The 57,169-nt window shown below is 36.7% G+C and carries 66 protein-coding genes (1 of these 66 running past the window's edge); 56 read left to right on the forward strand and 10 right to left on the reverse strand.

The features are described from left to right. The 5 genes from F4V44_RS16935 to mntR form a co-directional block, all read left to right on the forward strand. Positions 1-495 carry the 3' portion of a hypothetical protein gene (locus F4V44_RS16935; protein ID WP_150441199.1) on the forward strand. 21 nt of this gene lie to the left of the window's left edge, so the window shows 495 of its 516 coding nt (coding positions 22-516); its start codon lies off the left edge, out of view; the stop codon is at positions 493-495. A 2-nt stretch (positions 496-497) separates the two neighbouring features. After that, the gene (locus F4V44_RS16940) at positions 498-1,172 is read left to right on the forward strand and encodes a PspA/IM30 family protein (protein ID WP_150441200.1); all 675 of its coding nucleotides are present in this window, start codon (positions 498-500) and stop codon (positions 1,170-1,172) included. 444 nt (positions 1,173-1,616) lie between these two features. Next, the gene (locus F4V44_RS16945) at positions 1,617-2,507 is read left to right on the forward strand and encodes a foldase protein PrsA (RefSeq protein ID WP_150441201.1); all 891 of its coding nucleotides are present in this window, start codon (positions 1,617-1,619) and stop codon (positions 2,505-2,507) included. Between the two features lie 121 nt (positions 2,508-2,628). Continuing rightward, a complete protein-coding gene (locus tag F4V44_RS16950; protein WP_150441202.1) occupies positions 2,629-3,351 on the forward strand; it encodes a hypothetical protein in 723 nt (240 codons plus the stop codon). 238 nt (positions 3,352-3,589) lie between these two features. Next, the gene (gene mntR / locus F4V44_RS16955; protein WP_150441203.1) at positions 3,590-4,018 is read left to right on the forward strand and encodes a transcriptional regulator MntR; all 429 of its coding nucleotides are present in this window, start codon (positions 3,590-3,592) and stop codon (positions 4,016-4,018) included. Between the two features lie 159 nt (positions 4,019-4,177). Here the strand turns inward: mntR and F4V44_RS16960 are convergent, their stop codons facing one another. Then, a complete protein-coding gene (locus F4V44_RS16960) occupies positions 4,178-4,390 on the reverse strand; it encodes a DUF3892 domain-containing protein (protein ID WP_191090733.1) in 213 nt (70 codons plus the stop codon). Positions 4,391-4,626: 236 nt separating this feature from the next. Beyond that, positions 4,627-5,958, reverse strand: a complete 1,332-nt coding sequence (locus F4V44_RS16965) for a trypsin-like peptidase domain-containing protein (RefSeq protein WP_223881937.1) — start codon at positions 5,956-5,958, stop codon at positions 4,627-4,629. A 243-nt stretch (positions 5,959-6,201) separates the two neighbouring features. Here F4V44_RS16965 and F4V44_RS16970 point away from each other — a divergent pair, with 243 nt between their 5' ends. After that, the gene (locus F4V44_RS16970) at positions 6,202-6,903 is read left to right on the forward strand and encodes an AIM24 family protein (protein WP_150441204.1); all 702 of its coding nucleotides are present in this window, start codon (positions 6,202-6,204) and stop codon (positions 6,901-6,903) included. Positions 6,904-7,001: 98 nt separating this feature from the next. On the opposite strand, the gene metA is transcribed toward F4V44_RS16970, so the two are convergent. Continuing rightward, positions 7,002-7,910, reverse strand: a complete 909-nt coding sequence (metA, locus tag F4V44_RS16975) for a homoserine O-acetyltransferase MetA (protein WP_150441205.1) — start codon at positions 7,908-7,910, stop codon at positions 7,002-7,004. Between the two features lie 125 nt (positions 7,911-8,035). Here metA and F4V44_RS16980 point away from each other — a divergent pair, with 125 nt between their 5' ends. The 7 genes from F4V44_RS16980 (at position 8,036) to F4V44_RS17010 (ending at position 15,663) form a co-directional block, all read left to right on the forward strand. Continuing rightward, complete coding sequence (locus F4V44_RS16980) at positions 8,036-8,560, forward strand: hypothetical protein (RefSeq protein WP_150441206.1); 525 nt, start codon at positions 8,036-8,038, stop codon at positions 8,558-8,560. 386 nt (positions 8,561-8,946) lie between these two features. Continuing rightward, the gene (locus F4V44_RS16985; protein WP_223881938.1) at positions 8,947-10,149 is read left to right on the forward strand and encodes a coiled-coil domain-containing protein; all 1,203 of its coding nucleotides are present in this window, start codon (positions 8,947-8,949) and stop codon (positions 10,147-10,149) included. A 101-nt stretch (positions 10,150-10,250) separates the two neighbouring features. Further along, positions 10,251-12,131 carry an ABC-F family ATP-binding cassette domain-containing protein gene (locus F4V44_RS16990; protein WP_150441207.1) on the forward strand — a complete coding sequence of 627 codons (1,881 nt, stop codon included), beginning with the start codon at positions 10,251-10,253 and terminating at the stop codon, positions 12,129-12,131. A 119-nt stretch (positions 12,132-12,250) separates the two neighbouring features. Next, a complete protein-coding gene (locus F4V44_RS16995; protein WP_150441208.1) occupies positions 12,251-13,378 on the forward strand; it encodes a conserved virulence factor C family protein in 1,128 nt (375 codons plus the stop codon). A 105-nt stretch (positions 13,379-13,483) separates the two neighbouring features. Then, entirely contained in the window at positions 13,484-13,918 is a 435-nt protein-coding gene (locus F4V44_RS17000) for a BrxA/BrxB family bacilliredoxin (protein ID WP_150441209.1), read from the forward strand. A gap of 88 nt (positions 13,919-14,006) precedes the next feature. After that, positions 14,007-14,780 carry a class I SAM-dependent methyltransferase gene (locus F4V44_RS17005; protein ID WP_150441210.1) on the forward strand — a complete coding sequence of 258 codons (774 nt, stop codon included), beginning with the start codon at positions 14,007-14,009 and terminating at the stop codon, positions 14,778-14,780. A gap of 298 nt (positions 14,781-15,078) precedes the next feature. Next, a complete protein-coding gene (locus tag F4V44_RS17010) occupies positions 15,079-15,663 on the forward strand; it encodes a YpjP family protein (protein WP_150441211.1) in 585 nt (194 codons plus the stop codon). Positions 15,664-15,787: 124 nt separating this feature from the next. On the opposite strand, the gene F4V44_RS17015 is transcribed toward F4V44_RS17010, so the two are convergent. Both F4V44_RS17015 and F4V44_RS17020 read right to left on the reverse strand, forming a co-directional pair. Continuing rightward, on the reverse strand, positions 15,788-16,036 hold the full coding sequence (locus F4V44_RS17015) for a hypothetical protein (RefSeq protein WP_150441212.1): 249 nt from the start codon (positions 16,034-16,036) through the stop codon (positions 15,788-15,790). 117 nt (positions 16,037-16,153) lie between these two features. Next, entirely contained in the window at positions 16,154-16,459 is a 306-nt protein-coding gene (locus F4V44_RS17020; protein WP_150441213.1) for a GIY-YIG nuclease family protein, read from the reverse strand. A gap of 135 nt (positions 16,460-16,594) precedes the next feature. On the opposite strand from F4V44_RS17020, the gene F4V44_RS17025 reads away from it, so the two are divergent. The 3 genes from F4V44_RS17025 (at position 16,595) to folA (ending at position 18,886) form a co-directional block, all read left to right on the forward strand. Beyond that, positions 16,595-17,296, forward strand: coding sequence for an anthrax toxin lethal factor-related metalloendopeptidase (locus tag F4V44_RS17025; protein ID WP_150441214.1), 702 nt, complete (start codon positions 16,595-16,597; stop codon positions 17,294-17,296). Positions 17,297-17,410: 114 nt separating this feature from the next. Continuing rightward, the gene (locus tag F4V44_RS17030) at positions 17,411-18,367 is read left to right on the forward strand and encodes a thymidylate synthase (protein ID WP_150441215.1); all 957 of its coding nucleotides are present in this window, start codon (positions 17,411-17,413) and stop codon (positions 18,365-18,367) included. A gap of 33 nt (positions 18,368-18,400) precedes the next feature. Next, a complete protein-coding gene (gene folA, locus F4V44_RS17035) occupies positions 18,401-18,886 on the forward strand; it encodes a type 3 dihydrofolate reductase (RefSeq protein ID WP_150441216.1) in 486 nt (161 codons plus the stop codon). A 51-nt stretch (positions 18,887-18,937) separates the two neighbouring features. On the opposite strand, the gene F4V44_RS17040 is transcribed toward folA, so the two are convergent. Next, positions 18,938-19,237 (reverse strand): hypothetical protein, encoded by a 300-nt coding sequence (locus tag F4V44_RS17040; protein ID WP_150441217.1) that lies wholly within the window; start codon positions 19,235-19,237, stop codon positions 18,938-18,940. A gap of 331 nt (positions 19,238-19,568) precedes the next feature. Here F4V44_RS17040 and ilvA point away from each other — a divergent pair, with 331 nt between their 5' ends. The 12 genes from ilvA (at position 19,569) to msrB (ending at position 29,461) form a co-directional block, all read left to right on the forward strand. Continuing rightward, the gene (ilvA, locus tag F4V44_RS17045; protein WP_150441218.1) at positions 19,569-20,837 is read left to right on the forward strand and encodes a threonine ammonia-lyase IlvA; all 1,269 of its coding nucleotides are present in this window, start codon (positions 19,569-19,571) and stop codon (positions 20,835-20,837) included. Between the two features lie 173 nt (positions 20,838-21,010). Further along, the gene (locus F4V44_RS17050) at positions 21,011-21,214 is read left to right on the forward strand and encodes a twin-arginine translocase TatA/TatE family subunit (protein WP_150441219.1); all 204 of its coding nucleotides are present in this window, start codon (positions 21,011-21,013) and stop codon (positions 21,212-21,214) included. 136 nt (positions 21,215-21,350) lie between these two features. After that, positions 21,351-22,112, forward strand: a complete 762-nt coding sequence (gene tatC, locus F4V44_RS17055; protein WP_150441220.1) for a twin-arginine translocase subunit TatC — start codon at positions 21,351-21,353, stop codon at positions 22,110-22,112. Positions 22,113-22,259: 147 nt separating this feature from the next. Then, on the forward strand, positions 22,260-23,105 hold the full coding sequence (locus tag F4V44_RS17060) for a DegV family protein (protein ID WP_150441221.1): 846 nt from the start codon (positions 22,260-22,262) through the stop codon (positions 23,103-23,105). Positions 23,106-23,745: 640 nt separating this feature from the next. Beyond that, complete coding sequence (locus tag F4V44_RS27925; protein ID WP_223881939.1) at positions 23,746-23,910, forward strand: hypothetical protein; 165 nt, start codon at positions 23,746-23,748, stop codon at positions 23,908-23,910. Between the two features lie 38 nt (positions 23,911-23,948). Further along, positions 23,949-24,233, forward strand: coding sequence for a hypothetical protein (locus F4V44_RS27930; RefSeq protein WP_223881940.1), 285 nt, complete (start codon positions 23,949-23,951; stop codon positions 24,231-24,233). Between the two features lie 418 nt (positions 24,234-24,651). Next, positions 24,652-26,268, forward strand: a complete 1,617-nt coding sequence (locus F4V44_RS17070) for an ATP-binding protein (RefSeq protein ID WP_150441222.1) — start codon at positions 24,652-24,654, stop codon at positions 26,266-26,268. A gap of 108 nt (positions 26,269-26,376) precedes the next feature. After that, complete coding sequence (locus F4V44_RS17075) at positions 26,377-26,949, forward strand: SCO family protein (RefSeq protein WP_150441223.1); 573 nt, start codon at positions 26,377-26,379, stop codon at positions 26,947-26,949. 78 nt (positions 26,950-27,027) lie between these two features. After that, a complete protein-coding gene (locus F4V44_RS17080) occupies positions 27,028-27,861 on the forward strand; it encodes an SGNH/GDSL hydrolase family protein (RefSeq protein WP_191090734.1) in 834 nt (277 codons plus the stop codon). Further along, positions 27,858-28,442, forward strand: a complete 585-nt coding sequence (locus tag F4V44_RS17085; RefSeq protein WP_150441225.1) for a YpmS family protein — start codon at positions 27,858-27,860, stop codon at positions 28,440-28,442. The genes F4V44_RS17080 and F4V44_RS17085 overlap by 4 nt, the downstream gene beginning before the upstream one ends. A 54-nt stretch (positions 28,443-28,496) precedes the next feature. Beyond that, positions 28,497-29,033, forward strand: coding sequence for a peptide-methionine (S)-S-oxide reductase MsrA (gene msrA / locus F4V44_RS17090; RefSeq protein ID WP_150441226.1), 537 nt, complete (start codon positions 28,497-28,499; stop codon positions 29,031-29,033). After that, positions 29,033-29,461 carry a peptide-methionine (R)-S-oxide reductase MsrB gene (gene msrB / locus F4V44_RS17095; protein ID WP_191090735.1) on the forward strand — a complete coding sequence of 143 codons (429 nt, stop codon included), beginning with the start codon at positions 29,033-29,035 and terminating at the stop codon, positions 29,459-29,461. Before msrA ends, msrB begins: the two co-directional genes overlap by 1 nt. Positions 29,462-29,499: 38 nt before the next feature. Here the strand turns inward: msrB and F4V44_RS17100 are convergent, their stop codons facing one another. Beyond that, on the reverse strand, positions 29,500-30,588 hold the full coding sequence (locus F4V44_RS17100; RefSeq protein ID WP_191090736.1) for an SGNH/GDSL hydrolase family protein: 1,089 nt from the start codon (positions 30,586-30,588) through the stop codon (positions 29,500-29,502). A gap of 260 nt (positions 30,589-30,848) precedes the next feature. Between F4V44_RS17100 and F4V44_RS17105 the strand changes: the two genes are divergently transcribed. The 15 genes from F4V44_RS17105 to F4V44_RS17175 all read left to right on the forward strand — a co-directional run bounded on the left by F4V44_RS17105 (position 30,849) and on the right by F4V44_RS17175 (position 45,403). Then, a complete protein-coding gene (locus tag F4V44_RS17105) occupies positions 30,849-30,989 on the forward strand; it encodes a YjcZ family sporulation protein (protein ID WP_150441229.1) in 141 nt (46 codons plus the stop codon). A 303-nt stretch (positions 30,990-31,292) separates the two neighbouring features. Beyond that, positions 31,293-32,555 (forward strand): ammonium transporter, encoded by a 1,263-nt coding sequence (locus tag F4V44_RS17110; RefSeq protein ID WP_150441368.1) that lies wholly within the window; start codon positions 31,293-31,295, stop codon positions 32,553-32,555. Positions 32,556-32,649: 94 nt separating this feature from the next. Next, positions 32,650-33,633 (forward strand): DUF294 nucleotidyltransferase-like domain-containing protein, encoded by a 984-nt coding sequence (locus F4V44_RS17115; protein WP_223881941.1) that lies wholly within the window; start codon positions 32,650-32,652, stop codon positions 33,631-33,633. A 2-nt stretch (positions 33,634-33,635) separates the two neighbouring features. Then, positions 33,636-34,367 carry an exonuclease domain-containing protein gene (locus tag F4V44_RS17120; protein ID WP_150441230.1) on the forward strand — a complete coding sequence of 244 codons (732 nt, stop codon included), beginning with the start codon at positions 33,636-33,638 and terminating at the stop codon, positions 34,365-34,367. Between the two features lie 138 nt (positions 34,368-34,505). Next, positions 34,506-35,861 carry an aspartate aminotransferase family protein gene (locus F4V44_RS17125; RefSeq protein ID WP_150441231.1) on the forward strand — a complete coding sequence of 452 codons (1,356 nt, stop codon included), beginning with the start codon at positions 34,506-34,508 and terminating at the stop codon, positions 35,859-35,861. Beyond that, positions 35,854-36,546, forward strand: a complete 693-nt coding sequence (locus F4V44_RS17130; RefSeq protein WP_150441232.1) for a CoA transferase subunit A — start codon at positions 35,854-35,856, stop codon at positions 36,544-36,546. The genes F4V44_RS17125 and F4V44_RS17130 overlap by 8 nt, the downstream gene beginning before the upstream one ends. Then, positions 36,531-37,211: a 3-oxoacid CoA-transferase subunit B gene (locus F4V44_RS17135; protein WP_150441233.1), complete on the forward strand. Its 681-nt coding sequence runs from the start codon at positions 36,531-36,533 to the stop codon at positions 37,209-37,211. The genes F4V44_RS17130 and F4V44_RS17135 overlap by 16 nt, the downstream gene beginning before the upstream one ends. Positions 37,212-37,227: 16 nt before the next feature. After that, a complete protein-coding gene (locus F4V44_RS17140) occupies positions 37,228-38,523 on the forward strand; it encodes a peptidase (protein ID WP_150441234.1) in 1,296 nt (431 codons plus the stop codon). A 1-nt stretch (position 38,524) separates the two neighbouring features. Then, positions 38,525-39,841, forward strand: coding sequence for a 4-aminobutyrate--2-oxoglutarate transaminase (gabT, locus tag F4V44_RS17145; protein ID WP_150441370.1), 1,317 nt, complete (start codon positions 38,525-38,527; stop codon positions 39,839-39,841). A 131-nt stretch (positions 39,842-39,972) separates the two neighbouring features. Further along, entirely contained in the window at positions 39,973-40,821 is an 849-nt protein-coding gene (gene ablB / locus F4V44_RS17150; RefSeq protein ID WP_150441235.1) for a putative beta-lysine N-acetyltransferase, read from the forward strand. A gap of 85 nt (positions 40,822-40,906) precedes the next feature. Then, complete coding sequence (locus tag F4V44_RS17155; RefSeq protein WP_150441236.1) at positions 40,907-42,301, forward strand: sigma-54 interaction domain-containing protein; 1,395 nt, start codon at positions 40,907-40,909, stop codon at positions 42,299-42,301. 179 nt (positions 42,302-42,480) lie between these two features. After that, the gene (kamA, locus tag F4V44_RS17160) at positions 42,481-43,890 is read left to right on the forward strand and encodes a lysine 2,3-aminomutase (protein ID WP_150441237.1); all 1,410 of its coding nucleotides are present in this window, start codon (positions 42,481-42,483) and stop codon (positions 43,888-43,890) included. Between the two features lies 1 nt (position 43,891). Further along, the gene (locus F4V44_RS17165) at positions 43,892-44,167 is read left to right on the forward strand and encodes a YokU family protein (protein ID WP_150441371.1); all 276 of its coding nucleotides are present in this window, start codon (positions 43,892-43,894) and stop codon (positions 44,165-44,167) included. A 210-nt stretch (positions 44,168-44,377) separates the two neighbouring features. Then, positions 44,378-44,599, forward strand: a complete 222-nt coding sequence (locus F4V44_RS17170; RefSeq protein WP_150441238.1) for a YozE family protein — start codon at positions 44,378-44,380, stop codon at positions 44,597-44,599. A 120-nt stretch (positions 44,600-44,719) separates the two neighbouring features. Next, positions 44,720-45,403: a hypothetical protein gene (locus tag F4V44_RS17175; RefSeq protein WP_150441239.1), complete on the forward strand. Its 684-nt coding sequence runs from the start codon at positions 44,720-44,722 to the stop codon at positions 45,401-45,403. 9 nt (positions 45,404-45,412) lie between these two features. Here the strand turns inward: F4V44_RS17175 and F4V44_RS27445 are convergent, their stop codons facing one another. Beyond that, entirely contained in the window at positions 45,413-45,586 is a 174-nt protein-coding gene (locus tag F4V44_RS27445; protein WP_191090748.1) for a hypothetical protein, read from the reverse strand. 143 nt (positions 45,587-45,729) lie between these two features. Between F4V44_RS27445 and F4V44_RS17180 the strand changes: the two genes are divergently transcribed. The 5 genes from F4V44_RS17180 (at position 45,730) to F4V44_RS17200 (ending at position 48,421) form a co-directional block, all read left to right on the forward strand. Then, the gene (locus F4V44_RS17180) at positions 45,730-45,903 is read left to right on the forward strand and encodes a YozD family protein (RefSeq protein ID WP_150441240.1); all 174 of its coding nucleotides are present in this window, start codon (positions 45,730-45,732) and stop codon (positions 45,901-45,903) included. 208 nt (positions 45,904-46,111) lie between these two features. After that, complete coding sequence (locus F4V44_RS17185; protein ID WP_150441241.1) at positions 46,112-46,291, forward strand: hypothetical protein; 180 nt, start codon at positions 46,112-46,114, stop codon at positions 46,289-46,291. Positions 46,292-46,331: 40 nt separating this feature from the next. Next, positions 46,332-47,126 carry a serine/threonine protein kinase gene (locus tag F4V44_RS17190; protein WP_150441242.1) on the forward strand — a complete coding sequence of 265 codons (795 nt, stop codon included), beginning with the start codon at positions 46,332-46,334 and terminating at the stop codon, positions 47,124-47,126. Between the two features lie 46 nt (positions 47,127-47,172). After that, positions 47,173-47,943, forward strand: a complete 771-nt coding sequence (locus tag F4V44_RS17195) for a sporulation protein (RefSeq protein WP_150441243.1) — start codon at positions 47,173-47,175, stop codon at positions 47,941-47,943. Between the two features lie 169 nt (positions 47,944-48,112). Then, on the forward strand, positions 48,113-48,421 hold the full coding sequence (locus tag F4V44_RS17200; protein WP_150441244.1) for a YodL domain-containing protein: 309 nt from the start codon (positions 48,113-48,115) through the stop codon (positions 48,419-48,421). 66 nt (positions 48,422-48,487) lie between these two features. Here F4V44_RS17200 and F4V44_RS28180 read toward each other — a convergent pair whose 3' ends face one another. Then, the gene (locus tag F4V44_RS28180) at positions 48,488-48,622 is read right to left on the reverse strand and encodes a hypothetical protein (RefSeq protein WP_263406667.1); all 135 of its coding nucleotides are present in this window, start codon (positions 48,620-48,622) and stop codon (positions 48,488-48,490) included. Positions 48,623-48,769: 147 nt separating this feature from the next. Between F4V44_RS28180 and deoD the strand changes: the two genes are divergently transcribed. The 5 genes from deoD (at position 48,770) to F4V44_RS17225 (ending at position 53,552) form a co-directional block, all read left to right on the forward strand. Beyond that, positions 48,770-49,471, forward strand: a complete 702-nt coding sequence (deoD, locus tag F4V44_RS17205) for a purine-nucleoside phosphorylase (protein ID WP_150441245.1) — start codon at positions 48,770-48,772, stop codon at positions 49,469-49,471. A 245-nt stretch (positions 49,472-49,716) separates the two neighbouring features. Then, a complete protein-coding gene (locus F4V44_RS17210; protein WP_150441246.1) occupies positions 49,717-49,965 on the forward strand; it encodes a hypothetical protein in 249 nt (82 codons plus the stop codon). Between the two features lie 166 nt (positions 49,966-50,131). Continuing rightward, positions 50,132-50,935, forward strand: a complete 804-nt coding sequence (locus F4V44_RS17215; RefSeq protein WP_150441247.1) for a M15 family metallopeptidase — start codon at positions 50,132-50,134, stop codon at positions 50,933-50,935. 221 nt (positions 50,936-51,156) lie between these two features. Then, positions 51,157-52,566 (forward strand): lmo1851 family serine protease, encoded by a 1,410-nt coding sequence (locus F4V44_RS17220; protein ID WP_150441248.1) that lies wholly within the window; start codon positions 51,157-51,159, stop codon positions 52,564-52,566. A 77-nt stretch (positions 52,567-52,643) separates the two neighbouring features. Continuing rightward, entirely contained in the window at positions 52,644-53,552 is a 909-nt protein-coding gene (locus F4V44_RS17225; protein WP_150441249.1) for a CobW family GTP-binding protein, read from the forward strand. Positions 53,553-53,662: 110 nt separating this feature from the next. Here the strand turns inward: F4V44_RS17225 and F4V44_RS17230 are convergent, their stop codons facing one another. Beyond that, the gene (locus F4V44_RS17230; protein ID WP_150441250.1) at positions 53,663-53,905 is read right to left on the reverse strand and encodes a DNA alkylation repair protein; all 243 of its coding nucleotides are present in this window, start codon (positions 53,903-53,905) and stop codon (positions 53,663-53,665) included. Positions 53,906-54,094: 189 nt separating this feature from the next. On the opposite strand from F4V44_RS17230, the gene F4V44_RS17235 reads away from it, so the two are divergent. Genes F4V44_RS17235 through F4V44_RS17245 form a run of 3 tightly spaced genes read left to right on the forward strand, consistent with a single transcriptional unit; the run spans position 54,095 to position 57,145 of the window. Further along, the gene (locus tag F4V44_RS17235) at positions 54,095-55,054 is read left to right on the forward strand and encodes a YncE family protein (protein WP_223881943.1); all 960 of its coding nucleotides are present in this window, start codon (positions 54,095-54,097) and stop codon (positions 55,052-55,054) included. A gap of 4 nt (positions 55,055-55,058) precedes the next feature. Next, positions 55,059-55,739 (forward strand): response regulator transcription factor, encoded by a 681-nt coding sequence (locus F4V44_RS17240; protein ID WP_150441251.1) that lies wholly within the window; start codon positions 55,059-55,061, stop codon positions 55,737-55,739. Then, positions 55,736-57,145: a sensor histidine kinase gene (locus F4V44_RS17245; RefSeq protein ID WP_150441252.1), complete on the forward strand. Its 1,410-nt coding sequence runs from the start codon at positions 55,736-55,738 to the stop codon at positions 57,143-57,145. Before F4V44_RS17240 ends, F4V44_RS17245 begins: the two co-directional genes overlap by 4 nt. Positions 57,146-57,169: the final 24 nt, after the last annotated feature.

The raw sequence follows: 57,169 nt of genomic DNA on the forward strand, positions 1-57,169 counted from the left end.
GTGCTGTATTTTCTTCCTATTTTGTTTCTTATGGTATTAGTCGCTGTTAGTGGTGAGAATAGTGCCGCTGCCCATTCAATTCAGCATGGAGGACATTTTCACCGAGGGGCATTTGGACCAGACCGCACTTCCCAATTTGTAATTGTAAAGCAAGCAGCACCTTTTATGGGGCTTGGATGGCTGGTTTTGATCAGCAAAATACTATTCATTACAGTAGGGGGATTGCTGTTAGGTTTAGTGAAGAACAAGAGTATAAAAATGGCAGGAGCAATCCTTCTTTCGCTTGGTATTCTTTGGCTGCTGCCTGATATTCTTGCCATACCTATTATCATCGTCATCCTCTATTCTATTTATAAAAAATTAAAATCTGAAACTTCATTTGGAGAAGAATTTACGCTGGAAGAAATAGCTGCTGATCGCTATTATTCTAGTCTAAATGATTCTAAGGATTACCTTGATGAATGGGAAAAGACAATTCGTAGGGAGGATAAATAAAAATGGGAATCTATAAGAGGATAAAGGATATGGCAGCAGCCGACATAAATGATGCACTTGATAAATGGGAAGACCCAGTCAGCATGCTTAAGCAATATTTGCGTGAGCTTCAAAGCGAGATTGATAAAGCACATAATGCATTAGCAAAACAGCTGTATGTCGAAAATAAATATGAAAAGATGATAGAAGAAACAGTGCAGATTATCGTAAAAAGAAATCGCCAAACAGAGCTTGCCATTGAAAAGAACGAGGACGATATCGCGAAGCTAGCGATTGCAGACCGAATCAAACAGGAAGAAAAATTACTTGTTTATCAACAACAGCATGCATCCATTCAAAGCCAAACTCAAATGTTTTGTGAGCAGCTTGAAAAATTAAAAGAAAAATATGAAGAACTGCAAAATAGAAAACTTGTTCTCATTTCACGGGCAAATGTGGCCAAAATTTCAAGTGAAATGGGAAAAACGCTGATGACGAACACGCCTGAAAAAGCTTCAAGAGGATTTGCAAGAATGGAAGATCGTATTCTACAGTATGAGGCAAGGGCTCAAGCCTATAACCATCTAGCTAACACATCGCGCTTGGCACCATTAAACAAACTAGATACCATGTTTGATATTGAAGTAGAAAAAGAACTTGAAAGAGTAAAAAAACAAAAAGCTGATATAATGAAATAAAGATAATAATTTATTTAGGCTATGGTAAATGTGGTTACTACCAGAATTTCCATAGCTTTTTTGTTTATATATATAACGAACTTATTAAATCGACATAGGAATTCTTTTTCTATCATGTACGGGTAGTAAGCATGGTTCTTACGTTAGATATTTGACTCGGCCGTGTGAAAAGTCCTTTTCACACGGCTTTCAGCTCCGCTGAAAGGTTGAGATATGGTCATGAAACGGGAGGAGAAAATGAGTTTTCTCCTCCCGTTTCATGACCATATCTCTTAGATGAGTCAAATATCTACTAGTATATGTCAAAATATTAAAAAGGACATATATAGCGAATGTAAATGGTTGCTTTTAACAGCCGTTTCAAATCTTGTTAATAGTTTGTTCATATATTTTCGATAAGATAGGTTCAAGTTTAGAAACAAGAATACATGGAGGTTATTTGTTTTGAAAAAATTACTTAATCAAAAATTATTATTAGCTATTGCCGGTGTGGCAGTGATTAGTTTAACTGTTGTCTTTGGGACAGCGTTTTCCAAAAAGGAAGTTGTGGCAAGTGTTGAAGGGAATCCGATTACACAAGATGAATTATATGATGTCATGGTAAAACAATACGGAACAAACACGATAAGCTATTTAATTGATAACAAGATTGTTGAGCATGAAGCTGAGAAGGAAAATATTACAATATCTGATAAAGAAATTGATGAGGAAATGCAAACGTATATAGATGCAAACGGTGGAGAAGAACAATTTAATGCTGCGTTGGAGCAATCAGGTGTGACAAAAGCTGATATTAAGTCTGAAATCGTCAATTATTTAAAGATTGTTAAGCTCCTAGAATCAAATATAGAGGTTACTGATGAAGAAATTGAAAGCTATTTTGAAGAGAATAAAGAATCATACAATGAGTCGGAGCAGGTTGAAGCAAGTCATATTCTTGTTGATGATGAATCCACTGCTAATGAAGTAAAAGAAAAGCTTTCAGCAGGAGAGGATTTCGCAAAATTAGCGAAGGAATATTCCACAGATACTTCTAATGCAGATAATGGCGGCGAGCTAGGATACTTTTCAACAGGAGAGATGGCTGCGGAGTTTGAGAAAGCAGCTTTTTCGATGAATAAGGGGGATATAAGCGAACCTGTTCAAACAGACTATGGGTTTCACATTATAAAAGTGACTAATAAAAAAGCAGCAAAAGAAGCGGAATTAAAGGATTATAAAGGTGAAATAAAGCAAACTTTATTTGATCAAGAGCTGCAAACAGAGTACAGTACGTGGATTAACGAAAAAAGGGAAAAGCTTGACATTGAAAATACATTATTAAATGAAGAGTAAAATGAATGAGAGAAAAGTTTCTGCTTTTCTCTCATTTTTCATTATCTGTTCATCATGTTTTTATCTTTTCTGGGCAATCTAACATTTGTAAACAAAACCAAATTTTAGGGGGATTTTACAAATGAAAAAGGTATTGATGTTGCTAATCTTAACCTGTGGTGTAACAATAGGAAACCATTACGCCAATGCAGCGGAAAGGACAGAAGACACGAATATTAAACATCAAGAAAACCATAAAGAAAAGCTTAAGCACAATAGTGAATTTATTAAAAAACGAGCCGAAGAGTTAGGGATTAATACAGAAGGAAAAGATGTAGAAACGATTGTAAAGGAAATTAAGGCAGTGTATTTAAGGAAACAGGCACAAGCTTTGGGCATAGATACAAACGGGAAAGAAATTGACGTTTTAGAAGAAGAAGTAAGGGAAGTGTTTATCAAAAAGAAGGCAAAAGAACTTGGAATTGCAACAGAAGGAAAAGAGCTTCAGCAATTGGCACAGGAAGTAAGGGAAACCATTATAAAAAATAAAGCGAAGGAACTTGGAATATCAGTTGAGGGAAAGGAACTTTCCGATTTATCTCATGAAGTTCATGAAGCTTCGATAAAAAAAGAAGCGAATGAATTGGGCATCGCTACAGAAGGTAAAACACTGCATCAACTGGCACATGAAGTCCGAGAAAAAAGAATTCTTGAGGGTGCAAAAAAATTAGGAATTAAGACAGACGGGAAAACGACACGCCAAATAGTAGAAGAAATCTTTACTAATCACCGTGAAGAAGCTGTAAAATTAAAACTGTTTCCTTTTCATGAAGAACGATATCTAAAGCTAGATGGTAAAAGATAATTAGGATAATGAAATTAGTGTTAAATGGATGGTAAAGGGCGAATCCATTTAAGGAAAAATTTTGCGTTAAACCAACAATATGGAATTATCCTTGTCTCCCCTCCATTTCTATAGTAATATTTAATGTAGATTGAGCCATTTATGGGATATGAAGTGAATGACTTCTTTTGATTGCTTCATACGGAATGAAAACATTTGTTTCGTTGAAGTCTTGGTTCTTATATGGAGGGGAAAATTGTTGCCGACACCTAGTATGGAAGATTATATAGAGCAAATTTATCTTTTAATAGAAAAAAAAGGTTTTGCACGAGTATCTGATATTGCTGAGAATTTATCCGTGCATCCTTCTTCCGTAACAAAAATGGTGCAGAAGCTAGATAAAGATAATTATCTTACTTATGAAAAATATAGAGGATTTAGTCTGACATCTAAAGGGAAAAAAGTAGGCCAGCGATTAGTCTATCGTCATGAACTTCTTGAACAATTTTTACGCGTCATTGGTGTAAAAGAAGAAAGCATATATGAGGATGTAGAAGGTATAGAACATCACTTAAGCTGGGAGTCTATTGATCGAATCGTTGATTTGGTTCAATATTTTGAAGAAGATGAAAAGCGAATTGAAGAGTTGAGAAAAATACAATTAAAAAATGAAGAACATCAGCAGTAGCAGCCTGAAGACGGGGCTGCCCCATAAGGTGTCAGGCATCCACCATTTATCTATATCCAGTGCGATATTACGCAAAGTGATACTAGATAATGTATGTGGTGCCTGACACCTTTGCTTTTGGTACAATCCCTTCGTGCTTTAAGCTAGGTAGGTCTTTATTTAAAATAATGGATATTCATCAAAAGAACTAATCATTCCGGGAGTTAAATAGCTGCTTCCATCATGACCTTCTTTTATGTTGACTCCATCAATAATGCCTTCTTCCGCTTCCTGTAAAGCTTTACGATAGGAAATCACTCTTCCTGTTGACGTTTGGAAACTAATGATGTCACCGAAATGATTGCGCTGAATCGCCACTAATTGTTCAGACATGATTCTCCTCCAGTCCAATTTGTTTTTCTATTACATTATTTTGGTCGAAATATCCATTTTTCATTCAAAACAGGGTGAACAGAAGAGTAACAGGATTTCTATATATTACAATTACTCGTCTCATGACCTTCTTATTACTCCTTTCATCATTTTTTATTAAAAATTGATGAAAGGTAAAATAGAAAAAGTCCCAAGAAAAATGCATAAATCTTGGGACATTTGAAGATAAAATATGGTTATTCTTTTTTCTTCTCTTCATCCTGCTGCTTTTTCAATGCAAGAAGAACATCCTCCATATCAATTTTTCCATCACCGTTCAAATCTGGAATGTTTTCAACAGAACCAGCTTGTGCTACAGCTGATTTTGGTTTCAGAACAAAGGTAAATATCATTAAGAAAATGATTATTAGAGCTGCTACGCCGTCAATTATATAAAAAAGTAATCTATATTCGGACCAAAGAATTTTACTATCATCGACCTTTTTCTCCGAATTCGTAATATATTGTTTGACTTCTGAATGATTAGGGTAAATTCTTGCAACAGCTTCAAACTTTTCTAAGGCATCTTTGTAATACCCGCCCCAATAAAGTTCTAAACCCTCTTTAAAAAGTTTATCTGTACTGCTCCTTGTGTTTTTTGCACCTGCCTGATTGACAAATTCCTTAACGGTATTAACTGGAACAGCAAAATTAAATCCTTGTACTTCGGGACCAAAGGTTAATAGTCCTATGATGTCACCTTTGTCATTAATAACCGGTCCGCCGCTGTTACCATGTGTTGCGGCAGCATCTATTTGGATAACAGGGCTTCCACCTTGTTGAAGCGATTTGGAGGTAGCGGTAATCTGACCAGCATTCATAGAGGATTCCAAAGCTGAATCAGGTGACAGCAGTTCTGAGTCAGCTGCTCCAGGGTAGCCGATTACCCAAATATTATTTTGATCTTCAATTGTTTCTGAATCTCCGAGCTTTAATGTAGGGAGATTCTTTCCTTCAATTTTTAGCACGGCTACGTCCTTTCCCTCATTAAATGGCGCACCATAGCTCTTTACTTCGCCATCAAGAATGTCCCCGCCCGGTAAAACAATTTTCTGCACTTTTGTAACAGTTGTGTACTCAAGGAAGGTCCATAAATATTCATAGGCAATACTATAATCCTCTTGATAATACTCTGCAACAATAGCTGCCAGCTGTTCCAATCCTGCGGTTGCAATATCGACGTCCTCCATTTGAGATGTTTCTACCACATGGGCGTTAGTAACAACATATCCGTTAGGGCTGATAATGGCGCCAGATCCAGATCCGCCGACAATGGTTTGATAATTTAATTGCTGCAGGATGGCATCTACTTCAAGACCGACATCCGTGTAATAATCATAAAAATTCCAATCTACAATAGCGTAATCAATAATTCGAACAACGGCTGGTTTGGAGTATTCCGATAACTTTTGAGCTTGAGAGATTTTTGAAGTATCAGGCTTAATATTAAGTAAGAAGAAAGAAGTTACGATTACTGCAATAAGAATCATACTAATCGGTACAGTAATAAATGCTCTTTTTTTCATCATGCTCACCTCATTAGAAGAATAATGGGCACTAATAATCAAATTTAATATATTCAATAAATATGATAAATAAATTTTGTACACTTAAATAAATAAGCATAGATGGATAAGGGGGGAGTCATCTAGTTTATTCTGAATGAAAGCGAATCGGGAACATAAAGGAATCGGAATGTAAACGAAGAATATATAAGAATGATAAGTATAAATGATGGTAAATGAAAATACTTCATGGAAGGACGGGAGTATATGGAGAGGTACTCGATTCAAGAGTTCGTTAATGAAACAATGCAACAGGATAAGGGGGAAGGACTTTTTGAACTAGAAACAGCAAGGTTATTGGAAATCAATTTAACAGATAAAATTTGGACAAAAGCAGGTGCCATGGTTTCCTATCGCGGGAATATTAAATTTGAAAGAGAAGGCGTCTTTGAACATGGATTAGGGAAAATGTTTAAAAAAACACTAACAGGTGAAGGAACTTCGTTAATGAAGGCAACCGGTCAGGGGAAACTGTATGTAGCCGATCAAGGTAAGAAAATTTCCATTCTGCAATTACAGGGAGAGTCTTTATTTGTAAATGGAAACGATCTCTTGGCTTTCGAACCAACCATTGAATGGGATATTAAATTGATGAAGAAAATAGCTGGTATGCTGTCAGGCGGGTTATTTAATGTAAAGTTAGAAGGGGAAGGGCTGGTAGCGATTACCTCACATTACGAACCGCTTACATTACTGGTTACTCCTGATAATCCAGTTTTTACAGACCCCAATGCAACAGTCGCTTGGTCTGGCAGTCTACAGCATGAGTTTGTTACGGATATTTCCTTTAAAACCTTCATTGGCAGGGGGAGCGGCGAGTCTATACAAATGAAATTTTCCGGTAATGGTTTTGTGGTCATCCAGCCGTTTGAAGAGGTATATTTTAAGCAGACTAATTCCATGGGCTAATAATTAATAGAAGAAAAAAGAACCCCTGATTCTAATGATTTTACGAAATCAGGGGTTCTTTTTTCTTATTTATGGCTGCTTATTAACTCCTTACCTTTTCAATTCCATTCATATGGTGTTTCTTGGTAAACATAGTAATTAAGCCAATTAGAAAACAAGAGATGCGCATGGGATCGCCAGCGATTTAACGGTGGTTTCTCAGGGTCGTTATTTGGAAAATAGTTCTCCGGAATTTTAATTTCAATTCCACGACTTAGGTCACGGCTGTATTCCTCCGCTAATGTTTGGGCATCGTACTCTAAATGGCCTGTAACCATTATTTGTTTGCCTCCATTTGCACACATAATAAATGGACCTGCTTCAGGCGAGGAGGATAATATTTTAATCTCAGAACAATGTTCTAAATCCTCAATGGCCACATCGGTGTATCTTGAATGCGGGGCAAGAAATTCATCATCAAAGCCGCGTAACAATTTTTCCGAATGATCATTGATTATATGTGAGTAGATTCCCGAACATTTTTCCGGTAGTTCAAATTTATCAATATCAAAATGATAAAATAATGCCGCCTGGGCTCCCCAACAAATATGTAGGGTGGATGTAACATTTGTTTTGGTCCATTTCATAATTTCAACTAGTTCATCCCAGTATTCAACATTTTCAAACGGCATCATTTCAACAGGAGCTCCAGTAATAATCATCCCATCGAATTTACGTTCTTTAATTGTAGCAAATGTAGTGTAGAACTGCTCTAAATGATATGGACTAGTATGTTTCGATTCATACGTTGCTGTTTTGAGAAACGAAAGATTAACCTGCAAAGGAGTATTTCCAAGCAGTCTAAGCAATTGTGCTTCGGTTTTTTCTTTTTCTGGCATTAGGTTTAAAATGACTATATTTAAAGGACGGATATCTTGTTGACTGGCTCGCTCGTCATCCATGATAAAAATATTTTCGTTTTCAAGTATTTCCCGTGCTGGTAATAGTTTAGGTAGTTTAATTGGCAAGGAATCATCCCTCTTTTCCTTTTTTTCAATAAGTTCATTATAATAACCTTTAATCAATGTCGCAATCGTTAATCATCGGAGTAATATGAAATTTAGTAATTATCTAATAAGTGAGGAGGTTTTTCATGTTTGATCCAACGGCATTTGAAAACATGAGAGTCGTGATGGAAGGTGGCTTTTATGACAGAGATTTAAATGGAGAAATTGCCATTATCGATCGTAATGATTGTATAAACTCTGCAAAACTGTCTCGTACCTACGACCTTTCATTTCAATTGGCTTTGCCCAATCGGAATGTAACCTGCAGGTTTTCCTTGCTGGCAGGTTTAGACAATTTAGCTGCCGAGCTGATGCCATCCATTCAAGCAAATAACTTGGCAGGCTGTTTTGTAACCATCGAATTTATATTTGAGGATGTATACAAGCAGTCTTTGATGTCCGAAGTAGAAACAATATTAAATCAAATATGGGGTGAAAATAGAACGATTAAGTTGACTTTTTGTTCTGAACCTCTTTGTCCTGAACAAAAAGGGGAATATAAAGCAAAAGTCTTATTTGATAGAATGATTACAGAGGACCAAATAGATGATTTAGCAATGATGACGGATTACATGCTCTTGACAACTGAAAGGATAGAGAAAGCTTTGTAAAATTATTTAATATGTATTCAATCTATCCAACTATACATATGAAATATTACATTGAGTTAGAAACGGAAGCAGGATATTGTTACTTTTATTACAGAAATTTGACAGAAAAAGGCTTAGTCATTGAGGATTAAGCCTTTTACATATTGATAATTTTGTCGAATAAGGTAGAAATTGAAATATAATTGTAATATTTCTATTACACAACTGACAAGATATGGTGCTATACTAGCGTTGTTGTAAAAATAGACTGAGAGATTAATAAGGTTAGCAAATGTAAATTGATAAGTTAAAACTTTTATACATACTTTTTTGTACATAAAACGTAGCGCATCATTTAGTGGATTCATGTATAGGTTTAGCTGCAGAGCGCAGGGAGGATTTTCGTGTTGAAAACAAAATTAGTTACTCTTAGTACCACATTTATGCTTGGAATGGGAAGTTTACTTGCCGTACCGGCAGTAAAAGCGGATACAATTGATAGTATTAAAACAGAGATTTCTGAAGCACAAAAGGAACTTAGCAGCATTCAAACGCAAAAAGCAGACTTGGAAGCACAAATTTCGCGGATGGAGCAGGCTATTAAAGATAATAGTGTTAAAATTGAAGAAACAAATATCCAAATGACTGAAACGCAGGCAGAAGTTGATCGCTTAAATAATGAAATAGCTGTGATGGAAGAAAGAATTGCAAGCCGCACCGAAATCTTAAAGGAACGCGCTGTTTCTTTCCAAGAGAATGGCGGTAATATCAGCTATTTAGAAGTAATTCTTGGTTCTACAAGTTTTAGTGATTTTATTGGTAGAATAGGTGCAGTTGTTACAATTGTAGAAGCTGACCAAGGAATGATTCAGGATCATGAAAAGGATAAAAATGAATTAGAAGCAATGCAGGCATCGGTTGAGAAAAAATTGGCTGATTTAACTAATCTTAAGACCGAGCTTGAAGGGATGCAAATGCAAACAGAAGAACAAAAGGCTCAGAATGAAGCATTGAAAGCTCAATTAGACTCTCAAGAGAGTGATAAATTGGCAGATATCGCGAATTATCAAGAACAAATAGCAGAATTACAAGCTGCCGCTTTGGCTGTTGCGAATAGTAGTAGTAGTTCTAGTGCTGTTCAGGGTACTGTGAATGCAGGAACAACAGCTAGTACAGGAACAGAAGTTAGTACAGGCAGTGCTACTCCTGTCAGCGGTTCAGGAAGTCTTTCGACTGTTATTAATGCCGGCTACAAATATATCGGAAATTCTGTTTATGTATTTGGCGGCGGAAGAAATGCATCCGATATTGCCAATGGCCGTTTTGATTGTTCAGGATTTGTATCTTGGGCTTTTGCGCAGGCAGGTGTTAAAGTAGGTGCCAGTACGGAAGTTTTGAAAAATACGGGTACACGAGTTTCTGCCAGTGAAATGCGTCCTGGTGATATGGTGTTTTTTAATACATATAAAACAGATGGACATGTCGGCATTTATATTGGCGGAGGGAAATTCATTGGTTCCCAAAGCTCAACGGGTGTAGCGATTGCTGATATGACTAGCGGCTACTGGGCGCAAACCTTTAATGGACGAGTTATGAGAGTCATTAATTAATAGAATGAAAGAAAAAGCAGGGGTGTTTACTCCTGCTTTTTATTATCTGTTATAATAGATAGACTTACACATATAATTATTCAATGAATGGAATGATCCAAATGAAAACAATTTCGATTGAACATGTAACAAAAACATATGGTGAAAAAACGTTATTTCATGATATTTCCTTTACGATTACTGAAAAAGAGCGTATTGGCCTTATTGGTGTAAATGGAACTGGGAAGTCCTCGCTCCTTAAATTGATAGCTGGTATTGATCTTCCTGACGAGGGAGAATTTGTTTCTGCAAAAGATTATCGGATTTCGTATCTTGCTCAAGCGCCTGAATTGGATCCAGATTTAACTATTCTTGAGCAAATTTTTGATGGAGATGCTCCCATCTTCCGATTACTTAAGAATTATGAACTGACCTTAATACAATTAAATGAACAACCTGAAAGTAAAACGATACAGGAAAGGCTTTTTCAATTGCAAAAGGAAATGGATACATTAAATGCATGGGATATGAGTACCAGCGCAAAAACGATTTTAACAAAGCTTGGTATTGAACAATTCAACCATAAAATTGGTGTTTTGTCAGGCGGTCAAAAGAAACGTGTCGCCCTTGCCCAGGTATTAATCCAAAATCCTGATTTATTGATATTAGATGAGCCAACTAACCATCTTGATTTTGAATCAGTCAAATGGCTTGAAGATTATTTAAGTCGCTATCATGGTGCCATTCTTCTTGTTACACATGACCGTTATTTTCTTGATGCCGTAACCAATCGTATTTTTGAACTTGATGGCGGAAAGCTGTACAGCTATAAAGGAAATTATGCGGCCTTTCTAGAAGCAAAGGCAATACGGGAAGAAAATGAAGCGGCAACTATTGATAAGCAAAAAAATCTGTTTAGACAGGAGCTTGAATGGATTCGAAGAGGGGCAAAGGCGCGGACGACAAAGCAAAAGGCAAGAATTCAGCGTTTTGAAAAGCTAGATGAGGAGCTTTCAACAGTGAAATCAAGCGAGAAGCTTGACATCACACTGAAAGGAAGCAGGCTTGGTAAACAAGTTTTTGAACTGAAGGATGCATCAAAACAATTTGATGGCCGGACTATTATTAATCATTTTGACCTGCTCGTGAAGCCAGGTGACCGAATAGGTATTATCGGAAAGAATGGAACAGGGAAATCTACACTCTTAAATATCTTGGCTGGCAAAATCCCGCTGGATTCAGGGGAACGTATTATAGGTCAAACGGTAAAGGTAGCTTATTATACACAGGAAAGCGAAGATATGGATGAAAATAAACGGATGATTGAATATCTAAATGAAACAGCTCAGGTAATCCATACAACAGATGGTAAAACAATATCCGCCTCTCAAATGCTTGAACGATTTCTCTTTCCTCCATATACACATGGCACACCCATTCGAAAGCTTTCGGGCGGAGAAAAACGCAGATTGTATTTGTTAAAAATATTGATGCTTGAGCCGAATGTCCTTCTTCTTGATGAGCCGACAAATGATTTAGATACACAAACTTTAACTGTATTAGAAGATTATTTAGATGATTTTTCCGGGGTTGTCATTACTGTTTCGCATGATCGTTATTTTCTTGATAAAGTGGCAGAGCAGCTGCTTGTGTTGCAGGGTGAAGGAAATATAGATACTTTCTATGGTAATTACTCTGATTTCCTCGAAAGGCAGATAAAAAAACCGGAAAAGAAACAAGAGGAGCTAAAGGAAGTAAAGGTTCAGGAAAAACCAAAGAAAAAGAAGATGTCGTATAAGGAACAAAAGGAATTTGAAACAATTGAAGACGATATTGCAGCAGTGGAAACCAGATTAGAGGAAATCTCAGTTGAATTAAATAATACGGGAAGCGACTTTGAGAAAGCTCAACAACTGGCTAATGAGGAAACAGAACTAAATGAGAAATTGGAATATTTAATTGAGAGATGGACATATCTGACAGAATTAGCCGAACAAATATAGAAAATCAGTTAATAAACAGTCTGATACGAACACGTCAGGCTGTTTATTTTTATCGCTATTTTCACTGTGTTAGAATAAATATACTTAATGCTATGAATAAGTTGAAAAGGATGATGAGATTGAAAATTAAATCCATCGAACCAACACCAAGCCCTAATACCATGAAGGTTATTCTTAATCAAGAATTACCCATGGGGAAAAGCAATAACTATAAAAAAAATCAAGCAGAAGGTGCACCAGATGTCATTAAGGAAATTTTACAGATAGACGGAGTAAAGGGTGTATACCATGTCGCAGACTTTTTAGCTGTGGAACGTAATGCCAAATTTGATTGGAAGGAAATTTTACAAAAGGTTAGACAGGCTTTTGGGGAAGAAGTTGAGGAATCGGCTGATCATATAAAAATCAATGATCATTTTGGTGAAATTAAGGTTCAAGTTCAAATGTATAAAGGAATTCCGGTACAGGTGAAACTAATGGACGGACAGGAAGAGAAACGATTGGGATTATCTGAACAATTTGTTGAATCTGTCAAAAAGGTACAACTTCCAGGTGATAATTATATAAAGGAAAGAATATGGAAGGATTTCGGTAATCGTTATGGAGATATGGATCAGGTTGGGGAAACTGTTGTGGAAGAAATTTTGGCCGCGTACCCAATTGACCGTTTGCATAGGTTAATTGAGATAGCTGTTAATCCGGAAAGTCAAAAGGCGAATCCGTTACGATGGAAACAAAAGGTACAGCTATCCGATTTTACTGTTGATGACTGGAGAATCCGCTATCAATTATTAGAGCAAATGGAGGATCCAAACATAGAAGACATTCCTGTTCTTGAAAGGGCCTTGCTGGATGAAAAAGCATCCATTAGAAGATTGGCTGTTGTTTATTTTGGAATGATTGAAGATAAGACTGTGCTGCCTTATTTATATAAAGCCTTAAAGGATAAAAGTGTAACGGTAAGACGAACAGCCGGTGACACTTTATCAGATTTAGGATATATTGAGGCAATGGATGCTATGGTTGGGGCACTAAAGGATGCTAGCAAGCTGGTTCGCTGGAGGGCTGCGATGTTTTTGTACGAAGTAGGAAATGAACGGGCGCTTCCTGCTTTAAAAGCAGCTGAAAATGATCCTGAATTTGAAGTAAGTCTCCAAATAAAGCTGGCAATTGAACGGATTGAAAAAGGAGAAGAAGCAAAGGGGTCTGTCTGGAAGCAAATGACGGATGCAAGATTGGAAAAATAGAAGGGGTTATCTTCCTGTTTATAATTGAAAATAAGGATAACATTGCCTATTAATCATACTTTATAGTATGCTTATATTTGAAAATAACGAGGAGGAATGGTATTTATGTCAATGGCATATGAAGAATATATGAGACAATTGGTAAAACCAATGCGTGATGAACTAGTACAATCTGGTTTTAAAGAACTAGAAACGACAGAAGCTGTTGAGCAGTTTATGGATAGTGTAGAAGGAACAACATTTGTTGTTGTCAATTCTGTTTGCGGCTGTGCAGCAGGCTTGGCTCGTCCAGCGGCAACAGCTGCTATTTCAGAAAGCAGCAAAAAGCCAGATCATCTTGTAACGGTATTCGCTGGTCAAGATAAAGAGGCAACTGCAAAAATGCGTGAATATTTTGGTGATATCCCGCCATCTTCACCTTCAATGGCTTTGCTAAAAGGCAAAGAGGTTGTTCACTTTATTCACCGTCACGATATTGAAGGTCAGCCATTTGAAACAATAATGGAAAATATACAGACAGCATTAGCGGATAACTGCTAAAGTGAAAAGATGAAAAAGGGTGCTTAAGGGCACCCTTTTTTGCTTTATAATAAAAGAAATATGTTTAGATACGAAAGGATTGTCACGAATGATAGTAACTACTGCTGGCAGAACGAATAAAGAGATGGTCCAGTGTGCTGAAGATACAGCGAAATTACTTGGAATAGCCTATATTCCAAGAAAAAAGCGGTCTATTCAGGCTGTTCAAAGGGACGTTCAAGACGATTGTCTTGTTATCGGAAAAGTCAGGATTGAATTATTTCCTCTAGGTGAACAAAATTCTTGTTTTTTTCATCCCAACTCAGCCATGTTTCGAATCAAACGCTTACAAAATGGTGAAAAGGATCCCTTTATTGAAGCCTGTAGCCTGACTGCCGGCAAGAAGCTGCTAGACTGTACTTTTGGGCTTGGCTCTGACAGTATCACAGCAAGTTTTATTGTTGGAGCAACGGGCCGTGTGACTGGATGTGAAGGCAATCAATTTCTTGCTTATATGATGAAGACCGGTTTACAAACTTGGAATGATGGAGACTCTCGAATCCTTGCTGCTATGAAACGTATCGAATTGAAATCCTGTCTTGCTTTGGATTTATTAAAAAGACTTCCGCCTGACAGTTATGATTGTGTGTATTTTGATCCGATGTTTGAAGAAAACATATCTGAATCAAATGGGATAAAAGGAATTAAAAAGCTGGCTATTTACGAACCTTTAACAGAAGAAACAATTTATTATGCTAAGAGGGTTGCAAAAGAGCGTGTTGTATTAAAAGATCATTTCCGCAGTGATAGATTCGAGCAATTTGGTTTTCATGTGCAAATAAGGAAAACAGCCAAGTTTCATTTTGGTATTTCAGAGCAATAAATAAATCTTATCTAAATAAAACGATTAATCTGCATACGACAGATAGATAAAGTAACCCATCAATACTATACTGCCAATGGTTATTGCTATGGACCAGTCCATATCATACCCTCCTTTTGCTTTTAAAATACAGCTCATGATGTTAACGTTTCATTTCATAACATTTTTATGCATGTTTTAAGAAAAAATGAAATTTTCCTGTTTTTTTATTCGTACTAATACTGGAAAATATAGTACAATAATGAATAAGAGGATAGAAAATTAACTCTTTATGAGAGTAAATAAGGAGATGAAATCAATGCCAAAATGGCTTCGAAAATCACTTTTGCTTGTCGTAACGGTTGCAACATTTGGACTAGTTACGCCACAAGGATTATTGACTGATTCTCCTAATGAAGACAAACATTCGAAGCGGGATGCTTATGAAACAAACCCTTCTAATTCGGAAGAATATTTTGAGACGGAAGATGTATCCGAGAGAGACAAGTTTATTAATGAAATGGTAAGGGTTGCCGAAGAACAGTCTTTTGTAAAATTTGGTACAAGAATTAAACCTGTTATTCAAGATGAATTTAGAGAATTCATCTTACCAAGCATGGAAAAGGCAATTGCTGAAGTGGCATTACAGTATCCTGATGAGGAATTAAGTCAATTAATTGTAAGTGAAGTTCCGAGCGGCGGGGTTTCAGAAAGGATATTTCATATAATGGATAACCAGACGAATCAGGATGTTATTCGATTCCATGTCAGAAGGGACCATCCACCCCAAGAAGAGTATATGTTTAACTTTCACTATCATACAAGTCACGACCAATTTCAGGCCCATCATCATTTAGGAATTATTAATTGGGATAAAAATACACCTCCTAAATGGATGACATGAGAGTTAGTCGACAAAAGAATACATGGAGCAATCAAGACACAAGGCTCACGAAAAGGAGGAATTGACTACAACGTCATTCCTCCTTTATTATTCGCCCTTTAACACTAGCTAATATATGACGAAGCTAGTCCTTTAACAAGCCTCTTAATAATAAAAATAGTCCAATGCCAAATACGTAATAACAGAAGAAAAAAATGACCGCATGTAAAAGTGAGTGCTGGGCTGGAACGGTCACAATGGTTAACAGCAATGCCCAAAAGAAAAGTTCAATGAGCATAAAATATCCTGAATGTAATATTTCTATAACCATATTTAAATCGGACTCTAAGTCTTCACTTGAGGCCTGTTTAAACATAAATCTCATTATATTCACCCTTTATGACATCCTAGTAATACATTATTTCCTATATAATAGGTTATTAATTAAATAGTTTATTCGATTACTTTGAAGTATATGCATGACAATCATAATTGGTGAATGCTGTAGTGCCTATTTGTTTACTGGAATAAGATTATCCTCAACAAAAATAAGATGGGATACACATTTGCAGTCTGAAGAACCAAATCCTTTTACAGGTATAGTACCGTTCAATTGTTTCCTAATATTCTCAGCGAGCTCACATTCTCCAAAGCTTTGATCATATGTTATAATTCTAGTAATTATTCCAAAAGGACGAAGATAATCAAAGTGCCAGTGAATCTTTTTGTTTATCCTGTTATGTCGTTCAATTCTTTGTCTAATATTTTTCTTGGCACTGCCCGCATAAATATATGTTCCCTTACGAAATGTGAACATCCCCAGTTTTCCAATTGTAATAAGGTGATTTTTCTCTCATTTTAGATGAATGACATATAGCGAATGTTTGGGATTAATAGATTCAATCATAGTTTCCTATCCTCCTAGATTTGACAATGATAAGGGCTGAATCCAATGAAAAAAAATCGTTTTCTTTTCGTTATCGTCATACTTTCTCTCCTTCTATTGGGAAATTCCCAGGCTGAAAAAGAAGGAATAAAATTACTTGAGTTCTCAGAACATTCCATGTTAAAAACCTCTTTGAATTTAGTATCTGAAGAGGTTCTTAGTCAAATCATTATCCTCCCTGTAACTTCTTTTAATCAAGCGGAAGCTGCACAAATCATCTCCCGCATAGATCGTTTGCCTCTTTCTTTATTAGAGAAAGTTCATAAAGAGGGGATTATTATTCAATTATTTAATGGTAAGTTAACAGAGACTAAAGCTGCCGCCCACCTCGAAAATATGGTTCCCCGAGGATATGTTCAAAAAACAACTTGGGATGAAATACCTGGGATGGGTGGGGGGAAAGTAGTTCTAGTAAAAATCGGTGCAAGTCATAAAGGAAAGGGTCATGGCTCAGTCAATTTAGAGCTCCATGAATTGGCCCATTCTGTTGATAGACTTGTATATAATGAACTTAGAGACAGACAAAGTTATTTGGAAATCTGGAATCTGGAAAAAGGAAATATGTTCCCTGATAAAAAATATTATTTGCTGTACCCGGAAGAGTATTTTGCTGAATGCTTTGCTTTCTATTATCTAGGGGGACAGTATCGTGAGGAGCTGAAAAGAAAAGCTCCTTTGACCTACCAATACATTAAAAATTTGTTTTAGTTTTGGTACAATGTATATTGGTTATTGTATTTTGCAACATAAAACAGGATGATGAGTAAATCGGTATTTATCGTCGTGATATGTCATGATTATTATAAAAGGAGTGTAAACAAATTGCAGCATCCCGAGTATGAGTATTTAAATATGTGCCGTTATGTATTAGAACATGGCAACAAAAAAAGTGATAGGACAGGAACAGGAACATTTTCTGTATTTGGATATCAAATGAGGTTTGATTTACAAAAGGGTTTTCCATTATTGACAACGAAAAGAATTCCCTTTCGCTTAGTTGCAAGTGAATTATTATGGTTTATTAAAGGTGATACAAATATCCGGTATTTGCTTAAACATAATAATCATATCTGGAATGAATGGGCATTTAAAAATTGGGTTGAAAGTAATGAATATAAAGGTCCTGATATGACTAACTTTGGATTGCGCAGTCAAACTGACGAGTTATTTAGAGAGCAATATGAACTTGAATTGAGCCAATTTATCACCCGAATTCTTGAGGAGGATGAATTTGCCCATAAATATGGTGAATTAGGTCCTGTATATGGTAAACAGTGGCGCGCATGGGAAACTACAACAGGAGAAACGATTGATCAGTTAAAGGACTTGGTTGAACAAATTAAAACAAATCCCGATTCAAGAAGGTTGATCCTTTCGTCATGGTCACCAGAATTTACACCGCAGATGGCACTGCCGCCTTGTCATACTTTGTTTCAATTTTATGTGTTTAATGGAAAGTTGAGCTGTCAATTATACCAGAGGAGTGGAGATATTTTCCTTGGGATTCCCTTCAATATAGCTAGTTATGCATTATTAACTCATTTAATTGCACACGAATGCGGGCTTGAAGTCGGAGAATTTGTTCATACAATAGGTGATGCACATATTTATAGTAATCATTTAGAGCAGATTCAGACACAGCTTTCACGTGAACCAAAATCATTTCCAATGATCCATCTTAATAAAGAAAAGCACTCATTATTTGAAATGGAAATGGAAGATATCACACTCGAAGGCTACAATCCGCATCCGGCTATAAAAGCGCCTGTTGCTGTATAAATTAATCGTAAAAAGTGCGTTAGGAGGCATAAAATGATTTCATTTATTGTTGCTATGGATAAGAATCGGGTAATCGGGAAGGATAATCAACTTCCATGGCATTTGCCCGCAGATTTAAAGTTTTTTAAGCGTGTAACGATGGGTCATCCGATTATTATGGGGAGAAATACATTTGAATCGATTGGAAAGCCCTTGCCAGGCAGGGAAAATATTATCGTAACAAGAAACAAAGAATATGTTCAGGAAGGCTGTACAATTATTCACTCTATAGAAGAATTGCTTCAAATGGCCAGCCATAATAATGAAGAAGTTTTTGTTATTGGGGGTGCAGAGCTTTTTCAAGCCACGTTTCCTATGGCGGATCGCCTTTATATTACAAGGATAGAAGAAGAGTTTACCGGAGATACATATTTTCCAGAATTCAATCAATCAGATTGGGATTTAGTTTCACAGGAGAAGGGTGTAAAGGATGAAAAAAACCCATATGAATATTTCTTTACTATTTATGAACGTAAATAAATAGTAAAGAAAAAAGGAAAGCAGCCTATTAGCTGGTTTCCTTTTTTTTGCTTATCGAGTGATTCGAATATAAGCCACACCATATGGAGTTAAATATGTGTGGTCAGCGTCAATGACTAAATATTCGCCAGCTGTTTTAGCATTTGCTTCCTGCATATCTTCAATTGTTACAGAAGCGAGTTTTTGAGTTAATTGTTCTTGCGTATATGGACGCATTGGGTTTTCTTCTGAAAGAAATATCCAGTTAAACGCTTCGTCAATAGATTTAAAATATTCTATTGCTTCAACCACATATCCATAATCCAAACCAACCATGTCTGCAACCATTTCTGCTGTTTTTAGCTTATTCATTTCCATATCCTCCCAATATTTACTATATTTCTATTATTTAAAATGTTTAATAGAGATAAATTATTAAAAACATTTTAGGCGTATATAACATATATATCATATATACAGCGCTTTCTTCAACGAATTAAGACATTTTTCTTTTTTATTTAACAAAATCTCCTATAAATATTTGTCAAATAGGTTAACAAATACGTTATTTTACAAATATTTTTTCAAATAACTGACAGAATTATAAATATATATTGTGAAAGGGTAATGGAAAATCTCAAAATTCATGTTATAATTTACTGATTAAAAATATTAGGATATAGAATGAATTGAGGGTGAAGGTATGGAACAGAAAGTAATGAAAAAGAAATGGTTGCAAGTGGAGGATATTCTCATAGCATACCAGCATCTGAAAGATATCGTTACCCATACGCCATTGCAAAAAAACGAACGATTATCCGAAAAGTATGAGTGTAATATCTATTTAAAAAGAGAGGATTTACAGGTAGTTCGCTCATTTAAATTGCGTGGAGCGTATTATTCCATTAAAATGCTTCCGCAAGAAAAACTTGTAAACGGCGTTATATGTGCAAGTGCGGGAAACCATGCTCAGGGTGTTGCTTATGCATGCAGAAAATTAAAAATTAAAGGGAAAATTTACATGCCGACTACAACGCCAAAGCAAAAGATTAGTTCTGTAGAAATGCATGGAAGAGAATATGTTGACATTGTTTTGGCTGGAGATACTTTTGATGCTTCCTATAATCAGGCTGTTCTTTGTGCTGAAGAGGAAGGCAGAACATTTATTCATCCGTTTAATGATGAATTGGTCATGGCGGGTCAAGGCACAATAGCGGTTGAGATTTTAAATGACTGTGAAGAAAAAATTGATTATGTATTTGGAAGTATTGGCGGCGGCGGACTGATGTCTGGAATGAGCACCTATATGAATAGTGTGTCACCGGAAACGAAAATGATTGGAATTGAGCCTGCAGGTGCACCTTCTATGAAAGTTTCTATTGATAAGCATGAAGTGACAAAGCTGGATTCAATTGACGGCTTTGTAGATGGAGCCGCAGTGGCCTGTGTGGGGGAAAAATCTTTTGCTATTTGTGAAGAATTATTGGATGATATCATTGTCGTTCCAGAAGGGAAAGTATGTACATCCATTTTGCAATTATATAATGAACATGCGATTGTAGCAGAACCTGCCGGTGCACTGCCTGTAGCAGCACTTGATTTTTATAAAGAGAAAATAAAAGGTAAGACCGTTGTAGTGGTTATCAGCGGCGGAAATAATGATATTGGAAGGATGCAGGATATTAAAGAAAGATCCTTGTTATACGAGGGACTTCTTCATTATTTCATCGTGAATTTTCCACAGCGTGCAGGTGCGCTGCGTGAATTTTTAGATGAAGTCCTTGGTTCAAATGATGATATTACCCGTTTTGAATATACGAAGAAAAATAATAAAGATAATGGACCGGCACTTGTAGGGATTGAATTGAAATATAAAGATGATTATAACGATTTAATTGATAGAATGCAGAAAAAAGGATTTACTTATACTGAAATCAATAATGACAGCACACTATTCCATTTATTAATCTAATATCAGGGCGGATAGCTTCTTATAGGATATAAAATGATGATTATCACATATTGTAAAGGTTTTATGTTTTTTGTGAAGATTACATGAAAATTTATCGTTCATTTCCCAAAATGATAGCAGTTGTAATATAATCATGTTAGTAAGACAAGTAATAACAAAGGGAGATGTATCATATGTTGTCTAATATAGGGGTTCCTGGATTAATATTAATTCTTATTCTGGCTCTTATCATTTTTGGACCGAAGAAGTTGCCTGAAATTGGACGTGCTTTTGGTCAAACATTACGTGAATTTAAAAAATCTACACGCGATCTCACAAGCGATGTAATGGATGAAGTAGAAGATGCGAAAAAGGAAGTTAAAAATGTGACAAAATAGGGTGTGAGATTATTCTTACACCTTTTTTCTTCTATTTTTAAGCATTACTGCTAGATTAAGGAGATTGTTCAGTCTGTATTATTAACTGTTAGTGTTCATTATTTTTCGTAATAAAAGAAAAAAGCAGGGGAAGTAGATGGAAGATAAACAATTAAATGTAATAGATCATTTAGATGAATTAAGAAAAAGGCTCATTATTACAGTTGCTGCTTTTATTGTCTTTTTCATCGTTGGTTTTTTCTATGTGGAAGAGCTATATCAGTGGATGACAAAGGATTTAGACGTAAAACTGATTGTACTGGGACCAAGTGATATCCTATGGGTTTATTTCATGATAGCTACGGTAATTGCTATTGCAGGAACGATTCCGGTATTGGCTATGCAAATTTGGCTCTTTGTAAAACCTGCCCTCAAGCCGATTGAGAGAAAGGTCTCGCTTTCATATGTGCCAGCATTGTTTTTCCTTTTTATTATTGGGCTGTGTTTCGGTTACTTTGTTATTTTTCCAACCATCATGGGGTTTTTAATCGAACTGGGTGGAGATATGATGGCCACCAATTTTACAGCAGAGAAATACTTTCGTTTTATATTAACAACTACGGTACCGTTTGGGATATTATTTGAACTCCCAGTTGTTTTAATGTTTTTGACATCACTTGGGATTATTAATCCATATGTACTGGCAAAGATTCGTAAATATGCTTATTTTGTCTTAATCGTTATTGCAATCTTTATTTCACCGCCAGATTTTATGTCAGATTTTCTAGTTGCTGTTCCATTGTTATTCCTTTATGAAATCAGTGTGAATTTATCAAAGTTTGTTTATAAACGGAAATTAAAAAAGGAAAAGCAACGCGAAGCTGCATATGGCTATGATGATGAAGTGATGAATGAATAGTAATAATGAATATGATTATTGAAAAAAAGTCTTTGAATCGTATGATTTGAAGGCTTTTTTATTGGGAAAATATATTGAAGTATTATTTCCATAAAGTAAAGAATGCTTGTATAATGGATATGATGGCAGAATAAGGACGTGAATAGATTGACAAACAAAATTAAAATTGTAACCGATTCTACTGTAGATCTCACACAGGAAGAACTTGATAAATACGGAATAGAAGTGGTTCCTTTAACAATAAGTATTAATGGTGAAACGTATACAGATAGAGTAGATATATCTCCTTCCGAGTTTATGGGGAAAATGAAGGTATCACAAGAATTACCTAAAAGTTCACAGCCATCCGCAGGGGCATTTGTTGAATTGTACGACCGGCTTGGTTCACAAGGATATGAAGTGCTTTCGATTCACATGACTGGAGGAATGAGCGGAACAGCACAGTCAGCAGAAAGTGCGTCTAAAATGACCGAGACCAATGTAACAGTTGTCGATTCACGTTTTATATCGAAAGCGTTGTCATTTCAAGTGGTCGTGGCAGCAACTATGGCTTTAGATGGAAAAGATGTACAAGCCATTTTAAATAGATTAGATGAAATACGAAATAACACGCGGCTTTTTGTCGTGGTCGACACATTGGAAAACTTGGTTAAAGGAGGCAGAATCGGGAAAGGGAAAGCAATCATAGGATCCTTATTAAATATTAAACCGATTGCCTCATTAGAAAATGGTGAATATACACCCGTTGCAAAAGTAAGAAGTCATGCTCAAGTTGCCAAATATCTTGCAGCCCGATTTGCTGAAGATACGAAAGGAAAAATAATAAAAGGTGTAGGCCTCGTTCATGCAGATGGATATGAGCTCGCTTCAAAAACAAAGAAAGCCATTTTTGAAACAACAGGCTTTGAGGATATTTCCATTGAAGAAACAACACCGATTGTCAGTACCCATACAGGACCTGGAGCAATTGGTTTTATGTATTACTTTGAATAAGTAACAGCACAGCATTTGATGTTTTTGTATCACCCCATCTTAGTTTGTTCACACACAACTTAGTTCGCCTGCAAACTAACGAAGTTGTTCCGTAAACTTGAAAAACAATTGAATTCACATCAGAGAAAAGTGTCAGATTCCTTATGTAACAAGGATTTGGCGCTTTTTTGATATCGGAAAGGGATTGAAAGTTCGTGATTTTAGATTATAGACTTGCAACCCTTTGTTATAGTAGGGGAGGTTGTTAAATAACGATTACGAGACATGGATAAATATCAACCTTAGTATTTAAAAAGTGAAGGAATTGTTTGGACTTAAGCCTTACTATGTTTATGACTTTTAACAAAAACAATAGGTTTTATGCGGGAAATTAGATTGCTAGTATGGGGTGAAGACATCAAACAGAGAAGTTATTGCGTTAGATGATTTGTAGATTAATTGATTTAGAGGAGAGTTAATCATTGAATTCTTGGAGAATAACAAAATTTAATCCAGTAAATAGGGCTGCCGATGGAAGTTATCTCGAATTGTGAGGTTAGATCTAAAGGACTGAAACGGAGATTAGTGAGCCTATAAAACAGTCGCTTTTTTACTATGGTCAGATTGGTGGCAGATATATTACCGTAGAGGATGGGAGAAGTTGAATAAGAAACTTTGGGTTTCAGTTCTAATTTTAGTAATAGTTATTGGTGGTTTTTATTCTTTTATGAAATTTAATCCACCTTTAGAAATTAGTACACTTGCTTCAAGTGAAAATCATAAATCGGTTGTTGTTGGATTAGCAATAAAGGGTTTTGTGAAGTAACAAAATTAGATGTTTCTGTTAATAACAATGAAATGCCAATGACAACAAAAGTACAGGTTAGTAATGCACTACAAGGTTTCTTTATAACGGATCATTATGATAATCAGGAATCTAAAAAATATGGATTTAAGAATAAAGAGGATATAACTGTTAAAGCAGGTACAGCCTCTTCTTCATACTTAAAAAAATTAGATGATGGTACTGCTACTAAAGATGATGAAATTTATGGGATTAGTGTTATTCATCATGAAGCAATATTTAAGGTACATATAAAGTATAGCTATCTTGGGATGTCATTTAATGAAACTGTGATTTTCAATTAATAGGAATTATAACATCTATTATTGATTAATTAACTTCAGGAGGTGCTGTTGTCTTATATGCGTTGTTTGAATACGGGCTTATTGTCAGATTCCTTATACTACAAGGGGTGGACACTTTTTTTGTCAAAAGAAGGGAAGAACTAAGTTGTAAATGCTTATTTTATCAAATTTTTTTCTTATAAATCTGGTAGTCAAAACGTTATCATTTTTTTGCCTGATTTATTCATATATTGATAGGATGGTTGTTAAAGAATGATTTTCTAACTTTTTTCAGGTGATAATAGAATTTATAAAAATCATCATTTGAGAAGGAATTGTATCAATGTTTGTCGAATAGCCTAAGAAAGGCACTTTTAGAAATATTCATAATAATGAATCGATACAAATAGACATGTGAAAAGGAATTGAGGACAAGCATATGACAGATTTTCTCAAAAATATATCACTGTTTAAAAAGTTACTTATTTTATCCTTTTTTATTACGTTTATGATTGTGGCGATTACCTCAGCATTTAGTTATTATCTGCAGTCTAAACAAATGGATAAGCTCTTGTCGGAACATGCCATGGATGTAGCGGTTTTATGGGGTACCACCATTGAATCTGATGATGTCGAAACGGTATTAAAAACAAAGAATGAGGGTCACGTTGATTTTATTAAACTCAAAAGAAGTCTGTCTAATTTTACGAATAAGAACAATCTGTATCTAAATAGTTTTATTGTTGACAGCAAGCTAACAAAAAAAGATGAGGTTTTTATTATTACATCTGATGAAAAACAGAAAAAGAACGGCTGGCTTTCTTTATCAAGCTATAAAGCAAATGAGAAATGGATGGAAGGCTATCAGAAGGCTGTGCAGTCAAATATGACAGCGCACAGTAAAGTATATCAGGATGATACAGGAACATGGATTACAGCTTTTTCTCCCATTATGAATGAGGAGGGGAAGATGATTGCGTTGTTCGGTGTAGATATTAACGCTGATTCAATCATAGCCGCTCAAAAGAAATATGCCTTCTTTTTAATAGCTCTCTTTTTATTAATGACACCTTTAATATTCTTTATTTTGAAAAAAGGGTTTAATAAGGCGCTTGAGCCAGTTCATGAATTAATGAAAGGCTTTAATGAAGTGAGTAATGGTAATTTTGATGTGAATCTTAAAGTAACGGATAATTCCGATTTGGGATTGCTCTGTGACCGTTTTAATTTTATGGTTAAACAACTGTCCATTCTAGTTGAAAAATTGCCTGCAAGTTCTGACAAAAAAGGCTCAGCAGATCAACAAAATGCATTACATAATCTAGAAGAGGTTTTTGATGAAGTGGAGAGTATTATTGAAAGCTCAAAGCTTATACGTGAATTACAGCGGGCTGAGAAAATGAATGCGATTGGGCAGTTAGCTGCATCTGTTGCACATGAAATTAGAAATCCAATGACCGTTGTTAAGGGCTTTTTGCAGATTTTCCTAGCAAAAGAACAAATGAGTGAAGAAGAGCGTATGTATATTCGTTTGATGATTGACGAAATGGACCGGGCTGAGACGATTATTAATGATTATCTTTCATTAGCAAAGCCAGATATGGAACAAACAGAAAGCATCGCCGGAAAAGAGTTGGCTGAAAAAGTTATGGACTTAATGAATTCTTATGCCATGATGTCAAAAAACATAATCATGATGACGCCTATGCTAGAAAACATCACTGTAAGAGGGATAAAAAATGAGCTTCAGCAGGTATTGATTAATATGTTAAAAAACAGCATTGAAGCAATGAAAGATGGGGGAGAATTACGTCTAAGTCTTTATCGGGAGGGTCAATTTGGAGTATTTGAAATCACTGATACAGGAATTGGTATGACGGAAGAAGAAATGAAGCGGCTTGGGACTGCTTTTTATTCCTTAAAGGAAAAAGGAACAGGTATGGGGTTGACGGTTTGCTACCAAATTATTGAAAGAATGAAAGGTAGAATCGAAGTGGAAAGTGAAAAAGGAGTAGGAACAACGTTTAAGATTTATGTTCCCACTTGCGAAGAATAGGACTTTGTTTAAGGGTTTTCACCAATTGGACAATCATTTTTCTTTGTGTACTCATTAAATTTTGTTAAAATAATAATAATTGAGAATCTTTCAAACGGGGGTTGCAAAATGAAATTTCGGGTTCTTGTGTTATTATTAGTAACAGCTATATTTCTGCTTACTGCTTGCGGCGGCATAAAAGATCCTCATAAGTGGCCTGTATCAGATTTCACCTATACGGATCAAAATGGAGAGCCTTTTGGTTTACAGGATTTAAAAGGAAAGATTTGGGTTGCTGATCTTATCTTTACTAATTGTGAGGATGTATGCCTTCCGATGACGGCGAATATGAAAAAATTGCAGGATGAAACGAAAAAGGAAGGGATAGAAAACATTCAGTTTGTCTCTTTTAGTGTTGATCCTGAAGTAGATAAGCCACAGGTATTGCATGATTACGGTAATAAGTTTAGTGCAGATTACAGTAATTGGCATTTTCTTACTGGATATAATCAGAGTGATATAGAAGAATTTGCTTTAGAAACGTTTAAAACATGGGTTAAGAAACCTGAGGCAGGAGATCAGGTTATTCATGGGACAAGTTTCTATCTGGTTGACGGTGAAGGGAAAGTGATGAAGGATTATACCGGTTTAGCTGAAATTCCTATGGAACAGATAATAAAAGATATTAAGAGTTTACAATAGGCCTATATTAGGCCTATTTATTTTCGTTAACTTTTAAGCATGATATAATAAATGTACTTCAAGAAGGCGGGTGATGGGATGAAAAAAAGATTCATCGTTCTATTTCTTGCCGTACTTTCTGTTCTTTCATACAGCGTATTTTATTTTATAACTTCTCATGTAAACCAAGCAGAAAAAGTGACTCAACTTACAAAAGCTGCTCCGATACCTGTTCAACCACAAGATATGCAAATTGTTGCTTTAGGGGATTCATTAACCGAAGGAGTTGGAGATGTAACTGAGAAAGGCGGTTATATTCCCTATTTACAGACATTTCTCGAGGGTGAAGAGGATATTAAGACAGTGCAGATTGATAATTTTGGTGTGAAAGGGTCCAGATCTGATCAACTGCTGCAAAAAGTGCAGACTGTGGAAGTTCAAGCAGCAATTAAGGAATCTGATATGGTTATTATAACAATTGGTGGAAACGATATGATGAAGGTGGTTAGAGAAAATATTACCAACTTAACAAAAAATGACTTTTTGATGCAAAGGGAGTTATTTAAAGAAAACTTATCCTCTATTATAGAGGTTATCAGAAATGAGAATGATAATATTCATATTGTGCTTGTTGGCTTATATAATCCCTTTCATAAGTGGTTTCCAGAAATTAAAGAGATGAATGAAGTTGTGAATGAATGGAATGAGAGCAGTCAAGAAATATTGGGACAGTATCCTGATACGTATTTCGTAGGCATAATGGAACTGTTTGAAAATGTAGAAGAGGAATTATTATACACTGATTATTTTCATCCGAATAATAGGGGGTATGAAGTAATTGCAGGGAAAGTATATGAAGAACTAGAAAAAGATGTGATTGAACAAGTAGTTGAGCAAAAATGGTTAGTTCAAAAACAGGAGGAGTTTAATTGAAAGGAGTCCATTGGAAAAGGTTATTTTATTTGCTCCTAATAATAAATGGTGCAGTGTTAATTACTTTCTTCATTTTTCTTACTTTATTGTTTAAGAGTCCGGGAGAAGAAGTAAATATTTCGACTCAAACGAAAGATGAAAACGATGTTTATTTTCAAGTAAAAACAAATAAACACGATTTAAATAAAATAATCAATCGTTATTTAGAAGAAGAACTGTCTGGGAAAATTGATTATAAGATTGTTCTAACAGATGAAGTGGAATTATATGGTATTCTTCCTGTTTTTAACAGTGAAGTGGAAATGAAACTGACGTTTGAACCGCATGCACTTGAAAATGGAGATATTGAATTGGAACAGAAAACAATGTCGATTGGTAAATTATCACTTCCTGTCCCGTATGTATTAAAATTTATTCAAAATAGCTATGAGTTTCCCAATTGGGTGATCATTCAGCCGGATAAAGAAAAAATATATATGTCGTTACAGAATATGGAACTTAAAAGTAATCTTGATGTCAGGGTGGATGAATTTCATTTGAAAAATGATGATATTTCATTTTCCTTAGGTGTACCTATATAGGTGAGTATGAATGGATAAAAACAGGGAAAAAAGATTATAAAGAGGTGTATGAAAATGACAAATCATGATTTTGAATTGGCAACCTTTGCGGGCGGTTGTTTTTGGTGTATGGTAAAACCCTTTGATCAAGAGCCGGGAATTATTAAAGTCGAGTCAGGATATACTGGCGGAACGAAGGAAAATCCTACCTATCAAGAGGTATGTTCTGAAACCACCGGACACTATGAAGCGGTTCAAATTACGTTTGATCCGGCGGTTTATTCGTACGAAAAGCTGTTGTCAATTTATTGGCAGCAAATTGATCCAACAGATGCTGGCGGACAGTTTTATGACCGAGGGCAGTCTTACCAAACCGCCATATTTTATCATAATGAAAATCAAAAGAAGATAGCAGAGCAATCGAAACAGCAGTTAGAATTGAGCGGAAGGTTCTTGAGGCCGATTACAACCGCCATTCTGCCTGCTAAAACATTTTATCCAGCTGAGGAATACCACCAGCGCTATTATAAGAAAAACCCTGCCCATTATGAACGGTACCAAATCGGTTCTGGTCGAAAAGCCTTTATAGAAAAACATTGGGGGAATGAATAATGGCAAATAAGGAAGAACTACGAGAAAAATTAACACCAATCCAATTTGAGGTTACACAGAATAACGGGACAGAGCCTCCTTTTCGAAATGAATATTGGAATGAATTTCGTGATGGAATCTATGTAGATATTGTGTCAGGAAAGCCGCTATTCTCATCTAAAGATAAATTTGATGCTGGATGTGGCTGGCCGAGTTTTACAAAGCCGCTGACTGAAGAGGAAATGGTTGAAAAAACGGATACTAGTCATTTTATGGTTCGGACAGAGATAAGAAGCAAAAGTGCTGATTCGCATCTTGGACATGTGTTTAATGATGGGCCTGTGCCGACTGGGTTGCGCTATTGCATCAATTCCGCTTCGCTTAAATTTATTCCAAAAGAAAAACTAGAAGAAGAAGGCTTTAAAGAATATGCAAAGCTTTTTGAATAAAAGAAAGGAGTGGCAGAATTTCTGTTCACTCCTTTCTTTTATTCGTATACGACAATCGAGGACAGCTGGATATTAGGATAACGGGATTTATTATGGACTGACTTTGTGCCTGTTGAGATAAAGGTAACTTTGTGCTCTCCTGCCGGTAAATCGCTCGTAACGTATAATACCCTATTCTTATGAATTGGCCACCAGGTCGAAATTCTTCTAACAAACTGATTATCTATATATACATCGATTTTTCCGCCTTGTTCATGTTTCAGTACTTTTACTCCAAGATTTGTACCGTTAAAGGGGTATGTGATGCGTGCGCCCTTTTCGTTAGCTATATAATAACCATTTTTTACTTGAAACAAATCATTTATCTCATTATACTGCGTAAATTCCTTTATTTTTAATTCTTTTGTATAGAGGATTGGCTCTTTTAAGACTGCAGCTTGCTTACCGTTTTCTAAACCTTTGGCGATTGCAGCTAAAATAGAATCAGCGTAAAGCTTATAGCCAAGTCCGTTTGGGTGGACGAAGTCAGCGGTTAGTTGGGCTATTGGATAAGCTGAATGTTGGAAGGGAATTCTCATATCAATATGATTGGCTTGATAATGATTAGAAAGTTTTTTGATTTTATTTGCAAACTGGTCCTGTTCTAGGCAGCTTTCTGTAATGGTTATGAGCTCTGCATCGGGGTATTTTGTTTTTATTTCTCGAATAAGGCCCTCGTAATAATAGGCGAATTGTTTTTCGTTCATATATTTTCGGTCATTTTCACCGAATATCAAGAAGACTAAATCCGTAGATGGAGGGGTTTTTGCTTTTTTAAACAAATAAAGTCCTTCATAGGCGGTTGCGCCGCTTTGGACTACGGAATGTCTTGTTAAATTAATTTGGTAGCTTTTTTTCATTTCTTTTTCCCATTGTGAAAACCAAGTGAGTGAGCGATTGACAACCCCAGCTCCCCGTCCGATGCTGTCTCCGACAATTAAATAATGAATATCATGTTTTTTTGCAATCTTTTCATAAACAGAACTGGTTTTGCTTTTGGCATGTTCATGATAGATAAGAAAAAACAAACTAAAGCAAATAGAGAATATCAGTATTAAGGCAGCGGTATTATTTCTGTTCTTGCTCATTAATATGCCCCCTCTGCAAATCATGATGATAGGTAAGAATTTAAGTGAACCCATTTACTCCTTAATGTTAGGATACCGTATGCGGACTAGGATTATCAGTCTTTTTCTTTTTAATTATGAAATAAGACTATTCTGATTTCCATTCGCTTTCGGTTCGAATTCTATTCATTTACAACTAGGCTGATGCACATACCGTTCATGTATTTAACGAATAGGTTATAAGGGAGAAGAATACCTAGACATGTTAAGGAGGGATTGGGATGCATTACGGACAATGTGATCCATGTTACCAAGGATATGGCTACCCTATTGGAGGGTTTTGTCATAATAACGGTTTTGCTTTAATTGTTGTGTTGTTTATTTTGTTAATTATCATTGGGGCATGCTGCTACGGAAGATAGAGATATTCTTAATCGCTTTTGCAGTGCGGAAAGAAGAAACAGGATAAGGATAAAAAGTGTAAAAAGAATCTAAAAGGTACCCTATAGAGTAGACAAATAAGACGTCTGCCAAAAGGGTACTTTTTTATTAGAGAAATTTTATCTTACTGCATATATTTATATGTAAACTTTTCTTACATAAATTTTCAGATATTATTGACAATAATGAAAAATCAGCGTAATATAAAGAATATCAAATAGATGTTAGGTTTTCTAACGTTAAATGTTAGATTTTCTAAGGTCGAACAGAAGGGAGATAATATGATGGATCCAATATTTTTAATGAACAGTTTGTGGGTCATGTTGGGGGCAATTTTAGTCGTATTTATGATTGGCGGGTTTATTCTACTTGAAGCAGGTTCAACAAGAATGAAAAATGCTGGACATATTGCTGGAAAAACCATTTTCACATTCGGTCTTGCATCTATCATTTATTGGGCAGTCGGTTATGGCTTTACATTTGGTGATAATGCGAATTTCTTTGTCGGTTTAAGTGATTTCTTTTATTCCGGAGCACAAATCGAAGATGCTAGTCTAGCAACTCCTGTATTCTTTGTTTTCCAGTTAGCTTTCGCTGGAATTTCTATTACGATAGCATTGGGTGGATTTGCAGAGCGGGCAAAATTCTCCGCATATGTAATCTTTACGATTCTTTTTGGAGCATTAATCTATCCGGTGATAGCACATTGGATTTGGGGCGGCGGCTGGTTAGCAGAACATGGAAAACAAGACTTTGCCGGTTCAACAGTGGTACATTTAACAGGTGCAATGGCAGCTTTAGCGGCGACGGTATTATTAAAACCTCGTATCGGAAAATATAATTCAGATGGTACTGCTAATAACCTGGCAGGACACAACCAAGTATATACAGCATTAGCCGTATTGATTCTTTGGGTAGGTTGGTTTGGTTTTAACGCAGGCAGTACTGTTGCGGTTGATGAAGGATTCTTCGGTTTTGTTGCATTGAATACCAATCTAGCAGCAGGAGCAGGGGCGGTTGCAGCAACGTTAATTTCTTGGGTCGTACTTGGTAAGCCGGATGTACCAACAATCTTGAACGGTGCATTAGCAGGACTTGTTGCCATTACTGCATCTTGCGCATTCGTAGATACATGGGGAGCAGTAGTCATTGGTTTTATTGCCGGAATCATTGTTTTTTATAGTTGTAGATTCTTTGAAAAGAAAAAAATTGATGATCCTATTTTTGCCTTATCTGTTCATGGTACAGCAGGTGTTTGGGGTACGCTGTCAACTGGTTTCTTTGCTACACCGGAACTTGCTTCAGTTGGGCTTCCTGGTTTATTCTACGGCGGAGGACTAGAGCAATTAGGTGTACAATTAATGGGGGTTGTGACTTCAGGGGCATATGCCTTTGCCGTTTCCTTTATTATTCTTTTTATTATGAAAAAACTAGTTGGTATTCGTGTAACGGAAGAGGAAGAAATCATGGGCTTGGATATGAGTGAGCATGGAAGCTACGGATATCCAGAACAATTTACAGCTAGTGAAACAAAGCTTCACTCATAAAAAAACAAAGGCCTCTTTATAGGAGGCTTTTGTTTTAGTTTCTAATAGGTTTTGTGTATGATTTTAATACTGTTCTTAATTAATTGAGGTGTGGATGATGGTAAAGAATTGTGATTCTTATGAATCAATACGGAAGTGGAAGGAAGCGAATGTTAACGAATACGCTGTTGACACTTTTTCCCTTAACCAGTTTCATGACTTAATCATGAACAGAGTATTTGAAGCAGCCATTAGTCGTTTAGATATTGGAAATCCTCCCTGTGATTTTTGTTGGTTTATTGCCGGAAGCGGTGGGAGACTAGAGCAGGGTTTTATCAGTGATCAAGATCATGGAATCATCTTTGATATATCAAGTAAGGAAAATGAAAAATATTTTTTAGAGCTTGGAAAGGAAATTTCATATGGGCTTTATGTTGTGGGTTATCCCTATTGCAAAGGGAAAATTATGAGTTCAAATCCCATGTGGTGTAAATCAATCGATGGCTGGCTAGAGCAGCTTTATTACTGGATGGAGGAGAGAAGCTTAGAATCTATACGTTATCTCCAAATTTTTTATGATGCAAGGTGTTTATATGGGAAGGGACAATTTGTAAGACAATTGAAGGCGTTTATTTTTGAGTATCAAAGACAGAATCCTGTTCTTTTAAAGCGATTCATGGAAAATGTTATGCGTATTAAAAATTCCATTGGACCTCTTGGCCAAATTATTACTATTGTTTATGGAAAATATCAGGATTGTATTGATTTGAAGTATTCAGCCTTTCTTCCATATGTGAATGCGATTCGATTATTAGCTATAAAGGAAGGCTTGTATGTAACTTCTACTCTAGACAGAATAGAGGTTTTATTGCAACGCAATCATTATACTGAAGATCTATTTAGCAGTAAGGCCCATTTTCAAAAATTATTAGATTACCGGCTTTTTATAGTAAAAGGCAATTCATATGAAGATACTCATTTTTTGAATGTAAGAAATATAGGGAAAAAGGATAAAAAAGAACTGAAACAAATTCTGAAGGATGGTAAAAGACTTCATCAGTATGTCAGAGGAATAATTGAAAAAAAGATAGGAGGTTAAATATGGCATTTGAACCATTTTTTCATTTTATGAGAGGAATAAAGGGAAGGATGCAGGGCACCGGATTAGGAAGTGCTTATGGAGGACAAGATCTTCAACAAATAGCCTACGTCAGAAACCTCCAAAAGGAAATGAAACAAAGTGATGCGCTGTATGAACCATTAAATCAATTAAAAGTTGTCATCTTTGATATTGAAACGACAGGTTTTTTTCCTGAGCAGGGCGATGAAATTATTTCAATTGGAGCGGTAAAAATGGTTGGTGCCACCATTTGCGAGGACACATTTTATTCCCTCATTCGATGTGAGAAAGAACTATCAGAAAAAATTGAACAATTAACAGGATTAAACTCTGAGCAATTAAAAGAAGCGCCTGCATTAGCCGATGTTATGGCGCAATTTTACCACTTTGCAAAAGACTCTACTCTTGTAGCCCACCATGCGAAACATGAAAAAAGCTTTTTGCAGAGTGTAAATTGGAAGCTTTTTCGAACACCATTTAAATATCGAATAGTTGACACCTCTTTTCTTTATCGAATTGCGGAACCAGAATGTCGTTTCAATAGATTGGAAGAATTATGTGAATATAATCGAATTCCGGTTGTTGACCGTCATCATGCCTTAGGAGATGCAAAACTAGCAGCAGAACTGTGGCGTATTTATATCCAAAAGGTCCAGGATTCTGGCTGCAACACCTTACAAGATGTTTATCATCGGATGGCAAAACAAAGCTAGGGCAGGGTTTCTATTGGTCCTTAAGCTTTTTCTTTTCAGGTAACAAAGATATTAAGAAAGATTTCAGTCTATTATTCATACAATTTAGTAATTGATACAAAAATGTTTTTTCTTTTTGAAGACATGGAGAGTGAGAGGATGAAGCAATCATATTTAATTAAGCCAATACTGGATGAAGATTATCCAATTATTGATTTTGGCAAGGGGGTTTACTTATATGATATTGAGTTTAAGGAATATTTAGATGCCTCCTCAGGTGCTGTTACTGCAAACATCGGTCACGGTGTAAAAGAAATTATTAAAGCGATGAAAAGGCAGGCTAGTAAAATTTCGTTTGTCTATCGTTCACAATTTACAAGTGAGCCTGCCGAACAACTTGCCCAAAAGATTGCTGAGATGGCTGTTGGTGATTTAAATTGGAGCTTCTTTGTCAACAGTGGTTCAGAAGCAACGGAGACAGCGATGAAAGTGGCCATACAGTATTGGCAGGAAAAAGGATTAAAAACAAAAACAAAAATTCTTTCCCGCTGGGTAAGTTATCATGGAATCACTTTAGGTGCTTTATCGATGTCAGGCCATGCCGCAAGAAGGGCAAGATTTACTCCACTCCTTGAAGATTTTCCTACTATCCATCCTCCTTATTGTTATCGATGTCCATTTAATCAAACTGTCCCGGGGTGCGGCTATCTTTGTGCCCAAGAGCTAGAAACAGCAATCACACGCATTGGGGCAGAGCATATCGCGGCTTTCATTGCTGAACCAGTCATTGGTGCGGCAGGCGGAGCCATTTCTCCACCGGAACACTACTATCAATTAATAAAAGAAATATGTGATCGCCATCAAATTCTTTTTATTGCGGACGAAGTGATGACTGGTTTCGGTCGTACAGGAACCATGCTTGCCTGTGAACATTGGGGTGTCGTCCCTGATATTGTCGCGCTTGGAAAAGGCATGGGAGCTGGGTATGCTCCTATTGCTGCTGCGCTTGTCAGTGACCGTGTCATGGAGCCCATTCTATCTGGCTCAAAAGTAGTTATGAGCGGGCACACCTTAAGTGCAAATCCTCAGAGTTGTGCGGTTTCGCTTGCGGTGATTAACTATCTTGAACAAAACAATATTATGAAAATGGTTTCCGAAAAAAGTGCTTATTTGTTTACCAAACTGCAAAAATTGAAATTTCAGTTCCCCTTTATTGGTGATGTGAGGGGGCTGGGGTTGTTAATTGGAATAGAATTTGTCCAGGATGTTCAGACGAAAACACCTTTTCCAAGATCAGCCTCTTTTACACAAAAGGTTATAAAGACTGCAATGAAAAATGGCTTATTATTATATCCTGCCGGTGCAGGAATGGACGGAATCAATGGGGATGCAATTATTATCTCTCCACCGTTAACGATTACCAATGATGAAATGGACGAATTAATTGAAAGACTGACAATTACTTGTCAGGAGCTATTTGAATCCATCCAAAAAGGAGGTCCAGTTGATGGATAATCCTTTTGGAAAAATAACTGATATCAAGAATGTGATGACTTATTTTGAAAACGGAATGACGATTATGTTTGGTGGATTTGGTGGTGTTGGATCACCGCCCAGTATTATCGATGCGATGGTTCAAAAGGGTTTGTGCCATTTAACATTAATTGGAAATGATGCCGGTTTTCCTCAAATAGGAATGGGGAAAGTCGTTTCAAGAGGAATGGCGGAACGCCTCATTGTTTCTCATATTGGATCGAATCCTATTGCTGGGAAACTTATGACAGATGGAAAGTTACTTGTTGAGTTCTCCCCTCAAGGTACACTTGTAGAACGAATCCGGGCGGGTGGAGTGGGGATTGCTGCTATTCTTACAGATGTTGGAATGGATAATGAAATGGTAGCTGGGAAGAAACAAATTTGCATGGTTGATGGCAAACCCTACTTAGTTGAATCGGCACTGACGGCGGAAGTGTCGATTGTTTATGCGAAAAAAGCAGACCCCTTTGGAAATCTAATCTATGACAAAAGTGCACGCAATACGAATCCTCTAGTTGCAATGGCAGGGGACCTTACCATTGCAGAAGTTGAGGAAATTGTCCCACTGGGAAGTCTTGATCCTAATGAAATTATTACACCTGGTGTATTCGTTGATTATATCGTCCCGTCAAGGGGGGTGAATTGGAAATGGGCTTGGCAATAAATATAAGAAATCAAATGGCAAAGAGAGCAGCTTCTGAAATCAAAACTGGGATGGTTGTTAATTTAGGAATCGGGATTCCTTCGCTTGTTCCTAATCATCTTACTGGGGATATTCAAGTGATGTTTCATGCTGAAAACGGAGTAGTTGGTATGGGAGCAAGTCCAAAGAAAGGCAAGGAGGATGAAAATCTCTGCAATGCCGGCGGACTTCCAGTTACCATTATTGATGGTGCATCATATTGCGACAGTGCGGTTGCATTCGCGATGATTCGCCGTGGAAGGGTTGATTTAACCATTCTCGGAGCATTACAGGTCAGTGAAAAAGGTGATTTGGCTAATTGGATTGTACCGGGCCAAAAGATTCCAGGCATGGGTGGTGCTATGGAACTAGCCCAAAAAACGAGGAAGGTCATTGTAGTTATGAGTCATACGGATTCAAAAGGCCGATCAAAGATTGTCCCACACTGTACATTGCCATTAACATCTGCAGGCTGTGTCGATATGATCATAACAGATATGGCCGTTTTCGAAGTGAGTAGGGAAGGACTTGTCCTGCGAGAGTATTTTGCCGGTTATACCATTGATAGGATTAAAAGTATGACAGATTGTCAGTTTGCGATTCACAAAGAGCTTAGTGTAATTCCAATAGAACCGAAAACGACCTAAGTAAAGGAGGAATCCTATGGAAAAGCTTGAGGATGCCATTAAAAAGTGGCTTACAGCAAATCGGACAACCGGAACTCTTTTTTTACAAAGGCTTGTTCAGGAGCGAAGCATCAGGGGGGAAGAAAGCAAAGCACAGGCCATAATCATTGAGAAATTGCGTCAAATCGGTCTGCAGCTTGATATTTGGGAAATTGGCAGCAAGGAATTGACCAGTCATCCGATATTCAGCAGTGATCGAAAGGAATTTAGAGGGAATCCAAATGTAGTTGGCATTTGGAAAGGGGCTGGTAATGGAAGATCAATGATACTGAACGGTCATATCGATGTAGTGCCTGAAGGGGATTTAGATGAATGGGAGAATGATCCCTATAGCGGCACCATTCGGGATGGAAAGCTTTATGGACGAGGTGCAACTGATATGAAGGGAGGGACCGTTTCGCTTCTTTTAGCAATTGAAGCGATTAAGAACTGCGGTATTAAGTTAAAAGGCGATGTTATTTTTCAAAGTGTCATTGAAGAAGAAAGTGGCGGGGCTGGAACACTTGCAGCTGTGTTACGGGGTTATAAAGCAGATGGAGCAATCATCCCTGAGCCGACAAATATGAAGTTGTTTCCGAAACAACAAGGATCCATGTGGTTTAGGATTAAAGTAAAGGGACGCTCTGCTCATGGCGGTACAAGATATGAAGGAGTCAGCGCAATTGAGAAAATGATATTTTTGATTAAAGAGCTGCAGAAGCTGGAAATGTCCCGGAATCTAAAAGTAAATGATCCTCTTTATGAGGAAACACCGATTCCTATTCCAATCAATATTGGAAAATTTTATAGCGGCCAGTGGCCTTCATCTGTTCCCGATGTGGCGGTTATTGAAGGAAGAATGGGTGTCGCACCGAATGAAACGATGGAGAATGCTGAAAAAGAAATGGAAGCTTGTTTAGCTAAATTGGCTAAGAAGGATTTGTGGTTTGCTGAAAATCCTCCTGTAATTGAGTGGTTTGGCGGAAGATGGCAGCCAGGCAGCCTTGATACGAGTCATACATTAATCCAATCCGTTTCTCGTTCTTTTCAAAAAATAAAAGGCACAGAACCAGTTATCGAGGCATCACCTTGGGGGACAGATGGAGGAATTTTGTCAAGTACTGGACAGACGCCGGTTGTTGTGTTTGGACCGGGTGTAACAGAGGCTGCTCATGACATTAATGAATATATTGTGTTAGATGATGTGTTTGAAGCAGCGGAAGTCATTGCTTTAACACTTTTAGATTGGTGTGGTGTTGAAAATAAAGGAGGGGAGAATCATCGGCGCAATTAAAATGGTCACGCCTGTTCCAGGACCTAAAGCTAGAGAGTTGTTAGAAAAAAAGCTCGAACATGTGCCAAGGGGCCCCTTTAATGTAGTGCCAACCTTTGTAGCAAAAGCGGAAGGTGCATTAGTCACAGACGTAGATGGAAATACATTTATCGATTTTGCAGGTGCAATAGGAACCTTAAATGTCGGTCATAGGCCAATCGGGGTTGTAGATGCATTACATCATCAAATTGATCAGTATCTTCATACCTGTTTCCATGTCATGATGTATGAACCCTACATTCAATTAGCTGAGAAATTAAATGAGATAACACCGGGCGATCATAAAAAGAAAACCTTTTTTCTATCAAGCGGTGCAGAAGCAGTAGAAAATGCAGTGAAGATTGCAAGAAAATATACGGGAAGAAAAGGAATTATTTCATTTGAACGGGGATTCCATGGCAGGACCTTTATGTCCATGTCTTTAACTAGTAAGGTAAAGCCGTACAAATTTGAGTTTGGACCCTTTGCTCCAGAGACATACAAATGGCCCTATCCTTATTATTTTCATTCTTCGCTAACGCCACGGGAATTAGATGATAGTCTAATTAAGCAGTTTCAGACCTTTTTCCTTAGTGAGGTGCCTCCAGAGGAAATAGCAGCCATTATTATGGAGCCTGTTCAAGGGGAAGGTGGATTTGTTATTCCCTCTGCTTATTTTGTTCAGCAGGTGAAAGCTATTTGTGAAAAATATAATATATTGTTTATTGCAGATGAAATTCAAACTGGTTTTGGGAGAACAGGGAAGATGTTTGCTATTGAGCATTTTGGGGTTATACCGGACATTATCACCATGTCTAAATCGCTTGGGGCCGGCCTTCCAATAAGCGCGGTTACAGCGAAGGCAGAAATCATTGATGCTCCAAATCCAGGAGAAATCGGGGGGACCTATGGGGGAAGCCCGTTAGGCTGTGTGGCTGCTGTAAAGGTAATTGACATGATCCAAGACAATGATTTGCTATTAAGGTCGCGTGAAATCGGAAACGCTTTCAAACGGCATTTTGACCTATTGCAGGCACGTTGTGAAAAAATAGGTGAAGTCAGGCAGCTTGGAGCGATGTGTGCCATTGAATTTATTAAAGACAGATTATCGAAAGAACCAAATAAACAATTGGTGACTGAAATTTTGACAAAAGCTCATCAAAAAGGCCTTATTATCATGAGTGCAGGGCTCTACGGGAATATCATTCGTCTTCTCATGCCGCTTGTTATATCAGACGAACAGCTCCAGGAAGGATTTGATGTTCTAGAAGAGACGATTCTTGAATGCTGCCGGAATTAGGTGTTCGTTTTTAGGTCATTCGACAAAAAACAGCAACTGTAATAAACTGAAAGGGATTTAGAAAAATGGATGCGGCTGACTTCAGAATAGAGGAGTCGGTCTTCTTTCTCTACTAGAAAGGAAGAATAAGAATGGAAGAAGCATATGTGCAGAGGATAACAAATGAACATTATTATATGGATGTATTCATTGATCTGTATAATAAACGATTGAGAATTGAAGACTATCACGGCGATGTATATAAGATTATAGATAAAGCGATCGAGATGTCTAATCAACATAAGGCAGAAAAACTAATATTTATTGGCAGAAAAGAACATTTCTCCTTATTGATTGAACATGCTTTTCAATGTGAGGCGATGGTTGACCACTTTTACCGTGGCTCAGACGCCTACTATTTTACAAAATACTTCACAATTAATCGTAAAAAAAGCGACCATTGGCTGATGGAGGATGGCATTATTACCAATGTCAGTAAACTCGAACGGAGTAAAATGATACAGCCTATCCCATCTGGCTATGTATTGAGTAAAATAGTGGAAAGTGATGCAGAGCAGCTGGCAAAACTATATAAAGAGGTATTTAGGATATATCCGACTCCACTTCATGATCCGGAATATATTAAGAAAACAATCGAACAAGGAACCATTTATTTCGGCTTCTTCTTTGAAGGACAAATAGTAAGCGCTGCATCTGCAGAAATAAATACTCAATACGATAATGCGGAGCTTACGGATTGTGCGACATTATCGACTCACCGCAAATTCGGTCTCATGAAATTTTTATTAGAGAAATTAGAAGCGGAATTAAGGAACCAAGGCGTTTTCTGTGCTTATTCTATTGCCCGGGCACAATCGTTCGGAATGAATGCGGTTTTGTATCAGCTTGGCTATTCGTATAGGGGAAGATTAATCAATAACTGTTTTATTTTTGATAATCTAGAAAATATGAATATGTGGGTTAAGGATCTTTCTAGGTGAATACTAGCTGCTAAAATTTAGGCACCCTTTTGACAAGTATTCGGCATAGGCTCATAGGATAAGTATCAAGGGGCGGTGAGAATATTTGAAAAAGGAAAATATAATCTCTAAGGAAATTCTGTCAGCTATTTTACAAGGAATCGATGAAGGGATTCATGCCGTTAATTTATCAGGTGAAACCATCTTTTATAATGAGATTGCCGCAGCGCATGATGGGTTGAGCGTCGATGAGGTGATTGGGAAATCTATTTTAGAGGTTTTTCCGTCGCTTTCGAGACATTCAAGTACACTCTTAAAGGTCATCCTAACAAAAGAACCTATTTATAATCAGCAGCAAAGCTATGTAAATCTTCATGGTAAAAAAATTGAAACGATTAATACTACTCTGCCCATATTTATCGACGATGAGCTTGTAGGTGCGGTTGAGATTGCCAAGGATTATTCTCGTTTGAAAAGGCTGTCGGAAAAGCTTCTTGATCTGCACCAGAAAATTCAACAAAAAGATGGGAGAAAAATAGTTTCAAAGAGTGGCGCTTCCTATCGGTTTACGAGCTTAAAAAGCAATAACCCGGAGTTTATTCGTATCATAGATGAAGGAGAAAAATTAGCAAAGTCGAATTCTCCTATTCTCGTTTATGGTGAAAGCGGAACGGGAAAAGAACTTTTTGTTCATGGGGTACATCAGGCTTCATTCAGATACCGCGGTCCATTTATTGTCCAGAACTGTGCTGCCATTCCAGAAGCCTTGCTCGAGGGTTTGTTGTTTGGGACCTCAAAAGGCAGTTATACGGGAGCAATTGAAAGGCCAGGGTTATTTGAATTAGCAGACGGGGGCACCTTGTTTCTTGACGAAATTCATGCGATGCCAATTGAACTGCAGGCAAAGCTATTACGAGTTCTTGAGGATGGAATCATTCGAAGGGTTGGAAGTACAAAGCTCCACCAGGTGAATGTCAGGGTAGTCGCAGCGATGAATATTTCGCCAAACGAAGCGCTAGAATCGAGAATGCTTAGGCCGGATCTCTTTTATCGCTTGAATGTTTTGATGGTTAGGCTGCCTTCGCTCCGAGAACGTAAGGAGGATATTCCCTTTTTAACGGATTATTTTATCACTATTCAAAATGATGAATTGCAAAAAAATGTAACAGAGGTTGATCAAAAAGTACGGAATTTATTTATGTCCTATTCCTGGCCTGGAAATGTACGCGAGTTAAAAAATGCTGTCGAGTATATGATGAATGTTTGTGAAGGTAAAGTCCTGACTGAGACAGAGCTGCCCATGATGTTAAAACAGAAAAATAAGGATTCGCTATTAGGGGCAGATATCAACGAGCTGTCATTAAGGGAAAATCTTGAGCGGTATGAACGAAATCTAATTGAAAAGGCCATGTTACGTAGTGAAGGGAATATTCAAAAAGCGGCAAAGCTGCTTTGTATTCCGCGGCAGACCCTTCAGTATAAATTAAAAAAGAAGGGGTAGTTGGATAGTGAATATTTTTCAAAAGGATTAAGCTGCCGAAGATTCGGCATATGTTTGATAAGTAAATCTTCCGAAGAACGAGAAAACAAGAAATTCTCCTCATTTGAGCATTGGCATGAAAATTGCATATAAATAGAGTAGGTTACGTTTATGTGCAAAAGTGATGAGGAGGAATTGACTTGAAACCGTTTTTATATAAACCAGACCGACACTGGAAGAATATCGAGCTATGGAAGGATGTGACTGATGATCAATGGAATGATTGGCTTTGGCAGTTAACAAACACCATTCGTACTCTTGCAGACTTAAAAAAGGTCATCAATCTAACACCCGATGAAGAAGAAGGAGTCCGTATTTCCACGAAAACCATTCCATTAAATATCACCCCATATTATGCTTCACTAATGAATCCGGATGATCCTAGATGTCCCGTGCGTATGCAATCTGTACCAGTTGGAAAGGAAATCTATAAAACAAAATATGACTTGGAGGATCCGCTTTATGAAGATGAGGATTCACCAGTACCTGGATTAACACACAGGTATCCGGACCGTGTCCTGTTTTTAGTTACCAATCAATGCTCCATGTACTGCCGTTACTGTACACGCCGCCGCTTTTCAGGACAAATCGGCATGGGGGTTCCAAAAAAACAGTTGGATGCCGCTATTGAGTACATTCGTTCCACACCGGCTGTTCGTGATGTCTTGATTTCAGGCGGGGACGGACTTTTAATTAATGACCAAATTTTAGAGTATATATTAAAAAATCTCCGTGCGATTGACCATGTTGAAATCATCCGAATTGGCACAAGAGCACCGGTCGTTTTTCCGCAGCGCATTACAGAAAATTTATGTCAAATATTAAAAAAATATCACCCGGTTTGGTTAAATACTCATTTTAATACCTCAATAGAGATTACGGAAGACTCGAAAAGAGCATGTGAAATGCTGGCAAATGCCGGAGTTCCGGTCGGAAATCAGTCTGTTATTCTTGCAGGAATAAATGACAGTGTTCCGATTATGAAAAAATTAATGCATGACCTCGTCAAAATCCGTGTCAGACCTTATTATATTTATCAATGTGATTTATCAGAAGGAATCAGTCATTTCCGTGCCCCAGTGTCAAAAGGACTGGAAATTATTGAAGGTTTGCGGGGGCATACAAGCGGTTATGCAGTCCCTACTTTTGTTGTGGATGCTCCCGGAGGAGGAGGAAAGATTGCTTTACAGCCAAACTATTTAATTTCCCAGAGCGCTGATAAAGTGGTGCTTCGGAACTTTGAAGGAGTCATTACGACCTATCCAGAGCCGGAAAATTATGTACCAGGGAGAGCAGAGGATTATTTTAAACAGATTTATCCTGATATGGAGGAAAAACGCTCTAACACCGGTATTGCTTCTTTAATGAACGAAAGTCAATTTAATCTTGTCCCGGAAGGTCTTTCACGTCTCAATCGCCGCAAAGAGTACCAACAAAACCCGAATCATCAAACCTTAAAGGATAAGCGGGAAAAAAGAGATCAATTGAAAGAAAAGAAATTTCAAGCCCAGCAAAAAAAGAATACACCGGAGGTAAAGGGAGATGAGTAGCATGGAAATTTGTCCATGGTGCGAGGTGGGTAAGCTTTCAAAGGTAACGGATACTGTATATTGGGAACTGCCTGATGGAACAAGAGCGGTTGAAATTAATGAAACCCCATCCTTCTATTGCGATAATTGCCGTGCTTTATTCCAAAGTGATGAGATTGTAAAGGATATAGAAGATCAGTTGTTTTTAATTGATACGAAGCAGCTGGGGAGGCAAACCACATTTGATGAATTAATGAAAATGAAAAGGCTTTTGAAGCGGAATTATTTTGATTTTTGAAGAGCTGGAAGGGGTTGAAAAAATTCAACCCTCTTTTTTGTTTCAACAAGCTGTCACTTCCTAATCATACAGCTTTAAATGAGCTATAAATCAACCTTGTTAATAAACAAAGCTTTTTATAAAGAATTATTATAAAGGAGTAGACGAATCGGTTCTTTTTCCTTTATAGTAAGAACCAATTAGGATATACGTAAGGGAGGTTTTTATTGAATGGCCAAATCCTTTTATCATTTTTTAATGAAATACCGCCATCCTGAACCGAAAGACGAGATTAGTTTATTTGCCAACCATGCTTATCAAGATCACAGTTTTCCAAAGACCAATACGAACTATCATCAGCTAAGTTCTTATCTTGAATTAAATGGGACCTATTTAACAAGTATGAGAGTGTTTGACGAAGCCTGGGAGTTATACTTGATTCATGAAGGTTAATTTTTAAGCCTCTTTTAAAATGAAAGGAAATTAAGTGATTCTGATTATTTCCATATCGACTGCTCATGCATATACTATGTTAACTACCTTAAACGGCTTGACCATGAGGAGAGGGATGATATGGGAAGAAGAAGAAAATCTAAGTTTCAAATCGGCGATACAGTCGTGATAACAATATATGGAACAGTCGGTAAAGTGACAAAGGTTCAATGGCTGGATGATACTTATGTATATGAAGTAAATAAAAGTGAAGAATTGTATAAAGAAATAAGCCTGCAATTGTTATCGGAATACGATGGAGAGATATATGAAAAAGAACATATTGACATTGAATATAAATTTTTTATCGGTGATATCGTTCAAGTAAAGGAACAAGGATATGACCTATATAAAGTGGTTGGTTTCCGTACGGAAATTTGGCGTTATAAGGATAGCTCTTGGGAAGATATTATCTATGAATTATCACGTATTAGTGATGGTGAATGGCTGGAAGCAGGTGAGGCCGACTTAATTCTCCTCGCTGATGAAGAAAATGCCGAGGAATTTCTTCAGAAGCTTGGACTCTTATATTTTATAAAAAATCAAAATGGGCAGCATGTGAAAGAGACAACTTTATCATTGGATAATAAGGATACCTCTTCTGTTGAAGATAAACGAACAGATCAAATTAACCGTTTACTTGATATATATAATGATTACCACTTTCTATATGAATGGTTTAAAGATGAAGAATATCTCCAAATTATGCGTGCTGCTATTCAAGAATTAAAAAAGTTAACAATGGATGATAAAAAAACTTCTTAAACTATTTTATTATGGAAGCTTACCAAATGATGTCAGCACATAAAAGAGGAATGGGATACCTAGCAGCATAATTATCCGAAAACCTGTTTGAAGTGCTTTGTTAAAAAATGTAAGCGTTATACTTTCTTCATTATTCACATCTTCCTTTATGAACTCAATCATTTGGGTAATCTTCACCATCATTCCCCCTCCAAAATTGTTTTCCTGTAATTTAAATATATGCTTGTCCTCGTGAAAAATAACTGATCATCTTTGGTGAAATATATTTCGTTTTCGGTATATCCATATTCATAGGTTCATATATTTTTTATAAAGGGGGCGACGCTGTGAAAGAAATTGAGGTCATAATTGATACGGATGAAATTGCTGAGTTTTTCTATCAGGAATTATTGAAAAGAGGCTATGTTCCTTCAGATGAAGAATTAGATGACCTCGCTGATATCACTTTTGATTATCTTTTAGAAAAATGTATTATAGATGAAGAAATAAATGAGGATTAAAAACCTGAATAATGAATGAAACCATAAAAAGAACCGATTCATCTGATTAACGGTACTTTTAACAGGTTTTTTGAATAACATGAGAATAGATAAAGGACAAAAATGACGAGCATGTATTTCGTCATTTTTGTCCTTTTTCATGAATAGTTGAAACTTAATGCTTCGTTTTATCGTATAATAGACAGATGATTTTGAAGGAGGAAATATTATGTTAAAAAAGATACTAAAATCGATTTTGAATCAATCATCACACCGAAAATACTCAAGTTCAAGTGGTGCCAATAGACGGCATAGTCATCGCCGTCACTCACATATGGGACATGGGTATTATAAAAAAAGTCGTAAAAGCAGCTTTTTCTCTAGTATGAGCGGTTTTTTCAGCAGTTAATGGTCAGTCAAGCAGGGCAAGCTAAAAGGAAGAGTATTCCATGTTAAAAGCTGCTTTACTATTTACGGCAAATATTATCGAAAAAAATTTACCAAACGGCTTGGTCATTGATTCTCGTTATGAAATCGTTCGATTTTTGGGAAGAGGGAGCTATGGGACCAGCTATCTGGTCTATGATTCAATCAAACAGAAAGAGGCAGTATTGAAATTTTTACGACTGCACAGACGATTAAATAAATCAGGTAGAACAGCCTTCGAGTATGAACAGAAGCTGCTTAAGGAAATCAACCAGCCGTATTTTCCACAGTTCTTTGAAAAAGGAGAATATAACGGTAAACCTTTTTTTACAATGGAATATGTCAACGGCAAGACATTTGAGCAATTGATTTTTGAAGAAGGAATGACTTATTCTGAAATAGAAGCTTTTCAAATTGGCTATGAACTGTTACAGATGATTGAATGGCTGCATCATCAGGGGATTGTTCACCGAGATATTCGGATTCCAAATGTTATGCTTGATCAAAATTGCTTGAGGTTAATTGATTTTGGACTTGCTCGGAGATTTGACAGGAAACAACTGCCGCAAGTTCATCTTGATTATATAAAAAGAGCGATTTCTCCTGTTAGTGATTTTTATGCTCTCGGTCATTTTCTATTGTTTCTTCTATATTCAACATATGAAGTAAAGGAGAAACAACGTGAAAAAAGCTGGGAAGAGGAACTAAGTTTATCTTTCCAAGCAAAAGGAGTTATTCGAAAATTATTGGCCATTGATGATTCCTATCAATCATGCGGTGAAATTGCAAAGGATTTTTTACAAATTATGAAAGCTTAGGGATAAAGATTTCAATAATATGAGTTTTAGAAAGTGGGGAAATAAGATGTCATTTTTTAATAAAGTGTTAGCAAGCGTTGGAATTGGTGCGGCAACTGTTGATACAAAGCTTGAAAAAGATCGTGTATTTCCTGGTGAAGAAATCAAAGGGGTAGTGGAGATTCGCGGGGGTAATGTCGAGCAGCAAATTGATGACATTTATCTTTCTGTTAATACGCAATATAGTAAAGAATCAGATGATAAAAAATACTATGTAACAGCAGCTATTGAACGTATTCGTTTAGCCTCGGGTTTTACAGTTACTGCTAAGGAAACGCGTGAAATTCCATTCTCATTCCGTTTGCCGTTAGAAACTCCGGTGTCCATGGGAAAAGCGAAGGTGTGGGTAGCAACCGGACTTGATATAAAGAATGCGGTAGACCCGTCTGATAAAGATTATCTAAATGTTAAGCCCAGTGCATTATTGGACGGTGTGTTAAATAGTATTACATCATTAGGTTTTCGATTACGCGAAGTAGAATGCGAGCAGGCGCCTTATCACTTGCGCGGAAAAGCTCCATTTGTACAGGAGTTTGAGTTTGTTCCAACGTCTGGGGTCTTTCGAGGCCGTTTAGATGAGCTTGAGCTAGTCTTTCTTCCTACATCGAATAATACAGCCGATTTGTATTTCCAAGTTGATCGTAAAGCACGAGGATTAGGCGGCTTTCTTGCTGAAGCGTTAGAAATGGATGAAACAAATGTCCGCTTATCTGTTTCGACAGGTGATTTAGCAACATTGCCGCAAAGTTTACGTTCTCTCTTGCAAAAATATTCTTAATTCGTACAAAAGATGGTGCGTAAGATGCCATCTTTTTGTTTTGTTAATAAAAAAACAGCAATCGACAAAAATAGAAGAAATTCTTTGAAGGAATTGACGGGTCTTTTCTCTAATACTTATAATAAAAAACTATTATAAGTATATAGAAAAGTATGTGGGGGGGATACGAATGTTGCTGGAACTATTACGAACCAGAAAAAAAGAATACGATGTAACAATTTTTCAAACACCCATATTTAGACAGAAAAAAGGCTATCAGCAGGTATACAGACTGCAAATAGAAGGAACATCACATGATGATTGTTTAAATGAAGTGTTTTCTCGCTTTAATATAACCGACAGAATTCCTAATGACTTCGAAGGTCGTTTTATTGGTACTGGTGATATTTGCTTTATTGATGAAGGGAGAAAAGGTCAATTTTATTATCAATTAAAGCCGGGTGGATGGGTAGAGGTTAACCGAATTCATGTTTGTTAATAATTATCAGTGAGGGGGATTTGATATTCCCCTCACTTTTTTGTATAGATTGCTCTATCTTACTTATTATTGATTATTTTTTCTACCGCCTGTTGCTGTATTTTCTTTGCCGTGTGCTTCTTGCTCAGCGATTATAGCTTCTGGCGGGATATGGTTATTTTTCTTCGGTGAATTAATTCGATTACGATGTTTTTTACCCATAATATCCTCCTGAATGACTATTTGAATGTATGGTTAAGAAGTTGTTACAAATAATAGTATTGACTGTACCCTTCCTCTTCATGCAGATGAAAGTATTTGGTTAAATATGGTATAGTATGGAAGAAATAGAATTTGGAGGTTATTTTTGTGAGTATACATATTGGAGCAAAAGAAAATCAAATTGCTGAGACGGTCCTTTTACCTGGTGATCCGTTAAGGGCGAAATACATTGCTGAAACCTTTTTAGAGGGAGCTGAAAAGTACAATGACGTGCGTAACATGTTTGGCTACACAGGAACTTATAAAGGAAAACGGATATCTGTTCAGGGAACGGGGATGGGAGTACCATCTATTTCCATTTATATTACAGAACTGATGAAGGATTATCATGTTCAAAACTTAATTCGAGTCGGAACGTGCGGTGCAATTCAAAAGGATGTAAAAGTTCGCGATGTTATCATTGCAATGAGTGCTTCAACGGATTCTCAAATGAACCGAATTACCTTTGGCGGAGTTGATTATGCCGCGACAGCCAATTTTGAACTATTGAAAAAAGCCTATGATACTGGCGTAGAGAAAGGTTTACATTTGAGAGTGGGAAATGTTTTAACGGAAGATTTATTTTATAATGATAATTCAGACTTTGAAAAATGGGCTGCATACCAAATTCTTGCTCTTGAAATGGAAACGGCTGCTCTATACACGTTAGCGGCTAAATTCAATCGTAAAGCACTTTCTATATTAACTGTTAGTGATCATATTATTACAGGAGAAGTGACGACCGCAGAAGAAAGACAGACAACCTTCAATGATATGATTGAGGTAGCTCTTGATGCAGTTGTCAAATAATTAATCAAAATGATTGGTTGTTTTTGAAATATGCTTATAAATTAGTTGAATGGGTTTTAAAAATACAGCCGATGAATTTAAAGAATATCCTTCTTTAGTTAAGACAATGGCTTCCTTAGAAACTGCGATAAATAAAAAATATAGCTAAAAAAGAGTCTTTTTCAGGGCTCTTTTTATGTTTAAGTGGCTTGACATTTTTTTCTTAACAGCTTTTGATGTATTTATCACAACATAAGGAGGAAAAAATGCACGAAAAATATCATCACATTGTGAGTATAATTGATTTTAAAAGCACTGGTTTTAACACCGTTTTCGTGAAAGTGAATGGTTACGACGCAGAGTCAGGGCAAAAATTTGAAGGGGAAGTAAAATTTTTGGATGGTATGCCATTTGGGGATTTAATACATCCTCAAAGATCATCATTATCTCCTACATGCAGGCATAAAGTTCGAAGTTATTTGTTAAATAAATATCAGGATGGCGAATTTAATTGATATTTAGAATATAAAAAACAAGAAAAAGAGTCCTAACTAGGGCTCTTTTTTTGATTGTTGTAGGTATTCGTTACCATTCTTTTGCAGGTTCATGAATTAAATCTCGTATTTATGTCGAAAAATGTTAGAATAGGTGTTGAAGTTTTTTTAGAGATAGGTGGTTATCATGAGGAAATTAGCAGTAGCGATAGGAAGTCTTGTTCTTCTTGCGGGCTGTAATGGAGTTTCGTTTTTCGAAAAGGAATCAGTTCAGCAGGAAGAACATAATCCTAGCAAAGGTGAAAAAGACATCACACTGACAGAATCCGGTGCATCTGAAAATGACTTTGTTCTAGAGTCTGTCTATTTTAATGAAATAGCGGTAGTAAATGGAAAAAATATGATTCAGAACCCGACTAATACTATGGTTCTTGTTAATAAGGAATTTGCCCTGCCGGATTTTTATGCACCAGATGATTTGGTCCGGCCAAACGTAGCTTTTTCATTTGGTGATCAAGATATTGAGAAGAGTTATATGAGAAAAGAAGCAGCAGACGCGTTAGAAAAGATGTTTAGTGATGCGATGAACAATGGTATCCAACTTTTTGCTGTATCCGGCTATCGTTCGTATGACAGGCAGCAGCAAGTATATAATGCAGAAGTGAGCAGAGTAGGCGAAGAACTTGCCGTTCAGGCTGTCGCAGTACCGGGATTTAGTGAACATCAAACAGGTCTTTCAATGGATATCTCTAGTGAAAGTGCACAATTTGCTTTGTCAGAACAATTTGGTAGAACTCTAGAAGGGAAATGGCTGCAGAAAAATGCTCATCGATTTGGTTTTATTCTTCGTTATCCAAAAGGAAAAGAGAATATTACAGGATATAAATATGAGTCATGGCATTACCGATATGTAGGTGTAAAAGCCGCAACAGAAATATATGAAAATGATTTAACATTAGAAGAATATTTTAATAAAGTGAAGAAAATATAAGGAATGCTGTCATGAGAAATAATGATACAGTATGGTAGACGCCGTCGCTTTTTAAGATTGTTCATTTTTTTTGTTAAAATCATCATAAAAATGTTATTCTAAAAAGGAAGGAATGAATTATCCCTATTTTTTGTTAGTTTGAATCATGAAAGTGGTGAGCTTGGTTGGAAAATAAAAATGTAAACAAAGAAACTCAGGAACATAAACCGGGGTTTATTCGCATGAAGAGATTTCATTTTATCATGCTGCTGTTTTTTGTTGTCTTTCTCTCAGCAGGTATTACAACGGTTGCATTAGCTTTTGGAGATGAAAAGGCTGTAACCGTTGCTGCTGATCGGGGTGAGTTTGATAAACTGTTTGCAGCATTTGATACGTTAAAGAATAATTATTATGAAGAAGTAGATCAGGAAAAAATGATTAATGGTGCTATTGATGGGATGGTAGAATCGCTAGATGACCCCTATTCAGATTATATGGATTCAGAAGAAGCCAAAGGATTTCACGATAGTATCTCGTCATCTTTTGAAGGCATAGGTGCAGAAATTCAAGAACAGGATGGTTACATTACGATTGTTTCCCCGATAAAAGACTCTCCAGCGGAAAAAGCTGGATTAAAACCAAATGATAAAGTGCTTAGTGTTGACGGAAAAAGCATTCAAGGCATGAGTGCGACAGAAGCTGTTCTTTTGATTCGCGGAGAAAAGGGAACAACGGTTAAATTATCGATTCAACGTCCTGGTGTGGAAGAGCGAATAGAAGTGCCGATTGTAAGAGATACGATACCAATTGAAACGGTTTACGGAGAAATGCTTGAAGATGGGATTGCAAAAGTTCAGATTACAACCTTTTCAAAAAATACAGCTAAAGAACTGGTTAACACCTTAAATGATATGAAAAATCAAGGGATGAAAGGATTAATCCTTGATTTAAGACAAAATCCGGGCGGGTTATTAGACCAAGCTATTGCGATTTCGAGTTTATTTTTGCCTGATAATGAGGTTGTTGTGCAGGTAGAGGATCGCAATGGCAATAGACAGGAAATGAAATCATCAAAAGTCAAGGATAGCCCAGAAGTTCCTTTAGTGGTAGTCATTGATAAAGGAAGTGCAAGTGCATCTGAAATACTGGCTGCTGCTGTTAAAGAATCAGGCAACGCAACACTTGTTGGTGAAAAGAGCTTTGGAAAAGGAACTGTTCAAAAGGCACAGGATTTCACAGATGGATCTAATTTGAAATTTACTACTGAAAAATGGTTAACGCCGAAAGGCAATTGGATTCACAAGAAAGGAATTAAACCTGATGAGGAAGTGGCATTACCTGATTATGCATCGTTAACCTTGCTGAATCCAGAATCAGAGCTTAAACTTTCCTCTTCTTCTTCTGAGGTAAAAACAGCCCAGCAAATGCTTAAGGCTCTTGGTTTTGATCCAGGCAGAGAAGATGGTTTCTTTGATGAAAAAACAGAGGAAGCCGTGAAGAATTTCCAAGCAGCAAAAAGCATTGAAGCAACCGGTATTTTATCGGGAAGTTCAACAACCGCACTAATGGAAGGTCTTCGCGAACAAATTAAAGCAAATGATACACAGATATTAAAAGCGATTGAAGTATTAAAAGGGAAAATAGCAGAATAACCAAAAAAACTCTCCAAACGGAGAGTTTTTTGCGGGTTTTGGAGATCGTTATTTTTCGAAAAAAATGGAGGTTCAATATGAATAAAACAGAGGTCTACCTTTTATCTGGTTTTCTTGGGAGCGGAAAGACCACCTTATTAAAATATCTGTTACAGCAGGAAAAAAATGAAGGACGTAAAATAGCAGTATTAATGAATGAGCTCGGCAGTGTTTCAATTGATTCTGATGCGGTAAACGAAGATGTGCCATTAAAAGAATTGTTAGACGGATGCATTTGCTGTACCATTTCTGACAAGCTTGAGGCTCAGCTTCAAGGGTTATTAATGGAGTATAGTCCCGAGGTCATTTATATAGAAGCTACTGGTGCAGCTCACCCCGTTGAAGTGATTGATGCGGTTGTGTCACCTTTATTCGGGGAAAAAATTGATTTTAAAGGAATTATTACCACCGTGGATAGTAAACGCTGGCTTGACCGAAAAAAATTGAGCCCGCAAATCCAGCAGTTGCTAATAGAGCAAGTCAAGCATGCGAATCTATTGCTAGTGAATAAAACAGATACGTTGAGTGAAGAAGAACAAGCTACGATTAGTATGGAAATGACTATGTTTAATCAGCATGCTTTTTGTGTATTAACAACTTTTTCAAAGGTCCCAATGGGAGAAGTGCGAAAGATGGGTTATCCAAAAGAGCCCCAGCATCATGTCCAGGTTGATTTACATTTACGAACGTTTGTGTACCATTTTAAACGGCATATTAGTCAGAAAGACTTTGAAAGCTTTTTAAAGGCAATGCCAGACACCATTTATCGAATAAAGGGCTATGTAAAGTTTTCTGAAAACAATTATCCATATCTTTTTCAGTATTCATACGGCACGCCTTTGTATATGAAAGAATATATGAATATGACATTAAATCTCGTGTTTATCGGTGAGAAAGTGAACTGGAACATTCTTAGTGCACAGCTTTTGGAAATGGAACAAAAATAGGGCAGTCTAATCATGGAAAGTAATAACGGGAGAAAGCCTGAACAGTGTGTTTAACGAACTGTTTAAGGCTTTTTCACCTGTTTTATTATGAAGGCAGGGAACGGAATGACTTATTTCATTTCACCGAACTTTACAAAGGTTCTTTCATCTTCAATTAATCCACAGGCAGCACACTGTACTCTTAACTCAGGTCCACGATAAGGCATATGAAAGGCTTGTAAACTTTCACTTGAATATTCCTCTACTATACTGCCTGTATTAGGGTCCATTTTTACTGATTGCGGTACTTGTCTAATTAAGTTAAAACGGCTTTTATTTGTTTTACAATTTGGACAGCGATATGGTGTTGTCATAGGAATCTCCCTTTCCAAATATGATTAGAATTATTTTTTGCCAATAGTATTTTATTTATGTAAAAATATGAGTAGGAAGTTATATTATCGAAGAATTAGATGAACAGTCATAATCATTAAGAGAAATTTCACAGTTTTCTCACAAGTCAGGGTTATAATGCTAGGATAAAATAAAGTCAGGAGCAATGCATGAAAAAGGTAGTTAAACTCTTCATCATCCTGTTACTTCTTCTAGCAGCCTGTTCAAAAGAAGATTATATACCTATACCGGTTGACAAAGATTTAATTATGACGATTAATATTAAAGATTCAACTATTTCCTTTATAGATGCAGCTGAGAGAGATAGATTTCTGCAATGGAAAATGGAAAAAGCTTATTCGGGTGGGATATTGTTTCCCGACGGAGACACTTTGCTACTTTATGGTCATCAGTTAGAAACAGTTGATCTTTACTCCTTGTCTTCCGGTTCTTACCTTACTAGTTGGGAGACAGGTACAGGGATTGTCAATGCACTTGTAACGAGTGGGAAAGAAATTGTTTTTGCAGATCAGCAACGGAATCTGGCTCGTTTTTTTTCGCTAAAGGGAGAAGAACTTACCTCCATTTCGACAAAAGCAAAGCCTTATACGATTTTGGAAGGTGAAAATAAGCTCTTTGTCTTAAATACAAGTGATGAAGTATTGACGATTATTAACTTAAAGGAAAAAGTCAAACAGGAGGGTTTTCAAATTCATTCGAATGCTGCGGGAGCCGTATTAATAGAGGAAAAAAATGAGCTATGGATAGGCGGTCATGGGCAAGGAACAAATGTAGAGTCGAATATACATGTTTATGATATAACAACCGGGAATTTAACTAATACCTATTATACTCCGATGATGCCGATAAACTTCGAAGAATGGGAGAACCATTTATTTGTTCTCAGTCACGGATCGAATATGTTATATAAATTAACTAAAACCGGTGAGCGGGTACAATCCATTCAAATTGGTGCAAATCCTTTTGAAATAGTTGTATACGATAATGATATAATTATTGCGGGCTATGATAGTGATGCGATTTATTTTATTAATCCTATCAACCTAGCAATTGAACAAAAGGTTAATGTGGGACAAGGCCCCTTTCAACTGATTGTAAGGGAGAGATAACAAGATGATGAAATATCGTATATTAATGGTTGATGATGAAGAAGACATGCGTCACTTAACACAAATGTATCTTGAAAATTCAGGTTTTGAATGTATACAGGCAGATGGGGGAGCGGCTGCATACAAGATACTTCAAGCAGAGAAAATTGATTTAATATTGCTTGATATTATGATGTCTGAGGAAAACGGTTTTCAAGTATGTCAAAAAATTCGTGAAAACTATGATATTCCCATTATTTTTCTTTCTGCAAAGGGTGAAGAATGGGATAAAGTTCGTGCTTTTCAATTAGGCGGTGATGATTATATTGTTAAACCATTCAGCCCTGGTGAAATGGTAGCAAGAATTCAAGCTGTATTACGCCGCTATAATCAACACCGTCATCAGGAATATTTGCAGAAAATAGGAAATATTATCATTAATCAGCTTGCTAGGACTGTAATGGTAGATGACAGGGTTGTTCCCTTAACATTAAAAGAATATGAATTGTTGTTATTTTTAATCGAACATCAGCATCAGGCTTTAAGCAGAGAACAGCTATTAGAAAAAATCTGGGGGATTGACTACATCGGCAGTTTGCGTACAGTAGACACACATATTAAAACACTTCGTATGAAACTTGGACAGATTGATTATATTCAAACGGTATGGGGAATAGGGTACAAATTTGAGGTTCGAGAAGCATGAAAAGGATTTCTCACAGTTTGGCGAAGAAATTATGGATTTCTATATCCGCCGCCATACTAATCACTATTATGTATTCCTATTTCCTATCCTACTTTTTTTATGAAAAATTATATGTTGAAAATATTGAAGACTTCCTATTTGAAGAAGGAAAGCGATTGGCAAGTGATTACAACGGGGGAAGCTTAACTGATGAATGGAAAAATAAAATAGAGTGGTATAATTCAAAATCTGAAGCTGAAGTGTTTGTTGTAAATAATCCCAAGGAATTAAGCGCTTGTTTACCTTTTGAAATGGATACCGATGCGCTAATCGGAGGGGAGGAAAGAGCGCAATTACTGGCTGGAAAACCGATTGAAAAGATTGGCTATGAAGAAAGATTTGACCGCAAGATTATTTCGGTCATTATTCCCTTATTGGACGGAGAAAGACTGCAAGGCATTATTTATATGTATATGCCACTTGCAAAAATTTCTGAGCTGACAAAAGAGTTTGCTCATCTTTGGTTCATTTCAGCTCTATTATTTTTCGTCATTGCTCTATTCGTCGGGATAAAAGTCATTCAAAAATTAACGAATCCACTCTTGGAGATGAAACAGGCAGCAAATCAGGTTTCTAAAGGGAATTACTCAACGAGACTTACCGTCCAGTCAAAGGATGAAATAGGTGAATTAGCTGAAGCCTTTAATTATATGGCAGAGTCGATTCAGAAGGAAGATGAACGAAAAAAGGAGTTTCTTGCTAATGTATCACATGAACTCCGAACACCAATCAGCTATGTGAAAGGGTATAGTGATGCGCTACTTTCAGGTCTTGTACAGGACAAAAAGGACGAAAAGCACTATTTGCACCTCATACACAGGGAAGCAGGCAGAATGGAGCGCTTAGTTGGTGATCTGCTTGATTTGACTAAGCTTGATAAGGATGAATACCAGCTTGAGAAAATGCCTTTGCCATTGGCTCAGGTTATTGAAGAAGCCACATTAAAGTATGTTCATGCTATAAAAGAAAAAGGACTAGAATTTCAGCTTCATTTAGATCCAGACGTCATTATTAACGGTGATGAAGGACGGATTGAACAAATATTACTAAATGTAATGGACAATGCACTAAGATATACAGAAAAAGGCAGTATAAGCATTGAATTAATACTATTAGGAAAATATTGTATCATTCGTATTCAAGATACGGGGAAGGGCATCCCAGCTGAAGATATTAGTAAAATTAAGCAACGGTTTTATCGTGTAAATAAAGGAAGAACCCGCTCTGATGGGGGAACTGGACTGGGACTTGCCATCGTTGATAAACTGGTTATTCTGCATGGAGGACATGTTGAAATCAGCAGTGAGGAAGGTAAAGGGACAAAGGTGGATATCTACCTGCCTATTCTTGAAAATATAGAAGAATAAATAAAGTTTGTAATCATTTGCGAT

It is taken from the genome of Niallia endozanthoxylica, assembly GCF_008710145.1.
In the GTDB taxonomy this organism is placed as follows: domain Bacteria; phylum Bacillota; class Bacilli; order Bacillales; family Cytobacillaceae; genus Bacillus_BD; species Bacillus_BD endozanthoxylica.

Excerpts from the sequence above, each read along its gene's own strand:
- F4V44_RS16940 (WP_150441200.1), top strand. The coding sequence starts at position 498 with ATGGGAATCTATAAGAGGATAAAGGATATGGCAGCAGCCGACATAAAT.
- F4V44_RS16950 (WP_150441202.1), top strand. The coding sequence starts at position 2,629 with ATGAAAAAGGTATTGATGTTGCTAATCTTAACCTGTGGTGTAACAATA.
- F4V44_RS16960 (WP_191090733.1), bottom strand. The coding sequence starts at position 4,390 with ATGTCTGAACAATTAGTGGCGATTCAGCGCAATCATTTCGGTGACATC.
- F4V44_RS16965 (WP_223881937.1), bottom strand. The coding sequence starts at position 5,958 with ATGATGAAAAAAAGAGCATTTATTACTGTACCGATTAGTATGATTCTT.
- F4V44_RS16970 (WP_150441204.1), top strand. The coding sequence starts at position 6,202 with ATGGAGAGGTACTCGATTCAAGAGTTCGTTAATGAAACAATGCAACAG.
- F4V44_RS16980 (WP_150441206.1), top strand. The coding sequence starts at position 8,036 with ATGTTTGATCCAACGGCATTTGAAAACATGAGAGTCGTGATGGAAGGT.
- F4V44_RS16990 (WP_150441207.1), top strand. The coding sequence starts at position 10,251 with ATGAAAACAATTTCGATTGAACATGTAACAAAAACATATGGTGAAAAA.
- F4V44_RS17000 (WP_150441209.1), top strand. The coding sequence starts at position 13,484 with ATGTCAATGGCATATGAAGAATATATGAGACAATTGGTAAAACCAATG.
- F4V44_RS17005 (WP_150441210.1), top strand. The coding sequence starts at position 14,007 with ATGATAGTAACTACTGCTGGCAGAACGAATAAAGAGATGGTCCAGTGT.
- F4V44_RS17010 (WP_150441211.1), top strand. The coding sequence starts at position 15,079 with ATGCCAAAATGGCTTCGAAAATCACTTTTGCTTGTCGTAACGGTTGCA.
- F4V44_RS17020 (WP_150441213.1), bottom strand. The coding sequence starts at position 16,459 with ATGTTCACATTTCGTAAGGGAACATATATTTATGCGGGCAGTGCCAAG.
- F4V44_RS17025 (WP_150441214.1), top strand. The coding sequence starts at position 16,595 with ATGAAAAAAAATCGTTTTCTTTTCGTTATCGTCATACTTTCTCTCCTT.
- folA (WP_150441216.1), top strand. The coding sequence starts at position 18,401 with ATGATTTCATTTATTGTTGCTATGGATAAGAATCGGGTAATCGGGAAG.
- F4V44_RS17040 (WP_150441217.1), bottom strand. The coding sequence starts at position 19,237 with ATGAATAAGCTAAAAACAGCAGAAATGGTTGCAGACATGGTTGGTTTG.
- ilvA (WP_150441218.1), top strand. The coding sequence starts at position 19,569 with ATGGAACAGAAAGTAATGAAAAAGAAATGGTTGCAAGTGGAGGATATT.
- F4V44_RS17050 (WP_150441219.1), top strand. The coding sequence starts at position 21,011 with ATGTTGTCTAATATAGGGGTTCCTGGATTAATATTAATTCTTATTCTG.
- tatC (WP_150441220.1), top strand. The coding sequence starts at position 21,351 with ATGGAAGATAAACAATTAAATGTAATAGATCATTTAGATGAATTAAGA.
- F4V44_RS27930 (WP_223881940.1), top strand. The coding sequence starts at position 23,949 with ATGACAACAAAAGTACAGGTTAGTAATGCACTACAAGGTTTCTTTATA.
- F4V44_RS17070 (WP_150441222.1), top strand. The coding sequence starts at position 24,652 with ATGACAGATTTTCTCAAAAATATATCACTGTTTAAAAAGTTACTTATT.
- F4V44_RS17075 (WP_150441223.1), top strand. The coding sequence starts at position 26,377 with ATGAAATTTCGGGTTCTTGTGTTATTATTAGTAACAGCTATATTTCTG.
- F4V44_RS17080 (WP_191090734.1), top strand. The coding sequence starts at position 27,028 with ATGAAAAAAAGATTCATCGTTCTATTTCTTGCCGTACTTTCTGTTCTT.
- msrA (WP_150441226.1), top strand. The coding sequence starts at position 28,497 with ATGACAAATCATGATTTTGAATTGGCAACCTTTGCGGGCGGTTGTTTT.
- msrB (WP_191090735.1), top strand. The coding sequence starts at position 29,033 with ATGGCAAATAAGGAAGAACTACGAGAAAAATTAACACCAATCCAATTT.
- F4V44_RS17100 (WP_191090736.1), bottom strand. The coding sequence starts at position 30,588 with ATGAGCAAGAACAGAAATAATACCGCTGCCTTAATACTGATATTCTCT.
- F4V44_RS17105 (WP_150441229.1), top strand. The coding sequence starts at position 30,849 with ATGCATTACGGACAATGTGATCCATGTTACCAAGGATATGGCTACCCT.
- F4V44_RS17110 (WP_150441368.1), top strand. The coding sequence starts at position 31,293 with ATGGATCCAATATTTTTAATGAACAGTTTGTGGGTCATGTTGGGGGCA.
- F4V44_RS17115 (WP_223881941.1), top strand. The coding sequence starts at position 32,650 with ATGATGGTAAAGAATTGTGATTCTTATGAATCAATACGGAAGTGGAAG.
- F4V44_RS17120 (WP_150441230.1), top strand. The coding sequence starts at position 33,636 with ATGGCATTTGAACCATTTTTTCATTTTATGAGAGGAATAAAGGGAAGG.
- F4V44_RS17125 (WP_150441231.1), top strand. The coding sequence starts at position 34,506 with ATGAAGCAATCATATTTAATTAAGCCAATACTGGATGAAGATTATCCA.
- F4V44_RS17130 (WP_150441232.1), top strand. The coding sequence starts at position 35,854 with ATGGATAATCCTTTTGGAAAAATAACTGATATCAAGAATGTGATGACT.
- F4V44_RS17135 (WP_150441233.1), top strand. The coding sequence starts at position 36,531 with ATGGGCTTGGCAATAAATATAAGAAATCAAATGGCAAAGAGAGCAGCT.
- F4V44_RS17140 (WP_150441234.1), top strand. The coding sequence starts at position 37,228 with ATGGAAAAGCTTGAGGATGCCATTAAAAAGTGGCTTACAGCAAATCGG.
- gabT (WP_150441370.1), top strand. The coding sequence starts at position 38,525 with ATGGTCACGCCTGTTCCAGGACCTAAAGCTAGAGAGTTGTTAGAAAAA.
- ablB (WP_150441235.1), top strand. The coding sequence starts at position 39,973 with ATGGAAGAAGCATATGTGCAGAGGATAACAAATGAACATTATTATATG.
- F4V44_RS17165 (WP_150441371.1), top strand. The coding sequence starts at position 43,892 with ATGGAAATTTGTCCATGGTGCGAGGTGGGTAAGCTTTCAAAGGTAACG.
- F4V44_RS17170 (WP_150441238.1), top strand. The coding sequence starts at position 44,378 with ATGGCCAAATCCTTTTATCATTTTTTAATGAAATACCGCCATCCTGAA.
- F4V44_RS17175 (WP_150441239.1), top strand. The coding sequence starts at position 44,720 with ATGGGAAGAAGAAGAAAATCTAAGTTTCAAATCGGCGATACAGTCGTG.
- F4V44_RS27445 (WP_191090748.1), bottom strand. The coding sequence starts at position 45,586 with ATGATGGTGAAGATTACCCAAATGATTGAGTTCATAAAGGAAGATGTG.
- F4V44_RS17185 (WP_150441241.1), top strand. The coding sequence starts at position 46,112 with ATGTTAAAAAAGATACTAAAATCGATTTTGAATCAATCATCACACCGA.
- F4V44_RS17190 (WP_150441242.1), top strand. The coding sequence starts at position 46,332 with ATGTTAAAAGCTGCTTTACTATTTACGGCAAATATTATCGAAAAAAAT.
- F4V44_RS17195 (WP_150441243.1), top strand. The coding sequence starts at position 47,173 with ATGTCATTTTTTAATAAAGTGTTAGCAAGCGTTGGAATTGGTGCGGCA.
- F4V44_RS17200 (WP_150441244.1), top strand. The coding sequence starts at position 48,113 with ATGTTGCTGGAACTATTACGAACCAGAAAAAAAGAATACGATGTAACA.
- F4V44_RS28180 (WP_263406667.1), bottom strand. The coding sequence starts at position 48,622 with ATGGGTAAAAAACATCGTAATCGAATTAATTCACCGAAGAAAAATAAC.
- F4V44_RS17210 (WP_150441246.1), top strand. The coding sequence starts at position 49,717 with ATGCACGAAAAATATCATCACATTGTGAGTATAATTGATTTTAAAAGC.
- F4V44_RS17215 (WP_150441247.1), top strand. The coding sequence starts at position 50,132 with ATGAGGAAATTAGCAGTAGCGATAGGAAGTCTTGTTCTTCTTGCGGGC.
- F4V44_RS17220 (WP_150441248.1), top strand. The coding sequence starts at position 51,157 with ATGAAGAGATTTCATTTTATCATGCTGCTGTTTTTTGTTGTCTTTCTC.
- F4V44_RS17225 (WP_150441249.1), top strand. The coding sequence starts at position 52,644 with ATGAATAAAACAGAGGTCTACCTTTTATCTGGTTTTCTTGGGAGCGGA.
- F4V44_RS17230 (WP_150441250.1), bottom strand. The coding sequence starts at position 53,905 with ATGACAACACCATATCGCTGTCCAAATTGTAAAACAAATAAAAGCCGT.
- F4V44_RS17235 (WP_223881943.1), top strand. The coding sequence starts at position 54,095 with ATGAAAAAGGTAGTTAAACTCTTCATCATCCTGTTACTTCTTCTAGCA.
- F4V44_RS17240 (WP_150441251.1), top strand. The coding sequence starts at position 55,059 with ATGATGAAATATCGTATATTAATGGTTGATGATGAAGAAGACATGCGT.
- F4V44_RS17245 (WP_150441252.1), top strand. The coding sequence starts at position 55,736 with ATGAAAAGGATTTCTCACAGTTTGGCGAAGAAATTATGGATTTCTATA.